Consider the following 56,350-nt stretch of genomic DNA (forward strand, 5'->3'; position numbering starts at 1 on the left):
GCCACCACGTTGGTGACGACGGTCATCAGTACGGCCAGCAGCACCGGCAGCGCCACCGAGCCGAATTCCCCGACGTCGATGCTCAGCCCGAACACCAGGAAGAAGACGGCCGCGAAGACGTCGCGTAGCGGCAGTACCAGGCGCTCGACCCGTTCGCGGATGGGGGTGCGGGCCACCACCAGACCGATCATCAGCGCGCCGATCGCGTCGGATACGCCGATGTCGGCCGACACGCCGGCGACGAGCACGACCAACCCGACCATCAGGATGGCCAGCAACTCGTCCTCGTTGCTGTCGATCACCTTGCCGACCAGGCGGGCACCGAAGCGGGCGACGGCGAAGAGCACCACCAGGTAGGCGAAGCTCAGTCCGATCCGCAGCACCAGTTCCCCGGCGGACCCGGCACCGGACAGCAGCGGCGACAGCAGCGCCAGATACAGGGCGAGGAACAGGTCCTCGATCACGATGATGCCGAGGATGACCGGCGTTTCCGCGTTAGCCAACCGGCGGAACTCGATGAGCAGTTTCGTCACGATCGCCGAGGAGGAGATGCCGAGCGCACCGGCGATCACGAACGCCTCGTAGCCGCCCCAACCGAGGGCGAAGCCGAAGAGCAGGCCGGCGCCGACGTTGAGTCCGATGTACGAGCCGGCGGCGACGAACAGCCGCTTGCCGCTGCCGAGCACCTGGTCGACCGGGAACTCGACGCCCAGATGGAACAGCAGCAGGACCAGGCCGAGGGAGGCGAGCAGGCTCAGGTCCTCGGGATGAGCGATGAGCACCGGACCGGGGGTACCAGGCCCGAGCAGGATGCCCGCGAGCATGAAGAACGGCACGGTGGGCAGGTTGATCCGGCGACCCGCCCGGGCTAGCAGGCCCGCGATCAGTATGAGGGCCCCGAAGCCCACGAGGTCAGCATGCACGGTGAGGACTCCTGGAGCGGACTGAACGAGGGCGCACGGCTCGGGACGACTACTCGGAGAAGTACGTGCCGGCCAACAGGGCGCCCACCTTACGCGCCTGCTCCTCCGACATCTCGATAACGGCTACCGGATCGTCCTTGCCGGCGGCGAAGACGTACAGGTCACGGTTGCCGTCCCGGCGTACCACCACCGAGATCCGTTGGGTGTTGCTGCCCAGGTCGACGTCGTACCGCTTGCCGATACCCGGTAGTTCCTGCACGTATATCCCTTTACCCATGGCCCCTCCCCGCTGCGCGCTGTGGAATCTCTGCGCAATGGTACGAGGCGTCCGGCACCTGACGGCCGTACCACCACCTGCCTGGTCTGCGGCAGCGCGTCGAGGGCGGTCCGGCTATGAGGTGAGGCGGAACGTGGCGTCGGCGCGGGCCTGGGCATCGTTGATCGGGTCGAGTCGGAGCTGGTAGTTGTAGTGCCGGACGTAGCGGTCGGGATAGTTGTACGAGCGGAACGACGACCAGGACGAGTTGGCCAGGCCGGCGACCTGCCGGAAGGTCGCGTCCGCGGCGAAGACCGAGCTACCGTCGTTGGCCGCTAGCACGAAGTCGAAGCCGTAGTGCCGCAGGTAGTGACCGGGGTAGTTGACCGACTCGAACGACACCGCGCTGGTGTCGGCCAGCCCCGGCACCACCCGGAACTGGGCGTCCTGCGCCGGGCTGACGTTCGCGTCGATCCGTACGTCGTAGTTGGCGTGCCGCACGTACCGGTCCTGGTGGGTGTACGCCTGGATCCGGTTGGCCGGCGTGCTGGCGCCCCAGCGCCCCAGCACGGCGCTCTCCTCGGCGGCGGTCAGATTGAGGATCGAGCCGTGCCGCTTGCGGCTGGCACCCAGTTGGTAGTCGGTGCGGGTCCGGAAGTTGGTGACACTACCCAGGTTGGTGGAGGTGACCGGCAGATAGCCACGCCCGGTGGCGTACTGGTCGAGCCAGAGCGCCCACTCGTTCCGACCGTTGAACTGCATCCACATCGGCCCTTCGACCACGTTGCCGCCGCCGGTGCCGTTGGAGATGCCGAGGTGGGAGAGGTTGCCCAACGTCGTCCACGAGCCGAGGATCGAGTTGCTGCCCTCGATGGTGATGTGCCCGTCGGCCGACGCCCGGTAGTAGCGGTAACCGCCGACGGACCCGGGTACCTCGACGATCTGGGTGTCGATGATGCCCTGGCCGCCGCCGGGTCGCTCGATGTAGAGCTGGGGCGCGGTGAAGCTACGGAAGTCACTGGTCCGGACGTACCAGATGCGGTGCTTGGTCACGCCGTCGCGCAGCGAGTTCGTCGCCCAGTAGACGACGTAGTCACCGGTCGCGGCGTTGTAGATGGCTTCCGGTGCCCAGGCGTTGCCGGCCCCGGGGATGGCGCCCGCGACGTTGATCAGCCAGGGAGCGGACCAGTTCACCAGGTCGCGGGACTCCCACACCACGAGCGACCTGCTACCCCGGTTCGCCGCGTCGTTCCACGAGGTGCCGCTGGCGATCCGCAGGTCGGTGGCGACGATCCAGTACCGGTCGCCGGAGGGTGATCGGACGATGGAGGGGTCACGCACCCCCCGGGTGCCGATCGTGGACAGCAGCACGGGTGCGCCGTTGTTCAGATCGCGCCAGGTCAACCCGTCCCGGCTGTGCGCGAGGTAGACCTGCTCGCCGGTGGCCGACTCGCCGGTGAAGTGCGCCATCAGGTAGCCGGTGAACGGATCGAGCGCGGCGGCCTCGGCACGCGGCGCCTGCACCGCCGGCAGCAACAGCAGGCACAGTGTGGCGAGCAGGGCGCTGACCCTGGTCAGGACTCTGGACATGTACGGCTCCGTCCGTGCAGCCCGCCAACGTTAGCGCTAACATCACCGCGCCCGAGCGGCCCTGGTCACTGTTTCGGGGGTGTTACGCAGTCTCCACTTCAAATAGACGCCCGTCAAGACGATGGCCGTCCCCACGGCGACGGGCCGACGCCGACCGCCGGTCTCCACAGCCGCCGTGGCACGGAAATCCGGGTGCCGCTGGACAGCGGCACCGACAGAATGTTCCGGTGCGGATCCGAGCGGTACGTCAGGACGAGCTACCCCTCCTGCAAGGCATCGAGCGCGCGGCCGGACGATGCTTCCGCGACGTCGGTATGCCACAGATCGCCGACGACGAGCCGCTGCCGCTGGACGTACTCGGCCGCTACCAGGAGGCAGGCCGTGCCTGGGTGGCCACCGACGCCACCGACGGGCCGGTCGGCTACCTCATCGCCGACCTCGTCGACGGCAACTTCCACATCGAACAGGTCTCCGTACATCCCGCCGTCGCCCGTCGCGGGATCGGACGTCAGCTGATCACCCACCTTGCCGATCGGGCGGTGGCCAGCGGCATCCCCGCCCTGACCCTCACGACCTTCGCTCACGTGCCCTGGAACGCCCCGTACTACACCCGCTGCGGCTTCCAGACCCTCGACCAGCGCGACCTCACCCCGGGTCTTCGGGCCATCCGCCAGCGCGAGGCGGCACACGGGCTCGACCGCTGGCCCCGCGTCTGCATGCGCCGGACGCTGTGCCCGCTCGCGGACCAGACGCCACCCTGAGGGGCGGTCCTGAGCTGCGTGGACCTGCCAGCTCCACGAACGTTCGCCGTCACGGAAACTCGCCACCCAATCGGGCGGACACTGCCGCACCGCCTCGTCACACTGGCTGCCGTGTTCGCCCTTGTCGCCGATACTCCCGTCGCAGCCGGTGAACTGGTCCGCCGAGGGCCAACGCAGTTCGGCCAGGTTGTTCCAGGCTGGTCGGTTGCGCCGTACTGCCTGCATGTGCCGGTCGAGCACCTCGTCGCGGTATTCGAACCGGTCTTCGACGCGCGTTCCTCAACGACGGGCTGGCGGATGTCCGAAACGGTAGCGACGACTGGCCCGAGATCGAGACACTCGTCGCTGCCGGCTGCCCACCGCTGCCCGAGCTACCCATGAGACTGCCAGGATTGCTGGCCGAGATCCTGCTGGAGTCGCTGTACATGGACGTCCTTGACGCACTGTTGCCGCTGAGGCCCGACGCCGCCATCAGGTACCTGGCCAACACCGTCGACCATGTCACCGTCGACCCCGACTGGGTGGCGGTGTGCGGACGAGCCCTTCAAGTACCCGAAGCGACCCCGTCCGGCTCAACCCGGTAGACACCGAGGACTCATCTGCGCGCCCAGCCAGGGCATCGCGCGGCCGGCAGGACGGCAGCTTGTGGGCGATGCTCAACCACCTCGTCCGGGCGGTCAGTCGGGCGGCTGGTCGTCCGACTCCGCGCAGATCGCGGCCATCTCGTCCAGGTAGGCGGCCAGTGGCTGGAGACCCGCCGTGGCCCGCCGCTTGTCGACACCGGCCTCGTCCCGGATCGGGGTGGCGGGCGCCGGCCCGTCCGCACCGCACCGCATCTGCGTCCCGTACGTCTGGGGCTCTCCCTTCGCCACCGCGACCCGATCCTCGAGGTAGGCCAGATTGCCGGGAGACGCCTGACCGTCCGCGACGGCTGCCCGAAGCAGCTCGAGCGCCTGCTGCTGGAAGGCGAGATCGAGGTCGGCGTGTTGGGCGATCAACCAGGCCGCGTTCTCGCCGTCCTTGCCGACGAGGTCGAAGGTCGGCCAGCCGTACTCCTGGACTATCTCCTTCAACCGGGCGGTGCGCTGCTCCGGGGTGTCGGTCTGCGGGATTCCTCTCAGCGCCGCCTGGTCACGCTCGAACATCCCGATCAGCTCGTCGTGCAGCACCTCGTTGAAGCTCACGGCCGCAGGCGACGTCGCCGGCGACACCGATGACTGGGACGGCTCGGCCGAGCGAGGCGAGGACGAGCAGCCGACAAGCGCCGTCAGGACGATCAGCGGAAACGACGCTCGCCGTAGGTCTCTGATGATGCCTCCCTTCCTCGAACCACAGCGATGGTTACTGCGCAGCGGCGAGACGGTAGGCGGTGATGACGACGGAGACGAGGGTGACAGACCAGCCTCGGATGGTGAACGAGTTCTGCGCGAGGCGGGAGACCGTGGCTTGGATGTCGGCCAGGTGCTTGACCCGCAGTTCCTCGTCGTTGGTGGTCACCGTGCACCTCCGCTTCGCTGTCGGGCGTCACGATACCGACGACCAACAAGTGACCTTGCAGTGTCGTCAACAGGACACTGGGTGGTGGGCCGGATTGTCCTGCATGGTAGGTCTGTTTCGTGACGACGGATGCCGGGGCGCTGACCGCTAAAAAGCTGTTCATTTCCTATGCCGGCCCGGATCGGGCGTGGGCGGAGTGGGTGGCCTGGCAGCTGGAACAGGCCGGGTACACGGTGGAACTGGACCTGTGGGACTGGGCCGCCGGCGACAACGCGGTAGTGCGGATGAGTCAGGCGTTGCAGCAGGCAGACCGGGTGGTGGCGCTGTTCTCCGCGGCGTACTTCGAACACCAACGGTTCACCACCGACGAGTGGACCGGCGTCATGTCCGGACGTGATCGGCACGGACGTCTGATCCCGCTGCGCCTGGACGATGCCGCACCCCCGCCGCTGCTCCGTCCGCTGATCGCCCCGAGCCTGGCCGGACTGTCGGCCGAGGACGCGCACCGAGTCCTGATCAATGCGGTGCGTACGACGCAACGGCCCGCAACGGAGCCCGCCTTCCCGGGCCCGCAGGTTCCTCGGCAGCGCTCGACGAACGAGGCCCCTCGGCTTCCAGGGGCACACCAGCCGACGCTGTGGCAGGTGCCCCACCGCAACGCGGACTTCATCGGCCGCGATCGCGACATCGACGACGTGCGTCGGCGGCTCCGTCCTGGACAGCCCGTCGTGATCCAGTCATCAGTTCCGCTCGGCGGGGTCGGCAAGACCCAGGTGGCGATGCAGTACGTCCACCGGTTCGCCGCCCAGTACGACCTCGTGGCGTGGATCAACGCTGAGGACCCGCAGTTGGTGCCGGCCCGGCTCACCGCCCTCGCCACCGATCTGGGACTGGTAGCCGAGCACGGCGAGGCCGGGGCGCTGCCCGCGTTGCGCAGGTACCTGCAGCAGCCGAAACGGTGGTTGCTGGTCTTCGACAACGCGGAAACCGCCGAGGCGGTCCAACCGTGGGTGCCGGTCGGGATCGGCCACGTCCTCATCACATCAAGGAGGGGAAACTGGCCCGAGTTCACCAGGGTGACCCTCGAGCTGCTGACCCGGCGGGAGTCGGTCACACTCCTGCGGCATCGGGTGCCGGAGCTCTCAGTTGACAACGCCGATGTGGTGGCGGACAAGCTCGGTGACCTCCCGTTGGCGTTGGTCCAAGCGGCGACGGTGTTGTCGACGATGCCGGTTGAGCTGTATGTCCAGATGCTGGACACCGACGCCGATGAGGTGCTCAACGCGGGCCTACCACCGTCATACCCGCGGTCGCTCGCCGCTGCCTTGCGTGTCTCCATCACCGAGCTTGCCGATGACGACGAAGCACTTCATCTGCTGCGCCTGTGCTGCGTCATGGCACCCGAACCCATCCCGATCGCGATGCTCACCGCCGCGCCCAGCCCCGTGCCGGAGCCACTGGGGCCGATCCTGGCCAGTCCCATTCGGCTCTATCGGACCGCATCTCGTCTCGGTGATCTGATCGGCATGTCACAACGTGGCATCCAGGTTCACCGTCTGGTGCAGACCCTCGTTCTCAGCCAACTCGATGCCCATAAGCAGGACGACCTGCGCCGGCAGGCGGGCAGCCTCGTGGCGGCCTGCAATCCCGGCGAGCCGGCATCGGCGGTCACCTGGCCAGCCTGGTCCCAGCTCATGCCGCATCTGCTGGCCCTGGACCCGGGCAACACGGATGACCGTGGCCTGCGCGACGTGGCCTCCGACGCCATGCTCTACCTGCTCTACAGCGGCAACACCGGTGCCGGATTCCGCTTCGCCGAACGTCTCTACGACCAGTGGCGACAGAATCTGGGCCCCGATGACCCGCACACTCTCACCGCAGCCGCCGAACTCGCGCACGCCCACCACAAGCAGGGTCGCGACCGGGAAGCGCTGAACCTGGTCGAGGACACACTGGCCCGCCGCCAGAGGACCCTCGGGCCCAACGACCCTGCCACACTGCGCTCAGCCAACGATCACGCAATCCTCCTCGCTGCTTTCGGGGACTTGAGCCGAAGCATCAACAGGGTCAACGATGTTTTGCTCCGTCGTGTCGCCGTCATTGGTCCCGACCACCGCGACACGCTGTCCACTCGAGGCAACCTCGCCGCATGGCGAGGCGAGGCCGGCGACCTCCACGCCGCCATCACCGGCTACGAGCAACTGCTCACCGACCAACTCCGCGTCCTCGGCCCCGACCACCCCGACACCCTCACCACCCGCGGCAACCTCGCCCGTTGGCGAGGTGAGACCGGCGACCACCACGCCGCCATCACCGGCTACGAGCAACTCCTCACCGACCAACTCCGCGTCCTCGGCCCCGACCACCCCGACACCCTCACCACCCGCGGCAACCTCGCCCGTTGGCGAGGTGAGACCGGCGACCACCACGCCGCCATCACCAGCTACGAGCAACTCCTCACCGACCAACTCCGCATCCTCGACCCCGACCACCCCAGTACCCTCACCACCCGCAACAACCTCGCCCATTGGCGAGGTGAGGCCGGCGACCACCACGCCGCCATCACCAGCTACGAAGAACTCCTCACCGACCGACTCCGCATCCTCGACCCCGACCACCCCGACACCCTCACCACCCGCAACAACCTCGCCGCTTGGCGAGGTGAGGCCGGCGACCACCACGCCGCCATCACCGGCTACGAGCAACTCCTCACCGACCAACTCCGCGTCCTCGGCCCCGACCACCCCGACACCCTCACCACCCGCGGCAACCTGGCGCGGCTGCTCCTAGTTCGAGGCGCGGTAGGGGCAGCACGAGCACAGGCAACGGCGAAACTCGAAGCAGAACGACGACTGTTCGGATCAGGCGACAAGCGGACCCGGCGGACCCAAGAGTTGGTCAACGGGATCAGGGCGCAGATGGGTGGACGACCGGGCGCCAGACGTAACACCAGGAAGAAGCGCTGACCCACCCCGAGCGAACCCGGCGCGATCCGGACCCGGGGGCCGGCTCCGGGCGCTGCCCCTGAGCGCCGCGAGCGAAAACAGGTAACCCAAGCCGTCGCCGATCCGACGAGCTCGAACCCTGTTCCCCGGCACCTTCTGAGAGTCCCCGGATGCCGCCGGCCGAACATCAACCCAAACAACTCATGTACTTGGTCTGATACAGTACCTGTTGTGGTTGATAAGTCTTCGACCGTGGAGCCCTCCGCCGACGACGTGCTCGCCGCCGACCTGCTGCGCGGTCACACCGACACGATCGTGCTGGGGCTGCTGCGCCGCACCGACAGCTACGGCTTCGAGATCTTCAAGCGGATCCGGGACCGCACCGGCGGCCGCCACGAGATCAAGGAAGCCACCCTGTACGCCAGCTACCGCCGGCTCGCCCGGGACGGGCTGATCGAGTCGTACTGGGGCGACGAAACCCAGGGTGGCCGCCGCAAGTACTACCGGATCACCGACGCCGGACGTGCGGTCTACCGCCGCAACGTGGCGGCCTGGTCGGTGACCCGCGACCTCATCGACACCCTGCTCGACCTGGCCGACCGTGCCGGCCACCCCGACGAAACGACCGGAGGGCAGTCCGCATGACCACCGCACACTCCACTTACGACACCGCGCTGGACGTCCACCGGCTGCTCGACGAGGCGTTCGCCGGTGCCGAGATGAGCCCCGAACGGCAGGATCTCAAGGAGGAGATCCGGGCCAACCTGGTCGCCCGCGTCGGCGAGCTGGTCGACGCGGGCCGTTCCCCCGCCGTCGCCGCCCGCGCGGCCATGGCCGAGCTGGGCGACCTCGGCCCGCTGTTGGACGCGGTGCCGGCGGCCGGGCCGACCTCCAGCCACACCGAATGGGAGCGCCAGCGAATCCGTCCGGCGGCCGGATTCCTGATTCGCACGGCGCTGCTCGCCGCACTCGGCGTCACCGGAGTCGTACTCTTGGTGCTCACCGTGGCCGGCACCGCCGTACCGTCGGGTTGGTTGCTGGTGGCGGTGGCCGCCGTCGCGGTCGCGGCCGGGGCCGGCACCGCCGACGCGCTGTGCCAGGAGACCTCGACCAGCTACCCGATGCCGGCGGGGCGCGCCGGGGGGTACGGCGCCGCCGTCACCCTGGTGCTCGCCGGGCTCGGCGCCGGCTGGCAGTTCCTGACCGACGGCAGTCTTCCGTGGCTGGTCGGCGGGGCGCTCGCGGTGGTCGTGGCGGTGGTGCTCTTCGCCTACCTCGGTGGCACCCAGACCAACCGGCACAAGCCGTGGGTGCTGAGCATGGAGGCGACCCACCGGGAAACGGTCGACGTGTTCACCCGGGACCCGGCCGCCGCCGCCCGGTTCGGGCTCTACGTGGCCACGCTCTGGTTGGTCGCGACCGCCACCTTCGGGGTGCTCAGCTTCACCGTCGGCTGGGCCTGGTCCTGGCTCGCGCCGCTCGGCGGTGTCGTGGTCATGCTGCTGATGCTGGCCCGCATGCAGTTCGGCCACCCTCGGTGCTGAACTCCCGCTCCGTTGATCAAGAAAATGAGATCGCCGACCGTCGAACCACGACGCGAACCTCTTGATCAACGGGGCGGGCGCCACGGCGGTCACAGGTGGTCGGGGGTGGGGATGCCGAGCAGGTGCAGGCCGGTGCGCAGGGTGTCGCCGGTGAGGTGGCACAGGGCCAGGCGGTTGGCGCGCTGTGGTCCGGTGGCGCGCAGCACCGGGCTGTGCTCGTAGAACGTGGTGAAGGTCTGCGCCAGGCGGTACAGGTAGCCGCAGAGGCGGTGCGGCTCGTGCCCGGCGACCACCTCGGCGAGGGTGTCGGCGAACGCGTCGAGGTCGAGGATCAGCGCGCGTTCCGCGGGTTCCAGCGTCGCCGTCACGTCCACTGTGGTGTGGCCGCCGTCGGCGCGGGCCAGGATGGACCGGACGCGGGCGTGCGCGTACTGAAGGTAGACGCCGGTGTTGCCGGCCAGCGCTAGCATCCGCTGCGGATCGTAGAGGTAGTCGCGGGTCCGGTTGGTGGCCAGGTCGGCGTACTTGACCGCGCCGATGCCGACCTGCCACGCCCGCTCGTCCAGGGCGGCTCCGGTCAGCCCGGGATTCTTGGCCGCGACCACCTCCCGGGCCCGGTCGACCGCCTCGGTGAGCAGATCGACCAGGCGGACGGTGTCACCGGCCCGGGTCTTGAACGGCCGCCCGTCCGGGCCGAGGACGGTACCGAACGCGACGTGCACGGCGGGTACGGTCGCCGGCAGCCACCCGGCCCGCCGCGCGGTGTCGAAGACCATCCGGAAGTGCCGGGCCTGCCGGGCGTCGACCACGTACAGCAGCCGGTCGGCGTGCAGCTCCGCCACGCGCTGCCGCAGCGCGGCCAGGTCGGTCGCGGCGTAGCCGAAACCGCCGTCCCGCTTGCGTACGATCAGTGGGCTGGGCTCGCCGTCCGGGCCGCGCAGGTCGTCGAAGAATACGCAGAGCGCGCCGTCGCTGGTCACCGCGACTCCCCGGCGTTCGAGTTCGTCGGCGATCGCGGGCAGCGCGGCGTTGTAGGCGCTCTCCCCCACCGTGTCGGCGTCGGTCAGCCGCACACCCAGCCGGTCGTAGACGTCGGTGAAGTAGCGGGTCGACTCGGCGACGATGTTCCGCCAGGCGGCCACGGTGCCGGCGTCGCCGGCCTGCAACGCCACCACCCGTCGCCGGGCCCGGTCGGCGAACGCGGAGTCGGTGTCGAACTCCGCCCGAGCCAGCCGGTAGAGGGTGGCCAGCCGACCCATGGTGCCGGTGTCGTCCGGTGCCGGCTCGGGGTGCTCGACCTGGTACTGGATGAGCATGCCGAACTGGGTTCCCCAGTCGCCGATGTGGTTGCGCCGCACCACGGTGCCGCCGAGGTGTTCCAGGATCCGCACCAGCGCGTCACCGATGATCGTCGAGCGCAGGTGCCCGACGTGCATCTCCTTGGCGATGTTCGGCTGGGAGTAGTCGATCACGGTGGTGACGCCCGTCTCGGGGGTACCGACGCCCAGCCGGTCATCGCCCAACCGGCGGATGAGCTGCGCCAGCAACGCCCGGTCGGTCAGGTCGAGGTTGACGAAGCCCGGCCCGGCCACGACCGCGCTGGCCACCAGACCATCGTCGGGCAGGCCCGCGACCACCTCAGCCGCGACCTGCCGGGGGTTGCGACGCAGCGTCCGCGCCGCCGCCAGCACACCGTCGGCCTGGAAGTCGGCGTGCGCGGAGCGGCGGAGTTGCGGCGCGAGGTCCGCCATCCCCAGGCGGGCCGCGCTTGCGGTGACGGAGTCGGACAACGACGAGGCCAGCGAGGGCACGGTCACGGGTACTCCCTGGGATGGGATGAGCGATCGTCACGAGGCGGGCCGGCCGCACGGTGGGTGCGGGCACGGCGGAAGGTACGCGCGGGTGAGCGGGACGACTATCGTCGTCGCAGGCGCGAGCGGCGGACGGTGCCGAGCACCCGATCCATCTCCACCGCCTCGACCGCCGGGGCCGCGAACCGAGCGCGGCCAGATGCCGGAAGTGTACGCGCCGTGCGGTGCCGACGGGGACCGGGTTTCCGCGCCCGGCCCGTCGAGGCGTGGGGAAAACCCTGATTCCCTCGCCGCGGGCGCTGGCTAGGGTCGGTGCCATGGCCCGCCCCTGGTCCGCGTCGGCGTGACCGGGCCTGACGCCGCAGCTCCGGTGCCGGAGGGTGGCAACGTCCCGATCCATTGAGGAGTCCCGGTGCGCAAGCTTGTCTCGGCCGTCCTCACCGTGGTTCTCGTACTGGCCGCGACGGGATGCGGCGGCCGGTTCCCGGGCGACCCGGCCGCCGACGAGGACCCGTACAGCGAGTCCGCGTTGCGCTACGGCATGGCACCGGTGCCCCACCCCGACCTGACGTACCAACCCGACGTGGTCCTCGTCGGTGGCGGCGGCCGCTCGGTCCGGTCGGTCACCGCCGACGGGTTGACCTGGCGGCTCGACGGCGACGCCCCCCGGGCCGACGACCTGGCGCCCGGAAAGGTCATGTTCGTCACCGGTCGTGGCGTCGGCCGGGTGCTCGACGTGCAGCGCGACGGGGGCGACCTGCTCGTCACGATCGGCCCGGTCACCGTGACCGACGTGATCCGCGACGGCACCCTCGAACAGCGCGGCATCGCCATCGAGAACCCGGTCGTCTACCAGGCCGGCGAACCGATCTGGGCGATGTCCGAGGAGGAGGCCGACGCCCTGGGCGCCACGCCGACCGGCCGCGCCGGCCGGGCCGGGCCGCTGCTGCTCGCCCCGCCGCCGCCGCGACCGAACCAGCCGCCGCCGAGCCGTGGCGGTGGCGAGGTCAGGACGGTCGTCGCCAACTTCTCCACCGGCGTCAGCCTCACCGACGGTGCGGAGGTCAGCTTCCACTACGACCGCGACGGTACGATCCTGTCCGGACGGGCCGCGCTGACCTTCGCCACGCCGGAGGCGGATTTCCACCTGAAGATCAGCGGCGGTTCGGTGACCCGGGCCGAGCTGTCGATCAGCGGCGGCTTCGGCATCCGTTACTCGTTCGAGGCCGGGCTCCGGGACGGGCAGAACATCCGGGCGGTGCTTCCCATCCCGGTGGACTTCAGCATCCCGATGGGCACGGTGCTCGGCGTGCCGCTGGCGCTGACCATCAGCCAGACGGTGAAGGTCACCACCGCGTTCGGCGCGAAAGCGGGGACGATCAAGGGCAAGGGTGAGTTCTCCCTCGCCGGCTCGCTCGGGTACGGCTACGCCAACGGCACGTTCGGCCCGCAGGTCAGCAAGAACTTCAAGCGCAAGGAGAGCTTGATCAACTCCCTGCGCGGCGTACCGGTCGGGGTGATGGGCCTGCTCATCGAGCATCAGGTCAAGTTCGACGTCGGGTTCAGCGCGTTCGTGCTCAAGGCCGGCCTGTTCTTCGAGGTGTCCACCGCCTACGGGACGACGATCGGATCGGCACTCGGCGCGCCGCTGGCGGTCTGCCGGGGCGTGGGCATCGGCGTCCGAGCCTCGTACGGCGTGGGATACACCATCCTGGCCCCGGTGGTGAACGTGATCAACAAGTTCCTCAGCCTGATCAATGTCAAGCCGATCGACCCGTCCGGCAAACTGGGGCCACCGCCGTACGTCATCCACAGCGACGAGGAGGTCATCCCGCCCGGCACCAAGCTCTGCGGCACCCCGAAGCCGGCCGCCGGCTGACCGGGGTGCCGGCGATCCGGACGTCTGGTCACCGGCCCGCGTCGGTGCCGAAACCGTCGAGGTCGACCCGCTCGTCGAGCGTACGCAGTTCCTGGAACACGGTGATGTGCAGACCGGCCGGGGCGTCGAGACGGGCGTTGACCGAGTGCCACGGCGTGGTGGTGGGTGGTGCCACCTGCTCGGCACCGGCGGCGACCAGCCGATCGGTGGTCGCGGCGGTGTCGTCCACCTCGAACGCGACCCGGATACTCGGCGCCACCTGGCGTCCCACCTCGACGTCGTCGATCATGCGCTTCTGCGCCGGGTTGGCGATCTCCAGTGTCGCCCGCCCGGCGTCCAGGATCACCACCCGGGCGTCGTCCGCACCGGAGTACGCCGCCTGCTCGGGCAGGCCGAGCACGTCGCGATAGAACCGCACCGCCGCCTCGTAGTCGTCGGCCTGCACCACCAGCCGCAGCTGGCGAACCGTCGACGTGGACTTCTCGGATGAACTCGTCACTGCCACTCCCCTGTGTCGTCCGGCGGCGCCGACGCCGGCACCACCGGCAATGCTGCGTCACGCTCAGTCGGGCAGGTCGGCGATCCGGGTCGAGAGCGCGCGCAGCATGGCAAGTTCGTCGGCACTCACATGTGCCAGAAAGCGAGATCGCACCGACACGACGTGGTGCGGCGCTGCCCGTTCGAGGACGGCGAAGCCGTCATCGGTCAGGTGCAGCAGACAACCACGGGCGTCCTGCGGATCCGGTTCCTTGTCGATGAGTCCCCGTGCCTGCATCCGCGCGGCGTGGTGGGACAGGCGGCTGCGCGACCACTCCATCTTGGCAGCCAGCTCCCGGAGTTCCCAGCGGCGGTCGGGTTTCTCCGACAGCGTGCTCAGCACCTCGTAGTCCGCGGCGGACAGTCCCGAGTCGCGGGCCAGGTCGCGGCCGATCCGGGCGGGCAATGCGATGAGCAGCCGCCGGAAGGCTCGCCACGCCTGCTCCTCGTCCGCGCTCAGCCAGGCGGTGTCCATGTGGTCACCCTACCCGTCGTTGACGTGTCACTGAAATCGACCTAAGGTCGTTGACATGTCATCGAATGACTCCAGCCCGCTCCGGGTCCTCGTCATCACCGCCAGCACCCGCCCCGGCCGGCTCGGGCCCGCGATCACCGACTGGTTCGTGCGGACCGTCCGGTCGGACGTCGCGTCCTACCCGGTCACGGTGGACGTCGCCGACCTGGCCGACATCGCGCTGCCGTTGCTCGACGAACCGGAGCATCCCGCCAGCGGCAGCTACCGGCACGAGCACACCCGCCGGTGGAGCCGCACCGTCGCCGCGGCCGACGCCTTCGTGGTGGTGACGCCCGAATACAACTTCGGCATGCCGGCGGTGCTGAAGAACGCCTTCGACTTCCTCTATCACGAGTGGGCGTGGAAGCCGGTGGCCTTCGTCAGCTACGGCAACACCTCCGCCGGCACCCGGTCGGTGCAGATGGCGAAGCAGGTCGTCACGACGCTGCGGATGATGCCCATCGGCGCGACCGTCGCCCTGCGCCTCGCGGACAGCGTCCACGCCGGTCAGGTGGCCGGATCCGCAGCGCTCGACGGCGCCGCCCGCGCACTGCTGATCGAGCTGAGCCGGGTGGCCCGCGCGCTGCGTCCCCTGCGCGGTGGAAACGACCCGACGGACGTCGACGGGCCGGTCGCCGGTCTCACGCTTCGCGAGGCCCGCCCCGGCGACCTGGCGGAACTGCTCGTCCTGCAACGGTGCTGCTGGGTCCAGGAAGCCATCGCCAACGACACCCTCGACCTGGCACCGCTCCGGGAAGACCTCGCCGACCTACGGGCGTCGATGGCGACGTGGCGGTGGTGGTGCGTGCGCCACGACGGTCGCCTCGTCGCGGCGGTGCGCGCCCGGGCGCACCAGGGCGCCTGGCTGATCGGTCGCCTGATGGTGGCACCCGACCAGGCGGGCAACGGCATCGGCTCCTGGCTGCTGTCGTACGCCGAAGGACAGGCTCCCGGGGAGACCACCCATTGCACCCTCTTCACCGGCCACCGCAGCACCCGCAACATCGGCCTGTACGAGCGCGCCGGCTACACCCGCACCGCGACCGAGGACACCCCACCGGACAGTGTGCGCCTGTCCAAGCCACGCCCCGGTCAGCCGACCGGCACTGTCCACCACGACGCAGGTGTGGTGTGATCCCCAGGCATGAGGGTTCGGGTGGTCGGTGCCGGCGTCGTAGGTCTGACCAGCGCACTGCGCCTGGCCCGCGACGGCCATCACGTCGACCTCGTCGCCGCCCGGATGGGCGAGGAGACGACATCGGCGATCGCGGCTGCGCTCTGGTATCCCTACCGCGCGTACCCGGCGGCGGACGTGACCCGCTGGTCGGCGTCCAGCTACACGACCCTGCGCGGCCTGGCCGCCGATCCGCGCACCGGGGTGCGGATGCGGCTGGGGCGGGAGCTGTTCCGCCGGCCCGCACCCGAGCCGTGGTGGCGGGACGCGGTGCCGGAGCTGACCCGGGTCACCGCGGAGAGACTACCGACGGGCTACGCCGACGGTTTCCAGCTGACCGTCCCGGTGGCGGACATGGCGGTGCACCTGCCCTGGCTGCTCGGCGAGGTGACCGCCGCCGGGGTCGCGGTCCGCTCCGGGCGGTTCGAGAAGCTGGCCGACGCCCTCGTCGGCGTGGACGTCGTGGTCAACTGCACCGGCCTCGGCTCCCGGGAGCTCGTCGGCGACGCCCACCTCACCCCGGTGCGGGGACAGGTGGTCGTCGTCGCCCAGTTCGGCCTGCGCGAGTGGGTGATCGACCAGTCCGATCCCGAACAGCTGCGATACGTCGTACCCCGCGATGACACCGTGCTGCTCGGTGGCACCGCCGACGACGGCGACGAGGACCTGACCGTTCGGGCGGACACGGCCGGCGGCATCCTCGATCGCTGCGCCGACCTCGTGCCCGCGCTGCGCGACGCGCGGGTCCTCGGTCACCGGGTCGGGCTACGGCCCGGTCGGCCGAGTGTGCGGCTGGAGGCCGAGGTCACCGACCGCGGTCCGGTGGTGCACTGCTACGGCCACGGCGGGGCCGGCGTGACGCTCGCCTACGGCTGCGCCGAGGACGTGGCCCACCTGGTGTCCGGGCTGCGCTGACCCGCCGCCCCCCGGTCGTCAGCGAGATCATCGGGTCGGTGTCGCCGGTGGCAGCGTCACCGTGACGGTGAGGCCGCCGTCGGGACGTGGCGCTGCCTCGGCTGCGCCACCGTGCGCCCGGGCCACCGCCCGCACGATCGACAACCCGAGCCCGAAGCCCCTCGTGCCCGCCACCCGCTCCCGGCTGAGACGCCGAAACGGCTGGAACATCGTCTCCACGTCGTAGCTCGGGATCACCGGACCGGTGTTGACCACGACCAGGGTGGGACGGCCGGCCACCTGTCCGGTACGTAGCCGCACCCACCCGTCCGTCGGCACGTTGTGCCGCAGGGCGTTCTCCACCAGGTTGAACACCAGCCGCTCCAGCAGCACCGGATCGCCGACCGTGCGGGCCGGCTCCAGCGAGCGGTGTACCGGAACCTCCGGGTACACCGGGGCCACCTGCTCGACCACGTGGGCGGCGATCTCGGCGAGGTCGACCGTCGCACGCTCGGTCACTTCGCTCTCCGAGTCGGCGAGGGTGAGCAGCCCGTCGATCAGCCGCTCGTGTCGTTCGTTCACCGACAGCAACGCCTCGCCGAGCCGACGAACCTCGGCCGGGGCGTCCGGCCGGCTGACCGCCAGTTCCACGAGCGCCCGGTTCAGCGCGAGCGGTGTCCGCAGCTCGTGGGAGGCGTTCGCCACGAACCGTCGTTGACCGTCGAAGGAACGGTCGAGCCGCTCCAGCATCTGGTCGAACGTGTCGGCCAGCTCCCGCACCTCGTCGCGAGGGCCGGTCAACGCGATCCGTTCGTGCAGACCACGTCCGGCGGAGTCGGCCCCGGCGATCCGGCGGGCCGTCCCGGTGATCTGGTGCAGCGGTTGCAGCGCCCGGCCGGCGACCAACCAACCGATCACCACGGCTGCCGCGGAGACCACCGCCAGCGCGATGCCGCCCTGGGTGAGCAGCGACTCCAGGGCGTTGCGCTTGGCCTCGCTCTGCACGTCCTGGATCAACATGCGGATCTTGTCGAGATCCTCCGCCGACGTGGGCAGCCGGGTCACCACGGCGGTGCGGTCCGGCAGTTCGGCGCGCATCGGCTGCGGCATCCGCTGGTCCACCAGCACGTACGTGACGCCGAGCAGGACGATGCCGGCGAGCAGGAGGAGGCCGCCGTAGACCAGGGTGAGGCGGGCCCGCAGAGTCAGCCGCTTCACCGGACCGTGTACCCCGTGCCGGGTACCGTCTCGATCACCGGCGGATCGCCGAGCTTGCGCCGCAGCTTCATCACGGTGACCCGGACCACGTTTGTGAACGGGTCGATGTGCTCGTCCCACGCCCGCTCCAGCAGCTCCTCGGCGGAGACCACCGCACCGTCGGCGCGCAGCAACTCGGCCAGCACCGCGAACTCCTTGCGCGACAGCGACACGTACCGACCGTCGCGGTACACCTCGCGGCGGCCCGGGTCCACCACGATGCCCGCCCGACGCAGCGTCGGCGGCGCGGCGGGCCGGGTCCGCCGGGTCAGCGCGTGCACCCGGGCAGCCAGTTCCACGAGCGCGAACGGTTTCACCAGGTAGTCGTCGGCGCCGAGGGCGAGACCGGCCACCCGGTCACGCACCGCTGCGGCCGCGGTGAGCATCAGCACCCGGGTGTCACCCCCGGAGTCGACGATCGCCCGACACACGTCGTCGCCGTGCACTACCGGCAGGTCCCGGTCGAGCACCACGACTGAGTACTCGTTGACCCCGAGCCGTTCCAACGCGGCGTCGCCGTCGTACGCGACGTCGACCGCGAAGGCTTCCCGGCGCAGCCACTCCGCGACGGCGTCGGCCAACACGTCCTCATCCTCGACCACCAGCACTCGCACCGGTCCATGGTGCCGCGAGCGTGGATAACGCCGACGTAAACGTGATCGGTTATGCCCGCGATACGCCACGCCGGATGCACTTGTCCGGTGTCCGGCGACCGTCGTCGGACGCGGGAGAGGACACCGACGATGCTACGGAGCACACTCACGCTTCCCGTACTGCTGATCCTGGCGCTCGCCGGGTGTGCGGGCCAGGACGGCGACCGGACCGGGGTGGCCACCGCCGGTGGCGCCGCCGCGCCCACCGCCTCCGCCACCGGTGACGGTGCGGGTGGCAGCGACGCCGAACGCCGACTGGACTTCGCCCGCTGCATGCGGGAGAACGGAGTGGAGATGCCCGACCCGGAGGCCGGCAACGGACCGATGTTCCGGTTCGACGGCAGTGTCGACCCGGAACAGGTCGAGGCCGGCATGGAGAAGTGCCGCCAGCTGTTGCCCAACGGCGGGCAGGCGGCGCGGCTCGACCCCGAGCAGCTCGACCAGATGCGGGTCATGGCCCGGTGCATGCGGCAGAACGGGGTGCCGGAGTTCCCCGACCCGGCGGCGGACGGCCGGATCCAGATCCAGCGGGACGCCCTGCGCATCGACCCGGACGACCCGGCGTTCCGCGCCGCTCTGGAGGCGTGCCGTCAGCACGCCCCGCAGTTCGGGGGCGCCCGGTGACCCGTCGAACCCGCCTGCCCGCCGCCGGTGGCGCGGCGCTGATCCTCGTCGCCGGAGCCGGCGTGGCCGCTGCGGTCGGCTTCGGTGGTGGCTCCGGCGACGGGGCCGCCGAGGCGGGCACCGCCGCGCCCGGCAGCGCCGCCGTCACCCGACAGACCCTCGCCGACGCAAAGACCGTCGACGGGGAGCTGGGACACGGGCCCGGTCGGACCGCGACCAGCCGACTGCCCGGCACCCTCACCGCGCTGCCCGACGCCGGCGCCACCGTCGCGCGCGGCAAGGCCCTCTACGCCGTCGACAACGAGCCGGTGATCCTGTTCTACGGGCGGCTGCCCGCCTACCGGACCCTGCAACCCGGCGCCGAGGGCTCCGACGTCAGACAGGTGGAACGGAATCTGGAAGCCCTCGGCTACTCCGGCTTCACCGTCGACGACGAGTACACCTGGGCCACCGCCGAGGCGGTCCGTGCCTGGCAGGACGACCTCGGTGTGCCAGAGACCGGCCGCGTCGAGCTGGGTCGCGTCGCGTTCGCCGACGGTGCCGTCCGGGTGGAGGGTCACCAGCTGGACGTGGGCGCGGCCGTCCAGCCAGGGCAGGCGGTGCTCACCTACACCGGCACCAGCCGGCTGGTCACCACCGAACTCGACGTCGACGACCAGCGCCTCGCCGAACGTGGCACCACGGTGCAGGTCACCCTGCCCGACGGCCGGCGGGTGACGGGAAAGGTCGACACGGTCGAGACGGTGATCCACAACGGATCGGCGGACGCCGGTGGCGACGCCAGCGCCGAGACGAGGATCGAGGTGACAATCGCCGTCGACGACCAGAAGGCGCTCGCCGAGTTCGACCGGGCGTCCGCCGAGATCACCTTCACCGTCAGCGAGCGCGCGGACGTACTGACCGTGCCGGTGGCCGCGCTGTTGGCGCTCGCCGAGGGCGGCTACGGCGTGGAGGTCCTCGACGAGGGCTCCAGCCGGATCGTCGCGGTGACCACCGGACTGTTCGCCGACGGGCGGGTCGAGGTCGCCGGCGACGGGATCGTCGAAGGCACCACCGTCGGGATGCCCCGGTGAGCGGCGACGTGGTCGCGCTCGACCAGGTCGCCAAGCGGTACGCCGGCGACGTTATCGCGCTCGACCAGGTGTCGCTGCGGATCGGGTACGGCGAGTTGGTGGCCATCGTCGGGCCGTCCGGCTCCGGCAAGTCGACGATGCTGAACGTGATCGGCACGCTGGACGAGCCGACCTCGGGCACGGTGGTGATCGACGGTCACGACGTGGCGCGACTGTCCGACCGGCAACTCTCCGCGTTGCGCGCCACCCGGATCGGTTTCGTGTTCCAGCAGTTCCACCTGGCCCCGGGCGTACCGGTGGTGGACAACGTGGCGGACGGACTGCTCTACGCCGGCGTACCCCGGCGGGAGCGGCGGCGGCGTGCGGAGGCCGCGCTGGATCGGGTCGGCCTCGGGCACCGCCTCGGGCACCGGCCGCACGAACTATCCGGCGGCGAACGGCAACGGGTCGCGGTGGCCCGTGCGGTCGTCGGCGAGCCCGCCGTGCTGCTCGCCGACGAGCCCACCGGCAACCTCGACACCGGCTCCGGGACGGCCGTGCTCGACCTGCTGCACGAGTTGCACCGGGCCGGCACCACGGTTGTCGTCATCACCCACGACCGGGAGATCGCCGCCGCGCTGCCCCGGCAGGTGCGGATGCGCGACGGGCGGATCCGGGCGGACTCCCGCCTCGCGCCGAGCGGGGTGAGCTGACATGGTGACGTCGCAGAACCGGCCGGGCGAACAGCTGACTCCGGCCCGGATGCCGGCCGCCGACGTGGTGCGGGTCGGTGGCGTCGGGCTCCGGACCCGTCCGCTGCGGGCATTTCTCTCCGCGTTGGGCATCGCCATCGGCATCGCCGCGATGATCGCCGTCGTCGGTATCTCCTCGTCGTCGCGGGCCGAGCTGGATCGGACCCTGGCCACGCTCGGCACCAACCTGCTCACCGTCTCACCGGGCCGAACCCTCTTCGGTACCGACGCCCAACTGCCCGACGACTCGGTGGCGATGATCGGCCGGATCGGTCCGGTGACCCAGGTGGCGGCCACCGGGCAGGTCGTCGACGCGAAGGTCTACCGCACCGACCACATCCCGCCGGCGGAGACCGGCGGAGTGGCCGTGCGGGCGACGCAGCTCGGGCTCCTGGACACCGTCGGCGGCGAGGTGGCCAGCGGTACCTGGCTGAACGAGGCCACTGCCCGGTATCCCGCGGTGGTGCTCGGCGCGACCACCGCCGAGCGGCTCGGGCTGGGTGCCGCCGGTGCGGACGTGCAGGTCTGGCTCGGTGGTCGTTGGTTCACCGTGGTGGGCATCCTCGCTCCGGCGCCGCTGGCACCGGAGCTCGACAGTTCGGCTCTGGTGGGCTGGCCGGTCGCCGCGAGCCACCTGGGCTTCGACGGTCACCCGACCACCGTCTACACCAGGACCGACGCCGACCAGGTCGAGGCGGTCCGCGCGGTGCTCGGGGCGACCGCCAACCCGGAGGCGCCGAACGAGGTCGACGTCTCCCGTCCTTCGGACGCGTTGGCCGCCGCCCAGGCCACCGACGAGACGTTCACCGCGCTGCTGCTGGGGCTGGGCGCGGTGGCCCTGCTCGTCGGTGGCGTCGGGGTGGCCAACACGATGGTCATTTCGGTGCTGGAGCGGCGGGCGGAGATCGGACTGCGTCGGTCACTCGGTGCCACCCGGGGACAGGTCCGCAGCCAGTTCCTCGCCGAGTCACTGCTGTTGTCGGCCCTGGGCGGAGCTGGCGGCGTGCTGCTGGGCATCCTGGTGACCTCCGGGTACGCGCTGTCGCAGGGTTGGCCGACCGTGGTCCCCGCCTGGGCGACGACCGGGGGTGTGCTGGCGACGCTGCTGATCGGTGGCCTGGCCGGCCTGTACCCGGCGATCCGCGCCTCCCGCCTCTCCCCCACCGAGGCTTTGGCGACGACGTGAGGCGCCGGCCCGCCCGCGGTGCCGCCGGCAGCGGCACCGCGGCGGGCCGACGGACCGTCACAGGCTGATGCCCGGCACCTGGCGCAACCGGACGTCGTCGGTGCCGGGCGGACACGCCGGTTCACTCGATGTCGACCTCGATCTGGGGCGCGTTCAGCAGCGTGTTGTGCACCGTGCAGTGGCTCGCCACGGCACGCAACGCGGGCCACTTCTCCGGTGGCAGGTCGGTCGGCGGTCGTACCGTGATCTGGATGGTGGCGACCCGGGCCGGGCGGTCGGTGGCCATCTCGAACGACGCCGTCACCGCCAGACCGGCCCGATCGTGCCCGTGCCGCCTCAGGTAGCGCCCGGCGTAGAACGCGACGCAGGCGGCGAGCGAGGCGGCGAAGAGCTCCGTGGGGCTCGGCGCGGTGTCGGCACCACCCGCGTCGACCGGTTGGTCGGCGAGCAGCCGATGTTCGCGTACCCGGATCTCGTACGCTTCTCCGGCTCGAAACCGCACGTCGATCGGGTCCAGGCCGACTCTGGTGTTCGTGGGTGTCACGGTCCCTCCTCGGGTACGTCCTCCCTCTCATCCCATCCCGGAGGAGGCTTGCGCGGCAGGGCCGTTGGGCCTGCCGCACCCGGGTGGTCGCCACCGATCCGGCCGGACCGACGGTGCAGCCGGGTCAGGCGTTGCCCCACTGGCCCCGGTGGATGACCGTACTGGCGGCACGGCGACGCGCGGCGACGGCGGGATTCTGCGGTGGCAGGTCGTCGGCGCGGTATCCGATGCAGATGCCGCCGATCGGTGCGTACTCGTCGGGGATGCCGAACTCGGCCTTGAAGGCGGCCGTGTGCGCGGGAACGTCGACCTCGGGCGTGAAGTACTCACCGGTGACCGGCATGATGCCGAAGAAGCAGGCGTCCAGTCCCTCGTCGACGGCCGTGAGCAGCATCATCAGCGCCGCCATGCCGGTGTCGATGTACCAGTACGGTGCCGGCCAGCGGGCTTCCGACCGGTCGGCCCAGCCCTTGTCGGTCTCGGCGTACCGGGCTAGGTAGGCCGCCTTGTGCGCGAGTGGTACGACCACCAGGGGCGCGTTCTGCATCGTGGGGGTCTGCGCGACGCGGGTCGGCACGAAGGGCCAGAATCTGGCCCGGTCGGCCGGGTCGGTGAGGGCGAGGAAGGCCCAGCCCTGCGAGAAGCCGGCTGACGGCGCCCGCAACGCGCTGGCCAGGATCGTCTCGATGACCTCGGGGCTGAGCGGCCGATCGGCGTAGTGCCGCACCATCCGACGGCGGCGGATAACCTCTGCGAACTGCATGCGGGCGATCCTGCCACCCGGTCCGGGGCACCGTCGCCACTGGTGGTCGAGGTTCGGCCGCCCGTACGATCGGATGGTGCGGGAGCTGCTGCGATCGTGGTGGCACGAGCCGCGGCCGACGGGTCCGGCGCGCGGTTGGCGGGACTGGTCACTGGTCGCCGTGTTCGTGGCGACGGCCCTGCTGGAGGGGCTCGTACGCGCGGACCTGCCGGCACCGACGGTCGTGCCGGTCCTGATCGGCGTCGGTCTCGCCCCGGTGCTGCTCTGGCGACGGACCAGGCCGTTGCTCATGGCGGCGGTCGCCTTCCCGGTCTGCGCCGCCGGCGAGGCCGTGGTGGGCGGCGACCTCGGTCTGCACACGCTGGCCTTCCTGCTGATCCTGGTGTTCTCGTTGTCGCGGTGGGGCTCGGGACGCGAGGCGGTACTCGGAGCGGCCGTCGTCGCCGCGAAGATCACGACATCCGTGGCCGCCGGTCACCTCGGTCCGGGCGACGCGCTGGCCGGTGCCGGGGTGGTCTCGGCCGCGCTCGCGCTCGGGGCCGCGCTGCGTTACCGCGCCCGCGCCCGGCAACGCGAGTTCGAGCAGGTGCAGCTGCTGGAACGGGAGCGGCTGGCCCGCGACCTGCACGACACCGTCGCCCATCACGTGTCCGCGATGGCCATCCGGGCCCAGGCCGGGCTGGCGGTGCTCGACACGCAACCGGCCGCTGCCGCCGACGCGCTACGGATCATCGAGGCGGAGGCGACCCGGGCGCTCGTCGAGATGCGCGCGATGGTGCGGGTGTTGCGCCGCGACGAGCCGGCCGACCGCGCACCGGCCCCCCGCATCACCGATCTGGAACGGCTGGCCAGCCGCTCCGCGCCAGGCCCGGCGGTCGAGGTGGAGTTCTCCGGCGACCTCGACGGGTTGCCGACGCCGGTGGCCACCGCGATCTACCGACTGGCCCAGGAATCGGTCACCAACGCCCGCCGACATGCCCGGCACGCGACGCGCATCGTCGTCCGGGTCGCCCGCGACGCCGAGGTGGTTCGGCTGCGGGTGAGCGACGACGGAGAGGTGCCGAGTCCGCGCCGGTTCGGATCCACCGGATTCGGGCTGATCGGCATGCGCGAGCGGGCCCATCTGCTCGGCGGCTCGGTCGACGCCGGACCGAACATCGACCGAGGCTGGACGGTCACCGCGACGCTGCCGTGCACGGTGACGGCATGAGGCACCGCGTGCCGCGGCGCTCGGGCTGACCGTCGGGGTCCCGGTATCCGGCTGGTCAGGCCAGCTCGGCCGGGGCCCGGTCCGTCACCTCGTCGCAGTGGACGGTCGGGTCCGGAATCTCCCACTCGACGGATGGTGCCTCCGGGCTGGCGCCGACGGCACCGCGCACTCCGGCGATCAGGTCGGCGGTGGTGTGCGCCCGGATGCCGAGCGACGCGCTGTCGGTGAACCGCCCGACGACCGCTCGGACGTGCTGCTCGGCGGGGTGCGCGAGACCGTCGTACACGGCCGCGAACAGATCCCGGGCCGGCTGCCTGAGCCAGCCCGCCGGCAGCAGTTCCACCGGTAGCTGTGGGTCGAGGGTGGGAAAGCGGCGAAAGGTGTCCATCACCTCGGTGCGTGCTCGCACCGCCGCGGCGCCGTCCACCTGCCCGAAGCTGACCAGCGGCAACAACGATGTCCAGCGGTCCAGAAACGCCGCGTAGTGCCGGTTGATGGCGTCGATGTCCCAGGCCGCGATGGGGGCCCGGTCACTTACCGAATCCAGGGCGTCCTGGCGGCCGCGGAAGACCGTGACGGTGCCGAGGGTCAACTGTTCGAGCTGCGTCCGCGCCCGTGGCGTCAGCTCGTACGGCGAGATCCACAGGCCGTCGTACAGCGGCGCGTATCCGAGCCAGCGGAGCTGGCTGCGCAGCGCCCGGCGTTGGGCGCTGCGATCCTGTGGCAGCGAGAAGGCGACGATCGTCCAGCACCCGTCCCACTGTGCGGCGGCGGTGGTGGAGGTGAGGATCCAGTTGCCGCCGCTGGAGAGGTTGGCGGCGGCGGCGCGGCTGAGTCGGTACGAGCTACGCCGTCCGTGCCGGCTGCCTTCGAGCACACCACGGCGGGCCAGCCGGCTGATCGCGGTACGGGCGCCGGCGGTGGTCACCCCGGACTCGGTGAGCAACGCGACGATGGCGGCGGAGGGCAGCGCGGCGCGGGTCCGCAGGGTGTAGTCCGCCAGCAGCGTCATGGCGAAACCCTGGGGTGAGTTGCCCACCTGTCGCCGGGGCATCCGCAGCGCGTTGCTCCCGTCGTCGGAATAGATTTCCTCGATGTGGAACGGGCTGTTCACGGGCGCTCCGGCGTCGACTCGGGGACGGGGTATCGACTGTAGATGGACGCCGATGCGCCGGACCGTCGGCCGGGCCGGAAACCAGGGCACAGATGATCGAGGCGCGTCGATTGACACTTCCTGGGCCCAGGAGAACAATATCTGCTACACGACGCCACTCGGAGCCGGGCAGAGCAAGCCAGACGTGGTGGAAAAGCCGTGATCACCGCGGGGACTTGGGCGCACCCGCGAACACTCGCGGCGGGCATACGTCACCGCCGCCGTCGCACCGACCGATCCCAGCCTGCACTCAGGTGTTCGAAGGAGTCGTCCGTGAAAATCAGAAGGAAACTACTGCTCGGCGTGGCCATGTCCCTGGTCGCGACCGGCCTGGTGGTGCCCACGTTCAGCCCCGCGTACGCGGCCTCGCTGACCGAGGTGACCAGCTTCGGAGACAACCCCGGCCGGATGCGCATGCACATCTACGTGCCGGACAACCGCCCGGCGCGGCCGGCGACGGTGGTGGCCATGCACGGCTGCGGCGGGTCCGGCCCCGGCTTCTACTCCGGAAGTGAGTTCGCCAGCCAGGCCGACCGGTACGGCTTCATCGTGATCTACCCGTCCGCGACCCAGCAGGCCGGCTTCGGCAACTGCTTCGACGTCTGGTCGGACGCCGCCAAGCGCCGCGGCGGCGGCAGCGACCCGGTCTCCATCATGTCGATGGTCCGGTACGCGCAACAGCAGCACAACGCCGACCCCGACCGGGTCTACGCGACGGGCAGTTCCTCCGGCGGCATGATGACCAACCACATGCTGGCCCTCTATCCCGACGTGTTCAAGGCCGGCGCCGCGTTCATGGGGGTGCCGTTCAACTGCTTCGCCAACGCGGCGGACTACCCGCCCGGCAGCAGCCAGTGCACCGGCGGCAACATGAACCGGACCCCGCAGCAGTGGGGTGACGCGGTGCGCCAGGCGTACCCCGGCTACTCCGGTCCGCGTCCGAGGGTGCAGCTGTGGCACGGCACCAACGACACGCTGGTGCCGTTCTCACTGCTGCAGGAGGCCGTCGAGCAGTGGACGAACGTGTTCGGCCTGAGCCAGACACCCACCTCCACCGACACGCCGCAGGCCAACTGGAACCGCCGCAGGTTCGCCGACAGCGGCGGCACCGTCCAGGTCGAGGCGTACAGCATCCAGGGCGCGGGGCACAGCCTGCCCTCCGGCGGCATGGCCGCATCCGCCGTCCAGTTCTTCGGCCTGACCAACCCGAACCCGACCACCCCGCCGCCCAACCCGACGACGCCGCCGCCGAACCCGACCACTCCGCCGCCGAGCCCGACCACCCCGCCGCCGGGTTCCGGCGCCTGCCGGGTGGCCGTCGCCGTCAACGCGTGGAACAACGGGCTCACCGAGAACATCACCATCACCAACACCGGCACCAGCGCGATCAACGGCTGGTCACTGGAGTTCACCCTGCCCGGTGGGCAGAACATCACCAACGGCTGGAACGCCACCTACTCCCCCAGCTCGGGGCAGGTGACCGCGAGGAACGTCTCGTACAACGCCAGCATCACGCCAAACGGATCGCTGACGATCGGCTTCCAGGCCACCCACACCGGTAACGCCGCCAGGCCCAGCTCGTTCACCCTCAACGGGGCGTCCTGCACGGTCGCCTGACATCGTCGGTGACTCCGGGGACGGTACGTTCGCGTACCGTCCCCGGAGCACCCACGGCGGCCCGGCGCGCCTACGGCTGCGTCGGGGCCCCCTGGGCGAGCAGCCCGTCGACGAGGGCACGGAGGCCGTCGACATAGGTGTCGCGGGGGGCCAGCACCGCCCAGCGGTCACCCAGCGCGGCGAGGTGCGGCAGCTTCTCGGCGTCGATGTTGCCGAAGAACGCGCCTCGGTGGGTGACGGCCTCGCTCTGACCCCGGCGCGCGGTGTGTGACCGGACGAGAATCTCCCCGACGGTGTAGTACCAGATGCTGCGGAAGACGTAGACGGCGTGCTCGGGAGCGCAGCCGTGGTCGACGGCGCCGGCCACGACCGCCTCGACCAGCCCCAGCGGCGAGTCGCCGAGCCGGGCGATGAATCCGTCGGTGGTGAGGACCTCGGCGGCCCACGGCCACGCCGCCAGCGCATCGTGGATCGTGGCCGCCGCGACGACGATGCGCTGGCGGGGCTCGTCGGGCAGCCGAGGGCGGGCGACCTGTTCCCCGTACTCGTTGATCAGGAGAAGTAACAGGTCCTCTTTGTCCTGGACATGGTGATAAAGGGTGGTCGCTCCGACGCCGATCTCGGCGGCCAGTTTGCGGATGGTGAGTCGCTCCCACCCGTTGCGGTCGATGAGGCCACGCGCGGCGGCCAGGATCTGGGCACGAGAGGTCGTCGGCGGTCTGCCAGCTCTGGGGCGCGGCGCATCGAGGTGTGGCACCGTCCCATCATGCCCCTCCGTCGTCCGGGTTCCTCGGCGGTGACGGCACCGCGTCACGCACGCCCGACGCGGTGGACAGGCTCCAGAAGTCGGCGTAGCGGCCGGCGCGACGCAGCAGCTCGTCGTGGCTGCCCTCCTCGACGACCCGGCCGTCGTCGAGGAAGACGACGCGGTCCGCGCGTCGGACCGTCCGCATCCGGTGCGCGACCATGATCACCGTCCGTCCCGGCAGCAGCCGCTCGATGCCGTCGTGGACGGCCGCCTCGTTGACCGGATCGAGCGCCGAGGTCACCTCGTCGAGCAGCACGATCGGTGCGTCCCTCAGCAGTGCCCGCGCGATCGAGACCCGCTGGCGCTCACCGCCGGACAGCGACGCACCACCTTCGCCGACGTTCGCCCCCCATCCACCGGGCAACCGCTCGACGACCTCGTCCAGCCGCGCGGCGGTCGCCGCCGCCCGCACCTCGTCGTCGCTGGCGTCGGGGCGACCGAGGCGTACGTTCTCCTCGATCGTGCCGTCGAAGAGATAGACGTCCTGGAACACGATGGCGATCTGTGCCATCAGCACGCCCGGGTCGATCTGCCGCACGTCGACACCGCCCACCCGCACCGCTCCCGACTCCACGTCGTAGAACCGGGCGATCAGCTGGAGCAGGGTGCTCTTGCCCGCGCCGGACGGACCGACGACGGCCAACCGCTGCCCCTGCGGCACCGACAGCGACAATCCGTCGAACACCGTGCGATCACCGTGGCGGAAGGTGACCGAGTCGAACTCCAGGTCGAACCGCTGCGGCCGGACCGGCCGGTCCGACTCGGGCAGCGGCTCGGTGCGCAGCACCGTGTCGAGTCGCTCCAGCTCGGCGCGGGCGGTGCGTAGCTTGCCGCCGATGTCCGACAGGGACAGCAGCGGATCCGCGGCTCGGGCCGCGAGCACCAGAACGGCCAGGATCTCCGCGCCCCCGATGTCGCCACCGAGCGCGAAATAGCTCCCCAGGATCAGCACGGCGGTGAAGACGGCCTGCACGGTCAGGGTCAGACCCACCACGCCGGGCAGCACCGAGGTCGTCCGCCGGCGGGAGGCCCGCTCCACGCTGCGCAGCGCGTCGTCGAGCAGAGCGAACCGCTCGCCACCACGGCCACCGGCCCGCAGCACCGGCTGGGCCTGAAGGTACTCGATGACCCGGGCGCTGGCCTCATTGTCGCGCGCGGCGTGGTCGGCGTCGTTGGCCGCCATCAACCGCGCGGTCCACCGCTGGGTGAGCACCACGAGCGGTGTCGCCAGCAGCGCGGCCAGCCCGAGTTGCCAGTTGAACGCGGTGATCACGGCCACGATCGTTAGTGGTGTCACGCAGGCGGAGATGAACGGCCCGAGCAGGTGCGCCGACACGCCCATCGCCGCCAGCAGGCCACGGCTGGCCAGCATGGACACCTCGCCCACCCGGGCGGCGTCGTACCAGCCGATGGGCAGCCGGGCCAGGTGTTCACCGAGGCCGTGGTACATGCCCCGCAGCATCGTCGTCCCGACGCGCATGCCGGACAGGTCGCTGCGGTAGCGCAGCACCGCATATGCCGCGACGGAGACCGCGAACGCGATCAGCCACGGCCAGGCCCCCGACGGGGTGTCCCCGAACAGCGCCCGCAGCACGGGCACCAGCAACGCGTAGAGCAGACCTTCCAGCACTGCGGTCACCGTCATCAGGGCGACGGTCCGGCGCATCGGCGTGGCGTACTCGTCGCCGAGCACCTGCAACAGCAGACTGATCATCGGGAAAGGTCCTCCTGCCGGGTCCGCCAGAACGCGGCGAACTTTCCATCCCGGGCGAGCAGGTCGGTCGGTCTGCCCCGCGCCGCCACCGCCCCGTTCTCCAGCAGCACGACCTGGTCGGCGTCGGCGATGGTCTCCAGACGGTGGGCGATGACCAGGACCGTGCGGCCGCGCAGCGTCGACAGGGTCTGCCGAACCGCCTGATCGGTACGCGGGTCGGCGAAGGCGGTCGCCTCGTCCATCACCAGCACGGGCGTATCGGCGGCCAGGGCACGCGCGATGGCTATGCGTTGCGCCTCACCGCCGGAGAGCTTGACACCCTCACCGAGCACGGTGTCGTAGCCGTCCGGCAACGCGAGGATGCGGTCGTGGATGTGCGCCAGTCGGGCGGCGCGGGTGACCTGCTCGATGGTCGCGTGCGGGACCGCCAGCGCGATGTTGTCCGCGACCGACGCGCGCAGCAGCCGGACGTCCTGGAGGACGAAGGAAACCCGGCGGTAGAGCTCCCTGGCGTCGATGTCGCGCAGGTCGACGCCGCCGAGGCGCACCGAACCGCCCGTCGGGTCGAAGAACCGGGGCAGCAGTTGCCCGAGCGTGGACTTTCCGCTGCCGGACGGCCCGACCACCGCGGTGAGCGTGCCCGGCTCCAGCGTCAGGTCGACTCCGCGCAGCACCTCGGGGCCGCCGTCGTAGCTGAACCGGACGCCGCGTAGCTCCACCCGGTTGTCCTGCGGGCAGGCCGGACGCGCGGGCTGTGGCAGTGCCCCCACTGCGAGGACCTCGCGGATGCGGCTCACCGCCCGGCCGGCGGCCTGCATGTCGTCGAAACCGTGGCCGAGGGCCGCGACCGGCGCGGTGAGCCCCAGCCCCAGCAGCAGGAAGGGCAGCAGGTCCACCGGCGCCAGGTCGCCGGAGGTGATCCGCATCGTGCCGCCGATCAACACCACCAGCAGCACGAAGGGCGGCGACAGCACCAGTTGCATGCCGGCGGCGACGGCGGAGACGCCGCGTACCCAGCGGGTGAAGATGTCGACGAACTCGTCGGCGGCGGTGCGGAACCTAAGGTGCGCACGTTCGGCGCCGCCGAACGCCTTGACCACGGCGATGCCCTGGACGAACTCGACGACGGAGGTGGCGATCCGGCCCATCGCCGCGTCGAAGTCCCGCTGCTCCCGGGTACGGGCCGCAGTCATCAGCAGCGGCACGTGTGCGATGGCCAGCACCACGGGGATCAGCGTGATCAGAGTGAGTCGCCAGTCGACGGTCAGCAGGTAGACCAGCGACACCAACGGCACGACGAAGGCGGCGACCAACTCGCCGGGAGCATGGGCGATGAACGGATGCACGGCGGCGACGTCGTCACCGACCACCCTCGCCAGTTCGCCGCTGCGGCGGCGGGAGAGCCAGCCGATGGGCGCCTGGCCGAGGCTACGGGCCAGTGCCCGGCGCAGCGAGAGCTGCACCTTGCCGTCGAGGACGTGACCGAGCCCTGACGAGGCACCGGTGAACACCAGCCGGACGAACAGACCGATCGCACCCAGCGTCACGGCGGTCCACACGCGGCCGGTGTCGACCGGGCCGGGTGACAACAGGGCACGCCCCAGCTCGACCACCGCCAACAGCGGCGCCAGCCCGGCGACGGCGCCGATGACCTGCAGGACCACGACGACCGCGAAACTCGGGGCGTGCGGGCCCAGCAGCGCCGCCGTGCTCACCGGCTGCTGCGCGGTCGGGGTTCCGCCCGATGATGGCGTTGGCCGCTCTGCGTACGCAATGGAGTGAGTTCCGCTCATCGCTCCCCGTCCACATTTTCAAACGTGTTCGGGAATTACTGTAGCCGGAGCCCGCCCGTCGCGTGGTCCGGCTGTTGTGGACTCGGCCCCGCAGCACGGGCTCTGGCGCGAGGGAACTGCCGCCGTCAGTAACGGGCAGCCCGGTCGGCCGAGCCCTCCTCGCAGCCGGCGAGCATTCGGTCGGGCACCCGCATCCGCCACGCGTCGGTGATCAGCTCGTCGAGCCGCTCGACGGTGACCGCCGCCAGGCGCACCATCACCAGGGGCAGCCCGTCGTAGGCGGGGGTGGTGAAGAACAGCGACGGTTCGCCGAGGAGCAGTGCCTGCTTCTCGGCCTCGTCGCCGACATACAACACGGCGATGTCGGTGCGGATGACGCGGGGCTCACCCGGCCGACGCTCGGGATACGACCAGACGAAGCCCTTGTCCGCGACCCGGAAGTCGAACCCATCGCTGTCGATCTCCACGGCGTGCGGCAGCGCCAGGGCCAGCCGGCGGACGTCGGCGGCGTCAGCCATCGCCCACCCCTGAGATCACCGATCGCGGCATGCCGAGAGATTAGCCGCCGGCTCCGACAGCGACGCCGCGTCGGGCCGACGACCCACCGGGTCCGCATACTCGGTGGGCCGCCGGCTCAGCGGACGTCGTGTCGCCGGACCGTGGGGTCAGCGGGACAGGGCATGCTCCAGTTCCGCCTTCGACATCGACGAGCGGCCCTTGACGCCACGCTTCTTCGCCTCGTTGTACAGCTGTTCCTTGGTGCGCCCGCCGGCGCCACGGTGCGAGCGCTTGCCGCCCCGGTGGCCCGACGAGACGTCGTCGATCGAGGATCGGCTCGCGGTACGCGCCTCACCGGAGCGGGCCCGCTCCTTGTTGACCGTACGCGCCGCGATCTCCTCGGCTCGACTGGTGGACACGCCGCGCTTCTTGGCGCTCGCCTTGATGTGCTCGTACTGTCGTTCTCTCTTCGGGCTGGATCCCGCAGGCATGCAGTGCCTCCCTCCACCGACAGTGTTCACCGCTCAGGTGCCCCACCGTCGGCGACCGAAACACCCGGCGCGCGGACCCGCCGCAGCAGCAGGGCGGCGGGACGCACGATGCCCGCCCCGCCGCCCGGGATGCCGATGACTCAGGAGGTGAACTTGTCCAGCGCCAACTCGATGGCGCCGCTGTCCGGCTGGGCGTACGCCCGCATGGTCTCCTTGTTGTAGGAGATGAAGCTCGGGCAGCGCACCGCCGGGGCGTTGACCCGCCCACCCTCACCGATCTTCTCGCCGGTCCTGGCGGCGTAGAAGGTCAGCGTGTAGCGCGAGGAGACGTAGTCGACCGTGACCTGCTTGTCGTCGCGGTCCTTGTACTGGCACTTGCGGGGCGTGCCTTCGCTGCCCTGCTCGAAGGTGAGGCAGCCGACGACGGAGACCGACGCCCACTCGGCGGTCTTGGCGTAGTACGGCTTGTCGAAGCCGACCGACTTGCTCAGCCAGGACTCCGGCCGCTCCGGGGAGTTGGCGAAGGTGTAGACCTTGGTGCCCTTCGCCCCGGTGTAGGGCGCGGCGTTGAGAATCGGGCTGCCTTCGCACACCGCGGACATGTCGCTGGAGTTGCGGGCGGTGACCGCGTTGTTGTTGTCGGGCTGCTCCTCCGCCGGCGGAGCGACCGACGGCGCGCCGGTCGGGGCACCGGGCGCGTCGCTCCGCTGCCCCGCGACCGGCTCTCCCTCGTCGTCGCCGGCCAGCACGAAGAAGCCGATGACCCCACCGCAGGCGACGAGCACCGCCATCACGGCGGCACCGATGCCCAGACCGAGCCAGAGGCCCTTGTTCGAGGATTTCGTCGGCTGCGGGCCGTAGGGCGGGGGCGGCACCGGCGCACCGTACGGCGACGGGTAACCGGCCGGGGTGACCGGAGAGCCGGGTGGCGTGCCCCAGGAGGCGGCGTTCGGATCCGGCTGTTGTCCACCGTACGGAGGGTGGCTGTCACTCATCTGATGCCCTTGTCGAAGTCGAGAGGTTACCTGGCCGATGATCAGAGTCAGGGTAGTGAGCAGCGCAAGTCCGGCCGCATCGACTCCCCGACCGTCCCGGGCGGCTCGACCACGGACGCCAGCGGCGGTCGCGGTGTGCCGGCGACACCCGGCGGGTACCTACCGGACACCGAGAGGAGGACGAGATGACGACCGACCCGAGGTACCTGCCGATCGCGCTCACCGACAGCGACGAACTGGTCGACGACGACCGCGATACCGGCACCGAGTTGGTCGGCGCGGACGACGCGGCACGTGCCGGCGCCGACATCGATCTGACCACAGCAGACCGAGACACCGATCCGACCCCCGTCGGGGCCGCCGACGCCGAGGCGGACCGGCGACGCGCCGCCGGCGACGACTGAGTCGGACCCGCTCCGACTGTGGCCCCGGGACGTGCGTCCCGGGGCCACAGTTCATTTATTGATTCGATGTATCGAAATATTGCGTTCTGGTTTCGACGCCCCGTAGGCTGCCGTGGGAGCGCTCCCGGTCTCCTCGTCCACTGTCGCCGGAGTGCCGTACCCCCACCACCAACGACCAGATTGCGACGGTCCACCAATGAAGCAACCTCCGCGCCGCCTGCGGCGCCTGCTGGTCGCTGCCGGTGCCGTCGGCGCGTTGACCCTCGGCGCGTTGACGGCCCTGCCCACCGCCAACGCGATGGCCGCGACCGGCTGCTCCGTGACCTACACGACGAACAGCTGGTCCGGCGGGTTCACCGCGAGCGTCACGGTCACCAACCTCGGCGACCCGGTGAACGGCTGGACGCTGGGCTTCAGCTTTCCCGACAGCGGCCAGCGACTGACCCAGGGCTGGTCGGCCACCTGGAGTCAGAGCGGCAGCTCCGTCACCGCACAGAGCGCGAGTTGGAACGGTTCGCTCGGCACCGGAGCCAGCACCAGCATCGGCTTCAACGGCAGTTTCACCGGCGCCAACCCGTCACCGAGTTCGTTCACACTCAACGGCACCGTGTGCACGGGCTCGACCACGCCGACCACTCCCCCGCCGCCCACCACCGCCCCGCCGACGACTCCCCCACCCACCACGCCCCCGCCCAGCGGTCAGACTCCGGTGGCCGTCAACGGGCAGCTGCGGGTGTGCGGCGTCAACCTCTGCAACCAGTACGGTCGACCGATCCAGCTGCGCGGCATGAGCAGCCACGGCATCCAGTGGTTCGGCAACTGCTACAACAACGCCTCCCTCGACGCGCTCGCCACCGACTGGCGCGCCGACCTGTTCCGCATCGCCATGTACGTGCAGGAGCAGGGCTACGAGACCGACCCCGCGGGCTTCACCAACCGGGTCAACAACCTGGTCGAGGAGGCCACCCGGCGCGGCATGTACGCGATGATCGACTTCCACCTGCTCACCCCGGGTGACCCGATGTTCAATCTGGAGCGGGCCAAGACCTTCTTCGCCGCCGTCTCCGCCCGGCACGCCGCGAAGAACAACGTGATCTACGAGATCGCCAACGAGCCCAACGGGGTGAGCTGGTCGACCATCAAGAACTACGCCGAGCAGGTCATCCCGGTGATCCGGGCCAACGACCCGGACGCGGTGATCATCGTCGGCACCCGGGCCTGGTCCTCGCTGGGCGTCTCCGAGGGCGCCAGCCACACCGAGATCGTCAACAACCCGGTGAACGCCAGCAACATCATGTACGCGTTCCACTTCTACGCCGCGTCGCACAAGGACAACTACCGCGCCGAGGTGGAGCGGGCCGCCGCCAGGCTGCCGCTGTTCGTCACGGAGTTCGGCACTGTCGACTACACCGGTGACGGCGCCGCCGACCTGACCAGCAGCGCCCAGTGGCTCGACCTGCTCGACCGGCTGAAGATCGGCTACGCCAACTGGACCTTCTCCGACAAGGCCGAGGGCAGCGCCGCGTTGCGGCCGGGCACCTGCAACGGCAGCGCCTACACCGGCACCTCGGTGCTCACCCCCTCCGGGGCCTTCATGCGCGAGCGCATCCGCACCCCGGACAACTTCCCCACCAGCTGATCCGAGCGCACCACCACCACGCGGCCCCGGCGGTTCACCGCCGGGGCCGCACTGGTGCGGAGGCCCGGCTCAGGTCGCGTCGGGCAGCGGGCCGATAAGCGAGTCGGCCGGCCCGGCAGAGCCCGCCCGGTACTCCTGCAGCGGCACCGTACCGGCCTTCCAGGCGGCCAGCACCGGCTCCACGATGCGCCAGCACTCCTCGGCGACATCGGCGCGCACCGACAGGGTCGGATCGCCCTCGAGGGCGCCCCGCAGCACCTCGCCGTACGCGGGCAGGTCGCCGGGGCCGAAGTTCGCCGTCAGGTTCACCTGTTCCAGCTCGAAGGGGTTCCCGGGACCGTTGACGTTGAGATCCAGGCAGAGCCGGTCCGGGCCGAAGCCGATCCGGAGCCGGTCGGGTCGCTCGTAGCCGGTCAGCCCGTCGGGCACCCGGGTCGGCTGCTTGAAGGTGATGATCGCCTCCTTGCGTACCGTGTCCATCGCCTTCCCGGAGCGCAGCCGGAACGGCACTCCCGCCCAGCGCCAGGTGTCCACCGTGACCGCCAGTTCCGCGAGCGTCTCCGTGCCCCGTACGGGGTCGACGCCGGGCTCGTCGGCGTAGTTCGGCAGCCGCCGACCGTCGATCTCCCCTGCGGTGTACCGGCCCCGCCGACTGGCGGCCAGCGGATCGTCACGCCACAGCCGGGTGGCCCGCAGCACCTGTGCCTTGCGTCCCCGTACCTCCTCGGCCCGCAGGGTCGGCGGCGGGTCCATGGCCAGCAGGGCCAGCACCTGGAGCAGATGGGACTGCACCATGTCCACCAGCGCGCCGGCACCGTCGTAGTAGCCCGCCCGTCCCTCCAGGCCGAGGGTCTCGTCGAAGACGATGTCCACGCAGGCCACGTGTGCGGAGTTGAGCACCGGCTCGAAAATCCGGTTGGCGAAGCGCAGGCCGAGCAGGTTGAGCACCGTCGACTTGCCGAGGAAGTGGTCGATCCGGTGGACCTGGTTCTCCGGGACCAGGGTGGCCAGCAGCTCGTTGAGCGAACGGGCCGAGATCCGATCGACGCCGAAGGGCTTCTCCAGCATCAGCCGGGTGCCGGGTGGCACCCCGATCCGGGCCAGCGCGGCGGCCGACCGGGCGGTCACCAGCGGCGGCAGCGCGAAGAAGATCACCAACGGCCCGGTGCAGCAGCTCAGCAGCGACCGCAGGTCCTCCTCGCGCGTCACGTCGGCGGGCACGTAGCGCGACTCGCGGATCACCTCCGACTCCAGCGGCCCCACCGCGCCGACGGCGCCGAAGGAGTCGGTCACCCGACGCCGCCAGCGCTCGTCGTCCCAGCCGTCCATGCCGCTGCCGATCAGCCGCAACCCGGGCACGGACCCGGTGGCCAGCAACTTGCCCAGACCGGGCAGCAACAGCCGCCCGGTCAGGTCACCGCTGGCACCGAGCACCAGCAGTGTCTGCCGTACGCCGGAGGCGGCGGGCGCGGCGGGGACAGCAGCTGCGGGGGCGCTCGATGCCGGTGTCGTCATGCCACCACCATGCCCTGTCCCGGCGACCGGCACGCACCGGACCCCGGGGACTCGCCGGCCGTTCGCGCACCGCACCCGGGTCCGTGCGGATCGTCACCCCCGTGGCGCCGGAGATCCCACCTGTGGTGGTGTCGGGCCGGCGAGCCGATCTTCGTGTGGCAGTCTGGTCTCACCGTCGGCCGCGACGAGGCCGGCGGCGTGCCCGAACCTGCGAGGAGACGATCGATCCGATGGCTGCGGACGTCACCAGCACCGACGAGTGGCAGGCCCTGCGCAAGCACGCCGACGAGATCCGCGGGACACACCTGCGGGACCTGTTCGCCACCGATCACGACCGGGGTCGACGGTTGACCGTCGAGGTGGCCGACCTCTACGTCGACTACAGCAAGAACCTGGTCACCGACGAGACCTTGCGCCTGCTGACCGCCCTGGCCGAGCGGGCCGGGCTGGCCGACCGGATCGCCGCGATGTTCGCCGGTGCCCACATCAACGGCACCGAGGATCGCGCGGTGCTGCACACTGCGCTGCGTCTGCCGTCGGACGCCGCCCTCAACGTCGACGGGCAGGACGTGGCGGCGGACGTGCACGCGGTGCGGCGCCGGATGGCCGAGTTCGCCGAGAAGGTGCGCTCCGGCCAGTGGCGCGGGCACACCGGGGAACGCATCCGCACCGTGGTCAACATCGGCATCGGCGGCTCCGACCTGGGGCCGGTGATGGCGTACGAGGCGCTGAAGGCGTACCGCGACGGTGGTCTGACCTGCCGTTTCGTGTCGAACATCGACCCCACCGACATCCACGACACGATCGCCGACCTGGACCCGGCCAGCACGTTGTTCGTGGTGGTGTCGAAGACCTTCTCCACCCAGGAGACCCTGGCCAACGCCGAGCAGGCCCGGCACTGGCTGCTGGCCGGCCTCGACGCCGACACCGACGCGGTGGCCCGTCACTTCGTCGCGGTCAGCACCAACGCCCAGCGGGTGGCGGGCTTCGGCATCGACCCGGCCAACATGTTCGGCTTCTGGGACTGGGTGGGTGGCCGGTACTCGCTGCCCTCGGCGGTGGGCCTGGCGGTGATGCTGTCCATCGGGCCGGCCCGCTTCGACGAGATGCTGGCCGGCTACCACGCCGTGGACGAGCATTTCCGCACCGCACCGCCGGCGGCCAACGCGCCGGTGCTGCTCGGCCTGCTCAACGTCTGGTACACCAACTTCCTGGGCGCGCAGACCCACGCGGTGCTGCCCTACTCGCAGTACCTGCACCGGTTCCCCGCCTACCTGCAACAGCTGACCATGGAGAGCAACGGCAAGTCGGTACGCACCGACGGTCGCCCGGTGTCGTACGACACCGGGGAGATCTTCTGGGGCGAGCCCGGCACCAACGGCCAGCACGCCTTCTACCAGCTGCTGCACCAGGGCACCCGGCTGGTGCCGGCGGACTTCATCGGGTTCAGCGAACCCAACCACGACATCGGCGACATGCACGACCTGTTCATGTCGAACTTCTTCGCCCAGACCGCGGCGTTGGCCTTCGGCCGGACCGCCGAGCAGGTGGCGGCGGAGGGTACCGCCGCCGACCTCGTGCCGCACCGGGTGATGGCCGGCAACCACCCGACCACGTCGATCGTGGCCGACCGCCTCACTCCGGCGACGCTCGGCCAGTTGGTCGCCCTCTACGAGCACATCGTGTTCACCGAGGGTGCGATCTGGGACGTCAACCCGTTCGACCAGTGGGGTGTCGAGCTGGGCAAGGTGATGGCCAACCAGCTCGCGCCGCTGCTCACCGGCGAGGCACCCGATCTGACCGAGCTGGATTCCTCCACCGCCGCCCTGATCTCCCGCTACCGCGCCCAACGCAACCGCCCCTGACCGGCGGCAGACGCCCGCTCGCGGCGGCCACTGCCGCAAGATCGGTGCAACTGCAGCGATGGTGCTGCCTCGGAGGCACCTGAAGGCAGCACCATCAGCGAAGTTGCACGGATCTTGACGGGCTCGCGTAGGCGTGGTCCGGCCGAGGGAACGGTTCCTCGTCCCGGTCTCGTGCTTCGAGAACTGTTTGGACGACGCGGACGAGGACGGACCAGAGTCGAGCCATGGAGAAAGCCATCACCGTACGTCACCGCTCGATGGACGAGATCATGGAAGGGCTGCACCTCGTGCGGCGCTCCCCCCGAGGCGTCGGCACCCTGGCACTGGCCGTCCGCCGGCCGGCCGTCGACGTCCGGGAGGTGCTGTCCCCGGCCGAGCTGGACAGCACCGTCGGGCTGGTCGGCGACAGCTGGAGTCAACGGCCCAGCTCACGGACGACCGACCGATCACCGCACCCCGACATGCAGCTGAACGTCATCAACTCCCGATTCGTCGAGCTGATCGCCGGTCCCGACCGGGACGCCTGGGCACTCGCCGGTGATCAGCTCTACGTCGATCTCGACCTGAGCTTCGACGCCCTGCCAGCCGGTACCCGCCTGGCGATCGGTGACCAGGCCGTCATCGAGGTGACCGACCAGCCGCACAACGGTTGTGCCAAGTTCGCCGCCCGGTTCGGGCGCGACGCTCACAAGATCGTCTGGAGCGAGGAGGGTCAGCAACTGCGCCTTCGCGGTCTCAACGCCCGAGTGGTCGTCGGTGCGACGATCAAGGAGGGCGACACCGTACGACAACTGCCCGCCGACCCCGGCCCGCCGGCCACCCGGCTGCCGTGACGAGATCCTGCGGGACGGTGTCGAACGGCGTAGCCGTTCGTGGAGTCGCGCCCGAGCGCTGGGTGAGCCGTGCCCGGTCTGCCCGTTGAGCAGGCGATCACCCGCGCCCACCGGGAGGAGTGGGCGCGGGTGGTCGCCGGCCTCGCCCGCCGCTTCGGTGACCTCGATGTCGCCGAGGAAGCGACTGCCGAGGCGTTCGTGGCGGCCGTGGAGCGGTGGCCGCGCGACGGCGTACCACCCAATCCCGGCGGTTGGCTCGTCACCACCGCGACCCGCAAGGCGATCGACCGACTCCGGCGGGACTCGCAGCGCGACGCCAGGCACCGGGCGGCCCGGATCGCGTACGACGACACCCCGACCGAGCCGACCGGCCCGGTCGAGGACGACCGGCTCAGGCTGGTCTTCACCTGCTGCCACCCGGCGCTGGCGATGGAGGCCCGGGTGGCGCTCACCCTGCGCCTGCTCGGCGGCCTCACCGTCGGCGAGATCGCCCGTGCCTTCCTGGTGCAGGAGCCCGCGATGGCCCGACGGATCACCCGCGCCAAGGCGAAGATCAAGGCGGCGGGCATTCCCTACCGGGTGCCCTCGGCCGACGACATCCACGAGCGGCTCGCCGGTGTGCTCGCCGTCGTCTATCTCGTCTTCAACGAGGGCTACCTGCCCGGGCAGGGAACCGAGCCGCTGCGCGTCGACCTCACCGACGAGGCGATCCGCCTGGGCCGTCTGCTGCGGACCCTCCTGCCGGACGACGGCGAGGTGGCCGGCCTGCTCGCGCTGATGCTGCTCACCGATGCCCGGCGACCGGCGCGTGTGTCCGCCACCGGGGAACTGGTGACCCTCGACGAGCAGGACCGCAGCGTCTGGGACCGCATCCGGATCGCCGAGGGCAACGCGCTGCTCGGCGAACGGATCAAGGTGATGACGGCCGGCGGTGCCGCACCCGGGCGCTATCAGGTGCAGGCGGCGATCAACGCGGTCCACACGAACGCGTCCACCAGCCGCGACACCGACTGGTCCACCCTGGTGGCGCTCTACGGCAGCCTGGCGCAGCTCGATCCCTCGCCGGTCGTGTGGCTCAACCGGGCCGTCGCGGTCGCCGAGGTCGACGGCCCCGAGGTCGGGCTCGCCGAGATCGATGCGCTCGGCGAGGCCCTCGACGGCTACCACGCCTTCCACGCCGTCCGCGCCGACCTGCTGCGACGGCTCGGACGTGACGGCGACTCACGGGCGGCGTACGACCGGGCCATCGGTCTCGCCGGCAACCCCGCCGAGCAGGCCTATCTCACCCGCCGCCGCGACCAGCTCGCCGGCTGACCGGTGGGAAAATCGTCCGGCACCTTGTCCGATGGGCGGCGGGTCGCTCGTGGATCAGGTGAGAGGCGGCCGGAGGGGCCGCCGGGACAAGGGAGTTCTGCGATGGCCCGGTACTTGATCTCGTTCAACGACGGCGAGATGGACCACATCCCCGACGAGGACTGGCCCGACGTGGGCAGGGCGGCGCACGCGGTGACCCAGGAGGCCGTGAACGCCGGGGTGTTCGTGTTCGGCGCCGGACTACAGCGGCAGCGGGCCAGCGTCGTGGGCACGGACGGGCTGGTGACCGACGGCCCGTACCCGGAGACCAAGGAGGTCATCGGCGGATTCGTGGTCGTCGACGTGGCAGAACGCGAGGAGGCGCTGGCCTGGGCCGCCAAGATCGCCGTCGCTTGCCGGTGCGCGCAGGAGGTTCGGCAGCTCATGCCGGACCCCGAAACCGACGAGATGCTCCGCCAGGCTGGCCGACCAGGCTGACCTTCCGCCGTTCGGTTGTCTTTCGGTCCGTTCTGGCCCAATGGGTCTGCGGGTGCCCGGGCTCCCCCGTTGTCCGGGCACCCGCGTCGAGACGACGCGACCGAGGAGCACAGCGCATGCGGAGCACCATAAACAGCGCCGCCGTGAGCGAGTTGGACACCGTAGGCGGGCACACCGACCACACCCGATTGCTGGAACGGACCCTGTTCGAGGTGAAGCGGGTGATCGTCGGCCAGGATCGGCTGGTGGAGCGGCTGCTGACCGCGTTGCTCGCCCGGGGCCACTGCCTGCTGGAAGGGGTGCCCGGCGTGGCCAAGACCCTCGCGGCGGAGACCCTGGCCACGGCGGTGGGCGGCAGCTTCGCCCGAATCCAGTTCACCCCGGACCTGGTGCCGTCGGACCTGCTCGGCACCCGGATCTACCGCGCCTCGACCGAGACGTTCGACGTCGAGCTGGGGCCGGTCATGGCCAACCTGGTCCTCGCCGACGAGATCAACCGGGCACCGGCCAAGGTGCAGTCGGCACTGTTGGAGGTGATGGCCGAGGGGCATGTCTCGATCGGTGGGCGGACGTACCCGGTTCCGACCCCGTTTCTGGTGCTGGCCACCCAGAACCCGATCGAGTCCGAGGGCGTCTACCAACTGCCCGAGGCCCAACGGGACCGCTTCCTGATGAAGGTCGTGGTCGACTATCCGACCGACGACGAGGAACTCGGCATCCTGTACCGGATGGGCACCGGCACCCCGGCCGCCCGGCCGGTGCTGGACCCGACCCGGCTGGTGGCGTTGCAGGCCCGGGCCCGGGAGGTCTTCGTCCACCACGCCCTGGCCGAGTACGTCGTACGGCTGGTACTGGCCACCCGTGACCCACGCCGGTTCGGCCTACCGGACGTGGCCGCGCAGTTGGCGTACGGTGCCAGCCCTCGCGCCACCCTCGGCCTGGTCGCCGCGGCCCGGGCGCTGGCCCTGCTGCGCGGCCGGGACTACGTGCTGCCGGCCGACGTGCGGGAGATCGCCGTCGAGGTGCTCGCCCACCGGCTGGTCCTCTCCTTCGACGCGGTCGCCGACGACGTCGACCCCGGCGAACTGGTGCGGCAGGTCGTCGAGGCGGTGCCACTCCCACAGATCGCTCCGGCGCAGGAAGCCCAGGGGCCGGGTCTGGGAGCGGCGGCGTGAACGAGAACGCGACGAGTCTCGGGCACCTGGCACCGCAGCGTCGGCTGCGCCGGCTGGAACTGACCATCACCCGCCGCCTCGACGGGCTGCTGCACGGGCAGCACCTGGGCCTGTTGCCGGGACCGGGCAGCGAACCGGCCGGCAGCCGGGAGTACCACCCGGGCGAGGACGAGGTCCGGCGGATGGACTGGTCGGTGACCGCCCGTACGACCGTTCCCCACGTGCGGACCGTCGACGCCGACCGGGAGCTGACCACCTGGGCGCTTGTCGACGCGACGCCCAGCATGGACTTCGGGACCGCCGAGTTGGAGAAGCGGGAGCTGGCGGTGGCGGCCGTCGCCGCCGTCGGCTTCCTGACCGCCGGCTCCGGCAACCGGCTCGGCGCGCATGTCCTCGGCGACGCCGGGGTGCGCCGCTTCCCCGCCCGTACCGGCCGGTACCACCTGCTCAGCCTGCTGCGCACCCTGCTGGAGGTGCCCCGCGGCCGACCGGCCAGCGACCCCGTGCCACTGGCCGAGGCGATCGACGGGCTGCGCCGGTCGGCCGGCCGTCGCGGGCTGGCCGTGGTCGTCTCCGACTTCCTGGACGGCCTGCCCGACGAGGGGGCGGCCGGCGCCGGTAGCGGCCCCCCGGACTGGGAACGGCCGCTGCGGCGGCTGGCCGCGCGGCACCAGGTGCTCGCGGTCGAGGTCCGTGATCCGCGCGAGCTGGAGCTCCCCGACGTCGGCCTGATCACACTTGTCGACCCGGAGAGCGGGCGGCGGCGCGAGGTCGCCACCGGCAGTCGGCGGCTTCGCGACCGCTACGCGGCAGCGGCCGCCGCCCAGCGGCTGGCCGTGGCGCGGGCGCTGCGCCGGGCCGGTGCGGCGCACCTGCCACTGAGCACCGACCGCGACTGGATCGCCGACATCGTCCGGCACGTCCACGGCCAGCGTCGACTGGCCCGGGCGGCCCGACCCAACCCGGGAGGAGCGGCGTGAGCTGGGAGTCTCCGGAACGGCTGTGGCTGTTGGTCGGGGTGGTCGCCCTGGTGGTCGGGTATCTGCTGCGGCAACGCCGACACAGCCGGTACGCGGTGCGGTTCACCAATCTGCGCCTGCTGGACAAGGTGGCGCCGGCCCGGCCGGCGTGGCGGCGGCACGTTCCGGCCGGGCTGTTCATCGCGATGCTGGCACTGCTGGTGGTCGGCTTCGCCCGACCGACCGACGAGGTACGGGTACCCCGGGAGCGGGCCACCGTCATCGTGGCCGTCGACGTGTCCCGTTCCATGCTCGCCGACGACGTGCCGCCGGACCGGCTGATCGCGGCCCGGGAGGCGGCCCGCGAGTTCGTGGCCGACCTGCCGGCGGAGTTCAACGTCGGGCTGGTCGCCTTCGCCGGCAGCGCGTCGGTGCTGGTCCCCCCGGGCGGCGACCGGGAGACGATCACCGCCGGCATCGACCGGCTCGACGAGGATGCCACCGCACTCCAGGGCACGGCGATCGGCGAGGCCATCCACGCCTCGCTGGAGTCGATCCGCACCCTGGATGCGCGGGCCGCCGAGGATCCGCCGCCGGCACGGGTGGTGCTGCTCTCCGACGGGGCGAACACCTCGGGACGGGACCCGGCACTCGCCGCCGCCGACGCGGTGCAGGCCGGCGTACCGGTCGACACCATCTCCTTCGGCACCCCCGACGGGCGTATCGGTGGTGGCCAGTCGGTCCCGGTCGACGGGGAAACCCTCCGTGCCGTGGCCGAGCAGGCCGGCGGCGGCTACTACGAGGCGGGCAGCGGCGACGAGTTGCGCGCGGCCTACTCCGACATCGGTTCGTCGGTCGGCCACCGGCTGGAACGCCAGGACGTGTCGGCGCGGTTCATCGGCGCCGGCCTGGTGCTCGCCCTGCTGGCTGCCGCCGGTTCGCTCTTCTGGTTCTCCCGACTGCCCTGACGGCCTCCCCGAGGAGGGACATCGCATGCACGACACGATCACGGGGCTGGGTGAGCCGCGCGGACCACGCTTCGTCTCACCTGCCCTGCCGACGGACGAACAGCCGCCCGGGTCCGCTTCGGTCGCGGCACCTCCGGTCACGCCGACGGGGCCTGACAACCTGGCGGACCGGAGCGCGGCACCGACCGACGGGGCGTCGCGCTGGCCCCGGCTGTTGCTGGCCGGGTTCACCGTGGTGGCGGTGTCCGCCGGTGCCGGCGGCGTCGCCGGGCACCTCACCGCCGGCGACGCGCCGGCCGCCACCCCGCAAGCCCCGCCGGCCGGCCCGGCCGGGAGCACGGCGGCCGACCTGGTCACCGCCGCCGACCAGGTGCTGGCCGGGGTGGTCTCGGTGCGGGTGGCCGGCGGAGGTCGGGGCGCCTCCGGATCGGGGTTCCTGATCGACGACCGGGGGCACGTGGTCACCAACAACCACGTGGTCGCCGGCGGCGGCACCATCCAGGTGATCGGCCGGGACGGCCGGCGGCTCTCCGCGCGGTTGGTCGGCCGGGACCCGGGTACCGACATAGCCGTGCTGCGCGTCGATCCGGGTAACGGTCTGCGCCCGCTGCCGCTGGCGTCGGCCGGGCAGACCCGGGTCGGTGAGCCGGTGCTCGCCGTCGGTTCGCCGCTCGGGCTCTCCGGCACGGTGACCGCCGGGATCGTCAGCGCGCTGGACCGTCCGGTCCGTCTCGGCGGTGGGGCCCGGCAGCCGGCGGTGCAGACCGACGCGTCCATCAACCCGGGAAACTCCGGTGGCCCACTCGTCAACGGCCGGGGCGAGGTGGTGGGCGTGAACACCGCCATCGCCACGCTGGAGGGCAGCGGCAACATCGGGATCGGCTTCGCCATCCCGGTCGACCGGGCGGCCCAGGTGGCACAGGGGCTGATCGCGAGGGGATAACTGACAGATGCGGCTGCTCGTGGTGGAGGACGAAGAGGACCTGGCCGGCGCGTTGCGGGTCGGGCTGGCCCGCGCCGGCTACGCCGTCGACCTCGCCGCCGACGCGGCGCAGGCGTACGACCTGCTGCTGGTCAACGGGTACGACCTGCTGCTGCTCGACGTCAACCTGCCCGACGGCGACGGGTTCGCGGTGTGTCGGGCGATCCGTTCCGGGGCGGTAGAGGTGGCCGGCGGGCGGGACCTTCGCGTGCTGATGCTCACCGCGCGCGGCGGGTTGGGCGACCGGGTCCGTGGCCTGGACGAGGGCGCCGACGACTATCTGGTGAAGCCGTTCGCGCTTGCCGAGTTGCTGGCCCGGGTGCGGGCGCTGCTGCGTCGGGACACCGGCGGCACCGGGGTGGTACTGACCGTGGGCGCGTTGACCCTGGACGTGGCACGGCAGGAGGCCCGGCGGGGCGCTCGGCAGCTGCACCTGACCCGCAAGGAGTTCGGCGTCCTGGAGTACCTGATGACCCGCCCGGGGCGGGTGGTGCCGGCCGAGGAACTGCTGGAGCACGTCTGGGACGCCAACGCCGACCCGTTCACCGAGACCGTTCGGGTCACCGTGGGTACGCTGCGGCGCAAACTCACCGGCGGCGGCGACGAGCCGGCGATCGAGACGGTCGTCGGGCGCGGCTACCGGCTGCGGGAGGTGCTGGCATGACTGTCTTCCGGTCGATCCGGTTCCGGCTGACGGTGCTCTACTCGACGCTACTGTTCGCGCTGGCCGGTGCCGGTCTGGCGGTGGCGTACGTGGCGGTGGACCGGGCGGTCGACCCGAAGCCGATCACCAAGCGGTACGAGGCGCAGTTGGTCAAGCTCAAGAGCGACGGGCGTACGGTGCCGACCGGCACCACGCTCGAGGTGGCCGAGGTGCAGCAGATCGAGGACGAGGTGAACCTGCGGCTGTTGCAGACGGTCCGGGACTATTCGTTGATCGCGCTCGGCGGGCTCTTCGTGGCCAGCCTCGGCATCGGGTGGGTGCTCTCCGGCCGGGCGTTGCGTCCGGTGGGCGCGATCGCGCGCACCGCGCGGGAGATCCAGGCCACCGACCTGTCCCGCCGGATCCGCCTGACCGGTCCGCGCGACGAACTGCGCGACCTCGGTGACACCATCGACTCGATGCTCGACCGGCTGGAACACGCCTTCCAGGCCCAGCGGCAGCTCATCGACGACGCCTCGCACGAACTGCGCAGCCCGTTGGCGATCATCCGAGCCAACCTCGACGCCTCGCTGACCACACCGGAGGCCGGTGAGCAGGAGCAGGCCGCCGCCGTGGCGACGATCGACCGGGCGACCACCCGGATGTCCCGGCTGGTCGAGGATCTGCTGGCCACGGCCCGTCGGGACGCCGACTCGATGTCCGACACGGACGTGGATCTCAGCGTCGTGGCCCGCGAGGCGGGCGAGGACTTCGCCGCCCTGGCCACCGGCCGTGGCCTGCGGCTGCGCTACGCGCTCGAGGTGGGTCTCACCCTCATCGGTGACCCGGACACGCTGCGTCGGGCCGCCGGCAACCTGCTGTCCAACGCGGTGCGCCTCTCCCCGCTCGGCGGGGCGGTCACGGTGGCCACCGGCCGGGTGGGCGACTGGTTGTGGTTGGCCGTCGCGGACGAGGGGCCGGGCATCGCCGAGGCCGACCAGGCGCGGGTGTTCGACCGGTTCTGGCGGGGCGAGGCCGGGCGAGGTGGCTCCGGTGACCGGCGGACCGGCCTGGGGCTGGCCATCGTCCGGCAGATCGTCGAGTCGCACGGGGGCCAGGTGGCGGTCTTCTCCCGGCCGGGTGCGGGCAGCACCTTCGTGCTGTGGCTGCCGGCCGCCGACCGGACCGGAGACAGTCGACCGCCGGCCAGCACGCCACTGTGACTGTCATCCAACTGTCATCCAACCGTGCGGTCGACTCCAAGGTCGTTGCGCAAGGTGGTGGTCGATCGGGACGGCGCGTCGGGTCGCCGGCGTCAACGACGAAGGAGACCGCTGTGGTGATGCCGTGGCCCTGGCCGATGCCCGACGATCACTCCTTCCGCGCGCTGTGGGACGAGCCGCAGCACCACGACGAGGATGTGCGTCTCGCCGCCCTGGTCGCGCAGCGGCTGAGCGCTGACTGGTCGACCCGCAGGCAGCAGATCACGGTGATGGTGCAGAACCGGGTGGTGATCCTCACCGGCCTGGTCGCCAGCGCCGAGACCCGCCGCGCGGCAAGCGAGTTGGCGTGGGATGTCGAGGGCGTGACGGACGTCTGCAACGCGCTACGACTGGCCGGTCACCGCCGGGGACGCCGCTGAACTTCGGCTCGTCCACGGCGCCCGGCACCGGCACCGTGGACGAGCCGAACCCGAAAGGCAACCTGCGGTGGGTGACGCACGGGGCAGGCCGGATGACTGTGGCGACCCCGGGACCGTCGCCTACTCGTCGGCCGCCGGTCCGCCCTGGAGTCGGGCGAGCGCGTCGGCGCGGGTGTCCGCGACCGGGAACACCTCGTCCAGCCGGGTGACCCGGAGCACCTGACGGATCAGCGGTGAGTTCGACGCCACGCAGAGCGTCGCGCCGCGTTCGGCCGCGCCACGGTGCGCGCGGACGAGCAGCCCGAGGGCGGTGGAGTCGAGCAGATCCGTCCGGCCGAGATCCACCAGGACATGCCCGCCCATGTCGGCGGCGTGCCGCAACGCCATGCCCAGCGTGTCACCGGTGTCGAGGTCGACGTCGCCGGCGACGGTCACCACGGTCACGGCACCGAGGTGCTCGATGCCGAGGATGCCACCGGGCACGCCGGCAGCGGCGGGGCCGAGCTGGGTGCAGTGCACGCAGCGGTGCGGTCCGTCGGCCAGCGGGGAACCACTCCAGCCGTGCTCGGACACCAGCGGCCACACCACCTCCGCGTCGGAGGGCATCCGCGGCCCGGCGACCGTGTCACCGCAGTTGTCACAGGTCAGGGTGACCAGGTGGTCATCCAGGACGACGGCCATGGCGTGCTCCTTCCCAGGTCGGAGGGGTCGGGATCCCACCCTGCCGGGGTCAGGTGGCGGGCACCGCGCGGACACATGACGGTTGGATGACGAATGGGCTTCCCGCTGCTTGCGGGTCGGATGGGCGACGACGCTGTCGCATTCACCGTCCGCTTTGCGACGATAGACGTAGAGAGATCGGTTGATCCCTGTGTGCGACGGGAGGTCGAAGGATGCGACAAGGACTACCCACCGACGAGCCGGTCGGCACGCTGGAAGTGGTACACCGCTTCCGGGGCCCGATGCCGACCGGGGTGACCGTCTCGCACCGTGGCCGGATCTTCGTCAACTTTCCCCGCTGGGGTGACGAGGTCCCGGCGACGGTGGTGGAGCTGCGACGCGGGCGCGAGTTCGCCTTCCCCGACCTGCGGTGGAACACTCCGTCCGGCGACGACGACCCGTCGGCGTTCGTGTCGGTGCAGAGTGTGGTGGTCGACCCGGCCGACCGGCTCTGGGTGCTCGACACGGGCAGCCCGATGTTCCAGCCGACCTCTCCCGGCGGGCCGAAACTGGTCCGGGTGGACCTGAAAACCGACACCGTCGCCCAGGTGATCACCTTCCCGCCTGACGTGGTGCTGCCCACGTCGTACCTCAACGACGTGCGGTTCGACCTGCGTCGCGGGGCGGCCGGCATCGCGTACCTCACCGACTCCGCCGATGGTGCCCCCAACGCCATCATCGTGGTCGACCTGGCCAGCGGCTCCTCGTGGCGGCGCCTCAACGACCACCCGTCCACCAAGGCCGCACCACTGGCGGACTTCCGGCCGGTGGTCGAGGGACGCCCGTTCCTGGTCCGCCCCCCGGACGCTGCGCCGCAGCCGGTGGGCGTCGGTGCCGACGGCATCGCCATCTCCGCCGACGGCGCGCGGCTGTACTACTGCGCCCTCGCCACCCGCCGCTGGTACAGCGTGGCCACGGACGCGCTGGCCGACCGTGGGCTGGGCGACGCGGAGGTTGCCGCGACGGTGATCGACGAGGGCGACAAGGGCGGCGGCGCCGACGGCTTGGAGTCCGACGACGCCGGCCGGATCTACCTGACCAACTACGAACACAACGCGGTGCTGCGGCGCCGCCCCGACGGCGAGTACGAGACCGTGGTGCACGACGCCCGCCTGCTCTGGCCCGACACGCTCAGCGTGGCCACCAATCGGCACCTCTACGTCATCGCCAACCAGGTACACCGGCAGCCGCCGTTCAACCGCGGCCGGGACCTGCGACGCAAGCCGTACGCCCTGTTCCGGACCCGGATCGACGCGGGCCCCGTGTTGCTGCGACCGTGACGCCGACGAGCCCCGATCGGGTGGAAGTGCTGCCCGACCGGGGCGGGTGCCGCCCACCGCACGTAGCGTCGGAGGGCAGTGACCACGAGGTGAGGAGCGGTCGTGACCGAGCCGGAGGAAGAGCGCGAGAAGAGCGCGAAGACCGACCCGGTGCTGTTCTCCCCGGACGGCGACCCGCATCACAATCCGGCGCAGACCCCGCTACCGGACGAGCACCCGCCGGTGACGTACTCCCACGACGGCGAGACCGACGTGATCGACGGCGAGCAGTAGTACGCCGCAGCCGCGATCACCGACCTGCTCACGTGTCGGCCCCGGCCGTCGGCTTCGCCGTCTCACCCCTTCCGCCGGGGCGCCGCCACGCCACACCGTGGTCGATGTCGAGCGGTTCCCCGCAGCGCTCACACACCTCCACACCAGCCGAGGGGTGCTCGCACCGACCGCAGCGCACCTCGAACGGCGGCTGCTCGGCATCGCTCGGGCGGTGCCGGTGCGCCCAGTTCGCGTAGGCGTGCAGCACGGGAATCGCGTCGGCAGCCGCCTGCGTCGGCACGTACTCCCGCCGCGGTCGCTGGCCGGAGGAATACGGGCGCGGCTCCAGCAGTCCCTGGTCGACCATCGAGGCCAGACGGGCGGCGAGCACGTTGTCGGAGGCGTCCAGTCGCCTCTTGAAGTCGTCGAACCGGCGCGCGCCGGTAAGCGCTTCGCGGAGGATCAGCAGCGTCCACGGATCGCCGATCACATCGATCGCCCGCGCTATCGGGCAAACCTCCCCGCTCCAGTCCGAACGCAGCGCCACAACACTCCTCCTTAACTTGCTCGAAGCAAGCTTAGCGGATACAGTCCGTCGCGGATTACTTTTTTGAAGAAAGTATCCGGGCCGGGGTCGGCGCGTGCCGGACCGCAGCGTGTGGCCCGGCATCAGGCCGAAGGAGATCGACATGACTGACATCGCGGGCAGCACGGTGCTCGTCACCGGCGCCAACGGCGGACTCGGCACCGAGTTCGTCCACCAGGCACTCACGCTCGGCGCCGACCGGGTCTACGCCGCGGCGCGTACGCCGAAGGACTGGCCCGACGAGAGGGTCACTCCGCTGCGCCTGGACGTGAACGACGCCGATTCCATCGCCGCCGCCGCCGACACCGCCTCGGACACCACGATCCTGGTGAACAACGCCGGCATCCTGCGGCACGGTGAGCTGCTCACCGGGGCAATCGAGGACATCGCGGCACAGTTGACGACAAACCTCTTCGGGCCACTGCTGATGACCCGGGCCTTCGCCCGGCACCTTGTCCCCGCCAAGGGCGCTGTGGTGAACGTCGCCTCCGTGCTCAGCTGGCTGCCACTGGGCAAGGGTTACAGCGTCTCGAAGGCCGCGCTCTGGTCGGCGACGAACGGACTACGTCTCGAACTCGCCCCGCATGGCGTACAGGTTGTCGGCGCCTACCTCGCGTACACCGACACTCCGATGACCGCCGGCCGGGAGAGCGCCGGGATGAACGCACCCGCCGACGTCGTTGACGCGATCTACCAGGGCCTGCGGGACGGTGCCAGCGAGGTCCTCGCCGACGAGATCACCCGATCCGTGCGCGCCGGCCTGTCCCAGCCCATCGCCTAGCTGGTCAGGCGGCGACGAGGGCCGGGGTGGGGTGGTCGGCGGAGTCGTCGAGCGGGGTGACCGGCGGCGCCGGCTGGCGGCGGTTCGGCAGGGCGAGCCGGAAGACCTTCCGCCACGCGGAGAAGACCTGCCGGGGCAGCGAGCCGGTGGTGTACTTCAGGCCGTACCTGTCGAACAGCGCCCGGATCTCCGGGGCGATCTCCTGGTAGCGGTTGCTCGGCAGGTCGGGGAAGAGGTGGTGCTCGATCTGGAAGGACAGGTTGCCGGTCATGATGTGCATCAGCCGGCTGCCGCTGATGTTCGCCGAGCCGAGCATCTGCCGCACGTACCACTCCCCCCGGGTCTCCCCCTCGATCGAGGTCTTCTCGAAGGTCTCCACGCCGTCCGGGAAGTGCCCGCACATGATCACCGAGTGGCTCCACAGGTTGCGGACCAGGTTCGCGGTGAAGTTGGCGGCCAGGGTGTGCAGGAACGACGGACCGGACAGCACCGGGAACAGCAGGTAGTCCTTGAGGAACTGGCGGCGGATCTTCCGGCCGACCGCGCGGACCCGGCGCCGGAACTCGGGGTCCTTGTGTCCCCCGTCCTTCAGCTTGTTGCCCAGGTCGAGGTCGTACGCGGCGATGCCGTACTCGAAGAAGCAGGCGTTGAGGAAGTTGTACAACGGCTGGCCCAGGTGAGCCGGGTGCCAGGGCTGGTCCTCGTCCACCCGCATGATGCCGTAGCCGAGGTCGTTGTCCTTGCCGACCACGTTCGTGTACCGGTGGTGCAGCTCGTTGTGCGACTGCTTCCACTGGTCGGCCGGGGCGACGTGGTCCCACTCCCAGCTGGTCGAGTGGATCTTCGGATCGCGCATCCAGTCCCACTGGCCGTGCAGGACGTTGTGCCCGATCTCCATGTTCTCCAGGATCTTCGCCACCGACAGCCCGGCGGTGCCCACGATCCAGGCCGGTGGGAACAGCGAGAACAGCAGCACCACCCGGCTGCCGATCTCCAGCTTCCGCTGGGTCGAGATGACCTTGCGGATGTACGCGGCGTCCCGCTCGCCCCGGGAGGCGATGATCCGCTCCCGGATGGCGTCGAGTTCCTTGCCGAGGGTCTCGATGTCCTCGGCGGTGAGGTGGGCGATCGGGTTGTCGGCCTTCTTCTGCATCACGGTCACGTCGGTCGGTCTCCGATCAGATCTCGAGTTCACACGGGCCGGCGGCAGCAGACACGCAGGTCTGCACGCGTACGCCGTCGCCCGGCAGGGCGGTGGTGAGCTGGCCGTTACGCAGGTCGCGGACCGCGCCCTGGCGCAGCGGGAGCACGCAGCCGAAGCAGATGCCCATCCGGCAGCCCGACGGCATCAGCACCCCGGCGTTCTCGCCGGCATCCAGCAGCGGAGTGGCGCCGGCGGCCGCCACGGTCACCGACGAACGGGTGAAGGTGACCGTGCCACCGTCACCCGCGGTGATCACCGTGGGACGGAACCGCTCGGTGTGCAACCGCGCGGCGTGGCCGCGGACCTCCCAGTGCGCCTCGGCCGCGTCGAGCAGCCCGAGCGGGCCACACGCCCAGGTCTGACGCTCCAGGTGATCGGGGACGAGCGTGTCCAACTCGGCCACGTCCAACAGGCCCTCGACCTCGGTGTGCCGCTCGATCAGCCGGATGGCACCGCGCTCGGCGAGGCCGCGCAGCTCCGCGCCGAAGACCACGTCCGCAGCGGTGGGCGCCGAGTGCACCAGCACCACGTCGCTGCCGGCCAGGGCCCCGGAGCGCAGCATCCCGGCCACCGGCGTGATGCCGCTGCCCGCGGTCAGGAACAGCACCCGCGACGGTGCCCGCTGCGGCAGCACGAAGTCGCCGCGCGCCTGGTCGAGCTGCACGATCGTGCCCGGCCGCAGCCGACGGACCAGATGGTTGCTGACCACACCGTCGGGGATCGCCTTCACCGTCACCGAGATCGGGTGGGCGCGCCGGCCGGGGGCCGAGGTGACCGAGTAGGCCCGCCACTGGCGGACCCCGTCGACGTCGACACCGAGCCGGACATACTGGCCGGGGACGTGCCCGCGCCAGCTACGGCCGGGCTGGATCACCAGGGTCGCCGCGTCCGGGGTCTCCGGGTGCACGGCGACGATCCGGCCGCGCAGCTCGGCACCGGCGCGGAGCGGAGCGATCAGGTCGAGGTAGTCACTTGGCAGCACCGGCGTGGTCACCGTCTCGGCGAGCCGCCACAGGCGGCGCCGAAAAGATCTCGTGTCCGGTGGCGGGACGGTGGCGGTCATACGACGATGGTCGCGGCCCGCTGGCATAAACTCTTGGTCTGCGAAGGTAAAGCGATCCACCCCTTTTGTGCGGAGAGAACAACCGTGGCGGAACCATCCGGAACGACAAATCGGGCGGCCCGCATCGAGCTGGACCAGCGGGTAGCCCGCGAACTGCGCGACCGGCTGCCGTTGGTGGCCGGGCAGACCGTCACCGCGATCACCGGCGAGGTGCCCAGCTACTCCGGCACGCTGACCGGACAGATGCGGGACAAGATAGAGAACGCGGTGCAGATCGCGTTGGGCACCTTCCTGCAACTGCTCGAACAGTCCCAGATCGCCGACCGTACCCAGGCCAGCGACCCGAGCACGCCACTGGTCCCGGCACTGGAGGCCGCGTACGCCCTGGGCAGCGGCGAGGCCCGGTCGGGACGCAGCGTGGACGCGCTGCTGGCCGCGTACCGGGTGGGCGCCCGGGTCTCCTGGCGGGAGCTGGCCGCCGCCACCGTGGCGACCGGCCTGCCCGCCGCCACGGTCGCCGAGTTCGCCGAGTTGATGTTCGCCTACATCGACGAACTCTCTGCGGCCAGCGTCGCCGGGCACGCCGACGAGTTGGCGAGTGTGGGCCGGGCCCGGCGGCGGAACCTGGAACGGCTCACCCAGCAGTTGCTCGCCGGTGAGGCGGAGGACGTGCTGCTGCGCAGCGCCGAGCGGGCCGACTGGCCGGTGCCGCAGACCCTCACCGTGGCGCTGCTGCCGCAGGCGAAGCTGCGCGGGGCGCTCGCCCTGCTGGCCGAACACACCCTAGAGAGCAGCGAGGAACTGCCGGCCGGCGAACCCGGCGAGGAGACCGCCGTACTGCTCGTACCGGACATGCACGGCGACCGGCGGCGGCAGCTCGCCCGGGTGCTGCAGGGCCGCCGCGCGGTGCTCGGGCCCTGCCGTCCCTGGGCCCGGGTCAGTTCCTCGTACCGGCGGGTGGTCCGGGTGGTCGCGCTCGGCATCGCCCAGCCCACCGACGGCGAGCCCCTGGACACCGAAGCGCACCTGGCCGAGCTGCTGCTCAGCGCCGACGTCGAGGCGCTCGCCGATCTGCGTACCCGGGTGCTGCAACCCCTCGCCGCGCTGCCCGCCGCCACCGCCGAACGGCTCACCGAGACGCTGCGCTCCTGGCTGCTGCACCAGGGGCGGCGCGACGACGTCGCCGCCGACCTCTTCGTCCACCCGCAGACCGTGCGCTACCGGATGGGTCAGCTGCGCCAGCTCTACGGTGACCGACTCACCGATCCGCGCAGCCTGCTCGACCTCACGGTCGCGCTCGCGCTGCCCGGCGGCGGCGCGGCCACGGCCACCGGATGAGCGGGACCAGCGACTCAGAGCAACCGGCAATGGGACTGGCGGGGCTTCGGCACGCCCTGGCACTTCGGCCGGCGGCGTCGGCGTCGGGCGGCCGTCACTCGAATGGCGTCGGGCCCAACAGCCGGATCTCCTCGACGTCGAGGCGGGCCTGCAACTCCTGCAACACGGTGTCGTCGATCTCCCGCCGGTCGCGCATCCCGATGATCTCGCGTCGCTTGTGTTCGAGGGCGGCCAGCCGCAGTTGGCGCTCGACCTGCCGGGCCGTCGCCGGCTCGTCCCCCGGCTCGGATCGCACCGCGTTCAGATGGGCCGCGTACTCGGCCCGAAGCCGGTGCAGGATCTCGGCCTCGGCGCCCACCCGGTCGGCGAGGTCGGGCAGCGCGTCGAAGGTGGACTGGGTGGCACCCGCCTGCGCCTGCCGTGACTCCGCGACCCGTTCCGGATCGCCGCGCAACCCGGCCCAGTTCAGCAGGAACGGCAGGGTGGTGCCCTGCACGAGCATGGTCACCAGGATCACCGTGGCGACGGCGAAGATGATCAGATCCCGTTCCGGCACCGGGCTGCCGTCCTGCGTGGTCAACGGCACGGCGAGCGCTGCCGCCAGGGAGACCGCACCCCGGAAACCGGCCCAGCCGGCGACCGTACGCACCCGCCAGTCGACCTGGCGGGCGAGCTGCGCCTCGCGCCGATCCAGCCGGGCCACGGCGGCCATCAGGTGCAGCCAGAGCATCCGCACCAGCACCAGCACCCCCGCCACCACGAGCGCGATCACCACTGCCCGGGCCAGTGAGACGCTCGTGACGCTCCGCACCGCCCGGGGGATCTGCATGCCGACCAGCACGAAGAGTCCCCCGTTGATGAGGAAGGTGGTCAGGTCCCAGAACGACACCGCGAGGATCCGGGACCGGGCCCGGATCACCCGGGGATTGGCGTAGGACACCATCAGGCCGGCGACCACCACCGCGAGCACTCCGCTCTCGTGGATGCTGTCGGCGAGCAGGAAGGCGGTGAACGGGGTGAGCACACCCAGCGCGCCCTCCCGCAGCGGGTCGTCGATGTGCTTACGGATCAGGATCACCACCGTGCCGACCACCACGCCGGCGGCGATGCCACCGAGGAAGGACAGGCCGATCCGTTCGACGAGTTCGAAGGCGTTCGGTGCGGCACCTCCGCCCAGCAGACCGAGCGCGATGGCGAACAGCACCAGGGCGGTGCCGTCGTTGACCAGGCTCTCCGTGCGCAGGGTGGTCAGCAGGCGGCGGGGCATCCGCTTGG

At 71.1% G+C, this 56,350-nt stretch carries 56 protein-coding genes (2 of these 56 only partly in view); 31 read left to right on the plus strand and 25 right to left on the minus strand.

The annotated features are described in order from the left end of the window. The 3 genes from KBX00_RS03385 to KBX00_RS03395 all read right to left on the minus strand — a co-directional run. On the minus strand, positions 1-923 hold the 5' portion of the coding sequence (locus KBX00_RS03385) for a cation:proton antiporter (protein ID WP_210823142.1). The gene continues 556 nt to the left of window position 1, outside the view; the window shows 923 of its 1,479 coding nt (coding positions 1-923); the start codon lies at positions 921-923; its stop codon lies beyond the left edge, outside the window. Positions 924-972: 49 nt separating this feature from the next. Next, entirely contained in the window at positions 973-1,200 is a 228-nt protein-coding gene (locus tag KBX00_RS03390; protein WP_210823144.1) for a potassium transporter TrkA, read from the minus strand. 114 nt (positions 1,201-1,314) lie between these two features. Next, positions 1,315-2,769 (minus strand): glycoside hydrolase family 43 protein, encoded by a 1,455-nt coding sequence (locus KBX00_RS03395; RefSeq protein ID WP_210823146.1) that lies wholly within the window; start codon positions 2,767-2,769, stop codon positions 1,315-1,317. A 227-nt stretch (positions 2,770-2,996) separates the two neighbouring features. On the opposite strand from KBX00_RS03395, the gene KBX00_RS03400 reads away from it, so the two are divergent. Both KBX00_RS03400 and KBX00_RS03405 read left to right on the plus strand, forming a co-directional pair. Continuing rightward, positions 2,997-3,530, plus strand: coding sequence for a GNAT family N-acetyltransferase (locus tag KBX00_RS03400; protein WP_210823147.1), 534 nt, complete (start codon positions 2,997-2,999; stop codon positions 3,528-3,530). A 377-nt stretch (positions 3,531-3,907) separates the two neighbouring features. Next, positions 3,908-4,114 (plus strand): hypothetical protein, encoded by a 207-nt coding sequence (locus KBX00_RS03405; RefSeq protein ID WP_210823148.1) that lies wholly within the window; start codon positions 3,908-3,910, stop codon positions 4,112-4,114. Positions 4,115-4,207: 93 nt separating this feature from the next. On the opposite strand, the gene KBX00_RS03410 is transcribed toward KBX00_RS03405, so the two are convergent. After that, positions 4,208-4,714 carry a DUF6624 domain-containing protein gene (locus tag KBX00_RS03410; RefSeq protein ID WP_210823149.1) on the minus strand — a complete coding sequence of 169 codons (507 nt, stop codon included), beginning with the start codon at positions 4,712-4,714 and terminating at the stop codon, positions 4,208-4,210. A gap of 157 nt (positions 4,715-4,871) precedes the next feature. Next, complete coding sequence (locus KBX00_RS03415; RefSeq protein WP_210823150.1) at positions 4,872-5,027, minus strand: hypothetical protein; 156 nt, start codon at positions 5,025-5,027, stop codon at positions 4,872-4,874. Positions 5,028-5,146: 119 nt separating this feature from the next. On the opposite strand from KBX00_RS03415, the gene fxsT reads away from it, so the two are divergent. The 3 genes from fxsT to KBX00_RS03430 all read left to right on the plus strand — a co-directional run bounded on the left by fxsT (position 5,147) and on the right by KBX00_RS03430 (position 9,516). Then, complete coding sequence (gene fxsT / locus KBX00_RS03420; protein WP_210823151.1) at positions 5,147-7,993, plus strand: FxSxx-COOH system tetratricopeptide repeat protein; 2,847 nt, start codon at positions 5,147-5,149, stop codon at positions 7,991-7,993. A gap of 210 nt (positions 7,994-8,203) precedes the next feature. Next, a complete protein-coding gene (locus tag KBX00_RS03425; RefSeq protein WP_307868002.1) occupies positions 8,204-8,617 on the plus strand; it encodes a PadR family transcriptional regulator in 414 nt (137 codons plus the stop codon). Continuing rightward, the gene (locus KBX00_RS03430) at positions 8,614-9,516 is read left to right on the plus strand and encodes a permease prefix domain 1-containing protein (protein ID WP_210823152.1); all 903 of its coding nucleotides are present in this window, start codon (positions 8,614-8,616) and stop codon (positions 9,514-9,516) included. The genes KBX00_RS03425 and KBX00_RS03430 overlap by 4 nt, the downstream gene beginning before the upstream one ends. An 89-nt stretch (positions 9,517-9,605) precedes the next feature. Here KBX00_RS03430 and argS read toward each other — a convergent pair whose 3' ends face one another. After that, entirely contained in the window at positions 9,606-11,267 is a 1,662-nt protein-coding gene (argS, locus tag KBX00_RS03435) for an arginine--tRNA ligase (protein WP_301547319.1), read from the minus strand. Between the two features lie 472 nt (positions 11,268-11,739). Between argS and KBX00_RS03440 the strand changes: the two genes are divergently transcribed. Further along, on the plus strand, positions 11,740-13,206 hold the full coding sequence (locus tag KBX00_RS03440) for a hypothetical protein (protein WP_210823155.1): 1,467 nt from the start codon (positions 11,740-11,742) through the stop codon (positions 13,204-13,206). A 28-nt stretch (positions 13,207-13,234) separates the two neighbouring features. Here KBX00_RS03440 and KBX00_RS03445 read toward each other — a convergent pair whose 3' ends face one another. Further along, on the minus strand, positions 13,235-13,705 hold the full coding sequence (locus KBX00_RS03445) for a VOC family protein (protein WP_307868005.1): 471 nt from the start codon (positions 13,703-13,705) through the stop codon (positions 13,235-13,237). Between the two features lie 63 nt (positions 13,706-13,768). Further along, the gene (locus tag KBX00_RS03450; protein ID WP_210823157.1) at positions 13,769-14,218 is read right to left on the minus strand and encodes a MarR family winged helix-turn-helix transcriptional regulator; all 450 of its coding nucleotides are present in this window, start codon (positions 14,216-14,218) and stop codon (positions 13,769-13,771) included. A 55-nt stretch (positions 14,219-14,273) separates the two neighbouring features. On the opposite strand from KBX00_RS03450, the gene KBX00_RS03455 reads away from it, so the two are divergent. Next, positions 14,274-15,392 (plus strand): GNAT family N-acetyltransferase, encoded by a 1,119-nt coding sequence (locus KBX00_RS03455; protein ID WP_210823159.1) that lies wholly within the window; start codon positions 14,274-14,276, stop codon positions 15,390-15,392. Between the two features lie 9 nt (positions 15,393-15,401). Beyond that, complete coding sequence (locus tag KBX00_RS03460) at positions 15,402-16,346, plus strand: FAD-dependent oxidoreductase (RefSeq protein ID WP_210823160.1); 945 nt, start codon at positions 15,402-15,404, stop codon at positions 16,344-16,346. Positions 16,347-16,373: 27 nt separating this feature from the next. Here the strand turns inward: KBX00_RS03460 and KBX00_RS03465 are convergent, their stop codons facing one another. Both KBX00_RS03465 and KBX00_RS03470 read right to left on the minus strand, forming a co-directional pair. Further along, on the minus strand, positions 16,374-17,543 hold the full coding sequence (locus KBX00_RS03465; protein WP_210823161.1) for a HAMP domain-containing sensor histidine kinase: 1,170 nt from the start codon (positions 17,541-17,543) through the stop codon (positions 16,374-16,376). Beyond that, complete coding sequence (locus KBX00_RS03470; RefSeq protein ID WP_210823162.1) at positions 17,540-18,196, minus strand: response regulator transcription factor; 657 nt, start codon at positions 18,194-18,196, stop codon at positions 17,540-17,542. Before KBX00_RS03470 ends, KBX00_RS03465 begins: the two co-directional genes overlap by 4 nt. A 129-nt stretch (positions 18,197-18,325) precedes the next feature. Here KBX00_RS03470 and KBX00_RS03475 point away from each other — a divergent pair, with 129 nt between their 5' ends. Genes KBX00_RS03475 through KBX00_RS03490 form a run of 4 tightly spaced genes read left to right on the plus strand, consistent with a single transcriptional unit; the run spans position 18,326 to position 21,849 of the window. After that, on the plus strand, positions 18,326-18,859 hold the full coding sequence (locus tag KBX00_RS03475) for a hypothetical protein (RefSeq protein WP_210823163.1): 534 nt from the start codon (positions 18,326-18,328) through the stop codon (positions 18,857-18,859). Then, positions 18,856-19,932, plus strand: coding sequence for a peptidoglycan-binding protein (locus KBX00_RS03480; protein WP_307868008.1), 1,077 nt, complete (start codon positions 18,856-18,858; stop codon positions 19,930-19,932). Before KBX00_RS03475 ends, KBX00_RS03480 begins: the two co-directional genes overlap by 4 nt. Next, positions 19,929-20,624 (plus strand): ABC transporter ATP-binding protein, encoded by a 696-nt coding sequence (locus tag KBX00_RS03485; RefSeq protein WP_374225243.1) that lies wholly within the window; start codon positions 19,929-19,931, stop codon positions 20,622-20,624. Before KBX00_RS03480 ends, KBX00_RS03485 begins: the two co-directional genes overlap by 4 nt. A 1-nt stretch (position 20,625) precedes the next feature. Further along, complete coding sequence (locus KBX00_RS03490) at positions 20,626-21,849, plus strand: ABC transporter permease (protein ID WP_210823164.1); 1,224 nt, start codon at positions 20,626-20,628, stop codon at positions 21,847-21,849. 121 nt (positions 21,850-21,970) lie between these two features. On the opposite strand, the gene KBX00_RS03495 is transcribed toward KBX00_RS03490, so the two are convergent. Then, complete coding sequence (locus tag KBX00_RS03495; protein ID WP_307868009.1) at positions 21,971-22,393, minus strand: OsmC family protein; 423 nt, start codon at positions 22,391-22,393, stop codon at positions 21,971-21,973. Between the two features lie 124 nt (positions 22,394-22,517). Continuing rightward, entirely contained in the window at positions 22,518-23,156 is a 639-nt protein-coding gene (locus tag KBX00_RS03500) for a nitroreductase family protein (protein ID WP_210823165.1), read from the minus strand. A 76-nt stretch (positions 23,157-23,232) separates the two neighbouring features. Here KBX00_RS03500 and KBX00_RS03505 point away from each other — a divergent pair, with 76 nt between their 5' ends. Continuing rightward, the gene (locus KBX00_RS03505) at positions 23,233-24,366 is read left to right on the plus strand and encodes a histidine kinase (protein ID WP_307868010.1); all 1,134 of its coding nucleotides are present in this window, start codon (positions 23,233-23,235) and stop codon (positions 24,364-24,366) included. Positions 24,367-24,421: 55 nt separating this feature from the next. On the opposite strand, the gene KBX00_RS03510 is transcribed toward KBX00_RS03505, so the two are convergent. After that, positions 24,422-25,480, minus strand: a complete 1,059-nt coding sequence (locus KBX00_RS03510) for a PaaX family transcriptional regulator C-terminal domain-containing protein (protein WP_210823169.1) — start codon at positions 25,478-25,480, stop codon at positions 24,422-24,424. A 312-nt stretch (positions 25,481-25,792) separates the two neighbouring features. Between KBX00_RS03510 and KBX00_RS03515 the strand changes: the two genes are divergently transcribed. After that, positions 25,793-27,136: a PHB depolymerase family esterase gene (locus KBX00_RS03515; RefSeq protein ID WP_210823171.1), complete on the plus strand. Its 1,344-nt coding sequence runs from the start codon at positions 25,793-25,795 to the stop codon at positions 27,134-27,136. 70 nt (positions 27,137-27,206) lie between these two features. On the opposite strand, the gene KBX00_RS03520 is transcribed toward KBX00_RS03515, so the two are convergent. From KBX00_RS03520 to KBX00_RS03545, 6 genes are all read right to left on the minus strand, one after another. After that, the gene (locus KBX00_RS03520) at positions 27,207-27,893 is read right to left on the minus strand and encodes a TetR/AcrR family transcriptional regulator (protein ID WP_210823173.1); all 687 of its coding nucleotides are present in this window, start codon (positions 27,891-27,893) and stop codon (positions 27,207-27,209) included. A 7-nt stretch (positions 27,894-27,900) separates the two neighbouring features. Next, on the minus strand, positions 27,901-29,658 hold the full coding sequence (locus KBX00_RS03525) for an ABC transporter ATP-binding protein (RefSeq protein WP_210823175.1): 1,758 nt from the start codon (positions 29,656-29,658) through the stop codon (positions 27,901-27,903). Continuing rightward, on the minus strand, positions 29,655-31,373 hold the full coding sequence (locus tag KBX00_RS03530; RefSeq protein ID WP_210823177.1) for an ABC transporter ATP-binding protein: 1,719 nt from the start codon (positions 31,371-31,373) through the stop codon (positions 29,655-29,657). Before KBX00_RS03530 ends, KBX00_RS03525 begins: the two co-directional genes overlap by 4 nt. A gap of 203 nt (positions 31,374-31,576) precedes the next feature. Continuing rightward, positions 31,577-31,969 carry an MmcQ/YjbR family DNA-binding protein gene (locus KBX00_RS03535; protein WP_210823179.1) on the minus strand — a complete coding sequence of 131 codons (393 nt, stop codon included), beginning with the start codon at positions 31,967-31,969 and terminating at the stop codon, positions 31,577-31,579. 147 nt (positions 31,970-32,116) lie between these two features. Further along, a complete protein-coding gene (locus tag KBX00_RS03540) occupies positions 32,117-32,440 on the minus strand; it encodes a plasmid stabilization protein (RefSeq protein ID WP_210823181.1) in 324 nt (107 codons plus the stop codon). Positions 32,441-32,580: 140 nt separating this feature from the next. Continuing rightward, entirely contained in the window at positions 32,581-33,435 is an 855-nt protein-coding gene (locus KBX00_RS03545; protein ID WP_210823182.1) for a hypothetical protein, read from the minus strand. A gap of 185 nt (positions 33,436-33,620) precedes the next feature. Between KBX00_RS03545 and KBX00_RS03550 the strand changes: the two genes are divergently transcribed. Together KBX00_RS03550 and KBX00_RS03555 are read left to right on the plus strand one after the other, a co-directional pair. After that, positions 33,621-33,839, plus strand: a complete 219-nt coding sequence (locus tag KBX00_RS03550; RefSeq protein ID WP_210823184.1) for a hypothetical protein — start codon at positions 33,621-33,623, stop codon at positions 33,837-33,839. A gap of 196 nt (positions 33,840-34,035) precedes the next feature. Next, entirely contained in the window at positions 34,036-35,478 is a 1,443-nt protein-coding gene (locus tag KBX00_RS03555; RefSeq protein WP_210823186.1) for a cellulase family glycosylhydrolase, read from the plus strand. 69 nt (positions 35,479-35,547) lie between these two features. Here KBX00_RS03555 and KBX00_RS03560 read toward each other — a convergent pair whose 3' ends face one another. Further along, positions 35,548-36,993: a glucose-6-phosphate dehydrogenase gene (locus KBX00_RS03560; protein WP_210823188.1), complete on the minus strand. Its 1,446-nt coding sequence runs from the start codon at positions 36,991-36,993 to the stop codon at positions 35,548-35,550. A gap of 230 nt (positions 36,994-37,223) precedes the next feature. Here KBX00_RS03560 and pgi point away from each other — a divergent pair, with 230 nt between their 5' ends. The 11 genes from pgi (at position 37,224) to KBX00_RS03615 (ending at position 47,851) form a co-directional block, all read left to right on the plus strand. Then, positions 37,224-38,858, plus strand: a complete 1,635-nt coding sequence (gene pgi / locus KBX00_RS03565) for a glucose-6-phosphate isomerase (protein ID WP_210823190.1) — start codon at positions 37,224-37,226, stop codon at positions 38,856-38,858. A gap of 224 nt (positions 38,859-39,082) precedes the next feature. Continuing rightward, the gene (locus KBX00_RS03570) at positions 39,083-39,691 is read left to right on the plus strand and encodes an MOSC domain-containing protein (protein ID WP_210823192.1); all 609 of its coding nucleotides are present in this window, start codon (positions 39,083-39,085) and stop codon (positions 39,689-39,691) included. 69 nt (positions 39,692-39,760) lie between these two features. Continuing rightward, positions 39,761-41,005, plus strand: coding sequence for an RNA polymerase sigma factor (locus tag KBX00_RS03575; RefSeq protein ID WP_307868014.1), 1,245 nt, complete (start codon positions 39,761-39,763; stop codon positions 41,003-41,005). A gap of 102 nt (positions 41,006-41,107) precedes the next feature. Further along, complete coding sequence (locus tag KBX00_RS03580; protein ID WP_210823194.1) at positions 41,108-41,482, plus strand: YciI family protein; 375 nt, start codon at positions 41,108-41,110, stop codon at positions 41,480-41,482. A 116-nt stretch (positions 41,483-41,598) separates the two neighbouring features. Next, a complete protein-coding gene (locus KBX00_RS03585; RefSeq protein ID WP_210823196.1) occupies positions 41,599-42,657 on the plus strand; it encodes an AAA family ATPase in 1,059 nt (352 codons plus the stop codon). Further along, entirely contained in the window at positions 42,654-43,637 is a 984-nt protein-coding gene (locus KBX00_RS03590) for a DUF58 domain-containing protein (protein ID WP_307868015.1), read from the plus strand. Before KBX00_RS03585 ends, KBX00_RS03590 begins: the two co-directional genes overlap by 4 nt. Next, complete coding sequence (locus tag KBX00_RS03595) at positions 43,634-44,584, plus strand: VWA domain-containing protein (RefSeq protein ID WP_210823198.1); 951 nt, start codon at positions 43,634-43,636, stop codon at positions 44,582-44,584. Before KBX00_RS03590 ends, KBX00_RS03595 begins: the two co-directional genes overlap by 4 nt. 25 nt (positions 44,585-44,609) lie before the next feature. Then, positions 44,610-45,527, plus strand: coding sequence for a S1C family serine protease (locus tag KBX00_RS03600; protein WP_210823200.1), 918 nt, complete (start codon positions 44,610-44,612; stop codon positions 45,525-45,527). Positions 45,528-45,534: 7 nt separating this feature from the next. Further along, entirely contained in the window at positions 45,535-46,230 is a 696-nt protein-coding gene (locus tag KBX00_RS03605) for a response regulator transcription factor (RefSeq protein ID WP_210823201.1), read from the plus strand. Further along, positions 46,227-47,432, plus strand: coding sequence for a cell wall metabolism sensor histidine kinase WalK (locus KBX00_RS03610; RefSeq protein WP_210823202.1), 1,206 nt, complete (start codon positions 46,227-46,229; stop codon positions 47,430-47,432). Before KBX00_RS03605 ends, KBX00_RS03610 begins: the two co-directional genes overlap by 4 nt. 119 nt (positions 47,433-47,551) lie before the next feature. After that, entirely contained in the window at positions 47,552-47,851 is a 300-nt protein-coding gene (locus KBX00_RS03615; protein ID WP_210823611.1) for a BON domain-containing protein, read from the plus strand. Positions 47,852-47,971: 120 nt separating this feature from the next. On the opposite strand, the gene KBX00_RS03620 is transcribed toward KBX00_RS03615, so the two are convergent. Next, positions 47,972-48,532: an STAS domain-containing protein gene (locus KBX00_RS03620; protein WP_210823203.1), complete on the minus strand. Its 561-nt coding sequence runs from the start codon at positions 48,530-48,532 to the stop codon at positions 47,972-47,974. Between the two features lie 212 nt (positions 48,533-48,744). Between KBX00_RS03620 and KBX00_RS03625 the strand changes: the two genes are divergently transcribed. After that, positions 48,745-49,851, plus strand: a complete 1,107-nt coding sequence (locus KBX00_RS03625; RefSeq protein WP_210823204.1) for an L-dopachrome tautomerase-related protein — start codon at positions 48,745-48,747, stop codon at positions 49,849-49,851. A gap of 102 nt (positions 49,852-49,953) precedes the next feature. Next, the gene (locus KBX00_RS03630) at positions 49,954-50,124 is read left to right on the plus strand and encodes a hypothetical protein (protein ID WP_199172109.1); all 171 of its coding nucleotides are present in this window, start codon (positions 49,954-49,956) and stop codon (positions 50,122-50,124) included. 28 nt (positions 50,125-50,152) lie between these two features. Here the strand turns inward: KBX00_RS03630 and KBX00_RS03635 are convergent, their stop codons facing one another. After that, positions 50,153-50,650, minus strand: coding sequence for a helix-turn-helix domain-containing protein (locus KBX00_RS03635; protein ID WP_210823205.1), 498 nt, complete (start codon positions 50,648-50,650; stop codon positions 50,153-50,155). A 142-nt stretch (positions 50,651-50,792) separates the two neighbouring features. Between KBX00_RS03635 and KBX00_RS03640 the strand changes: the two genes are divergently transcribed. Then, positions 50,793-51,470 carry an SDR family oxidoreductase gene (locus tag KBX00_RS03640; protein ID WP_210823206.1) on the plus strand — a complete coding sequence of 226 codons (678 nt, stop codon included), beginning with the start codon at positions 50,793-50,795 and terminating at the stop codon, positions 51,468-51,470. 4 nt (positions 51,471-51,474) lie between these two features. On the opposite strand, the gene KBX00_RS03645 is transcribed toward KBX00_RS03640, so the two are convergent. Both KBX00_RS03645 and KBX00_RS03650 read right to left on the minus strand, forming a co-directional pair. Further along, a complete protein-coding gene (locus KBX00_RS03645) occupies positions 51,475-52,632 on the minus strand; it encodes an acyl-CoA desaturase (RefSeq protein WP_210823209.1) in 1,158 nt (385 codons plus the stop codon). A gap of 16 nt (positions 52,633-52,648) precedes the next feature. After that, positions 52,649-53,737 (minus strand): ferredoxin reductase, encoded by a 1,089-nt coding sequence (locus tag KBX00_RS03650; RefSeq protein ID WP_210823211.1) that lies wholly within the window; start codon positions 53,735-53,737, stop codon positions 52,649-52,651. A gap of 84 nt (positions 53,738-53,821) precedes the next feature. Between KBX00_RS03650 and KBX00_RS03655 the strand changes: the two genes are divergently transcribed. Further along, positions 53,822-55,075 carry a CdaR family transcriptional regulator gene (locus KBX00_RS03655; RefSeq protein ID WP_210823213.1) on the plus strand — a complete coding sequence of 418 codons (1,254 nt, stop codon included), beginning with the start codon at positions 53,822-53,824 and terminating at the stop codon, positions 55,073-55,075. A gap of 94 nt (positions 55,076-55,169) precedes the next feature. Here KBX00_RS03655 and KBX00_RS03660 read toward each other — a convergent pair whose 3' ends face one another. Beyond that, on the minus strand, positions 55,170-56,350 hold the 3' portion of the coding sequence (locus tag KBX00_RS03660) for a Na+/H+ antiporter (RefSeq protein ID WP_210823215.1). 391 nt of this gene lie beyond the right edge of the window; the window shows 1,181 of its 1,572 coding nt (coding positions 392-1,572); the start codon falls outside the window, past its right edge; the stop codon is at positions 55,170-55,172.

It is taken from the genome of Micromonospora sp. C95 (assembly GCF_018070465.1).
In the GTDB taxonomy this organism is placed as follows: domain Bacteria; phylum Actinomycetota; class Actinomycetes; order Mycobacteriales; family Micromonosporaceae; genus Micromonospora.

What these genes read in the sequence shown, in the direction of transcription:
- KBX00_RS03390 (WP_210823144.1), bottom strand. Translation starts at nt 1,200, where the DNA reads ATGGGTAAAGGGATATACGTGCAGGAACTACCGGGTATCGGCAAGCGG.
- KBX00_RS03395 (WP_210823146.1), bottom strand. Translation starts at nt 2,769, where the DNA reads ATGTCCAGAGTCCTGACCAGGGTCAGCGCCCTGCTCGCCACACTGTGC.
- KBX00_RS03405 (WP_210823148.1), top strand. Translation starts at nt 3,908, where the DNA reads ATGAGACTGCCAGGATTGCTGGCCGAGATCCTGCTGGAGTCGCTGTAC.
- KBX00_RS03430 (WP_210823152.1), top strand. Translation starts at nt 8,614, where the DNA reads ATGACCACCGCACACTCCACTTACGACACCGCGCTGGACGTCCACCGG.
- argS (WP_301547319.1), bottom strand. Translation starts at nt 11,267, where the DNA reads ATGGCGGACCTCGCGCCGCAACTCCGCCGCTCCGCGCACGCCGACTTC.
- KBX00_RS03450 (WP_210823157.1), bottom strand. Translation starts at nt 14,218, where the DNA reads ATGGACACCGCCTGGCTGAGCGCGGACGAGGAGCAGGCGTGGCGAGCC.
- KBX00_RS03455 (WP_210823159.1), top strand. Translation starts at nt 14,274, where the DNA reads ATGTCATCGAATGACTCCAGCCCGCTCCGGGTCCTCGTCATCACCGCC.
- KBX00_RS03460 (WP_210823160.1), top strand. Translation starts at nt 15,402, where the DNA reads ATGAGGGTTCGGGTGGTCGGTGCCGGCGTCGTAGGTCTGACCAGCGCA.
- KBX00_RS03475 (WP_210823163.1), top strand. Translation starts at nt 18,326, where the DNA reads ATGCTACGGAGCACACTCACGCTTCCCGTACTGCTGATCCTGGCGCTC.
- KBX00_RS03490 (WP_210823164.1), top strand. Translation starts at nt 20,626, where the DNA reads ATGGTGACGTCGCAGAACCGGCCGGGCGAACAGCTGACTCCGGCCCGG.
- KBX00_RS03500 (WP_210823165.1), bottom strand. Translation starts at nt 23,156, where the DNA reads ATGCAGTTCGCAGAGGTTATCCGCCGCCGTCGGATGGTGCGGCACTAC.
- KBX00_RS03525 (WP_210823175.1), bottom strand. Translation starts at nt 29,658, where the DNA reads ATGATCAGTCTGCTGTTGCAGGTGCTCGGCGACGAGTACGCCACGCCG.
- KBX00_RS03535 (WP_210823179.1), bottom strand. Translation starts at nt 31,969, where the DNA reads ATGGCTGACGCCGCCGACGTCCGCCGGCTGGCCCTGGCGCTGCCGCAC.
- KBX00_RS03540 (WP_210823181.1), bottom strand. Translation starts at nt 32,440, where the DNA reads ATGCCTGCGGGATCCAGCCCGAAGAGAGAACGACAGTACGAGCACATC.
- KBX00_RS03545 (WP_210823182.1), bottom strand. Translation starts at nt 33,435, where the DNA reads ATGAGTGACAGCCACCCTCCGTACGGTGGACAACAGCCGGATCCGAAC.
- KBX00_RS03550 (WP_210823184.1), top strand. Translation starts at nt 33,621, where the DNA reads ATGACGACCGACCCGAGGTACCTGCCGATCGCGCTCACCGACAGCGAC.
- KBX00_RS03555 (WP_210823186.1), top strand. Translation starts at nt 34,036, where the DNA reads ATGAAGCAACCTCCGCGCCGCCTGCGGCGCCTGCTGGTCGCTGCCGGT.
- KBX00_RS03560 (WP_210823188.1), bottom strand. Translation starts at nt 36,993, where the DNA reads ATGACGACACCGGCATCGAGCGCCCCCGCAGCTGCTGTCCCCGCCGCG.
- pgi (WP_210823190.1), top strand. Translation starts at nt 37,224, where the DNA reads ATGGCTGCGGACGTCACCAGCACCGACGAGTGGCAGGCCCTGCGCAAG.
- KBX00_RS03570 (WP_210823192.1), top strand. Translation starts at nt 39,083, where the DNA reads ATGGAGAAAGCCATCACCGTACGTCACCGCTCGATGGACGAGATCATG.
- KBX00_RS03580 (WP_210823194.1), top strand. Translation starts at nt 41,108, where the DNA reads ATGGCCCGGTACTTGATCTCGTTCAACGACGGCGAGATGGACCACATC.
- KBX00_RS03585 (WP_210823196.1), top strand. Translation starts at nt 41,599, where the DNA reads ATGCGGAGCACCATAAACAGCGCCGCCGTGAGCGAGTTGGACACCGTA.
- KBX00_RS03600 (WP_210823200.1), top strand. Translation starts at nt 44,610, where the DNA reads ATGCACGACACGATCACGGGGCTGGGTGAGCCGCGCGGACCACGCTTC.
- KBX00_RS03605 (WP_210823201.1), top strand. Translation starts at nt 45,535, where the DNA reads ATGCGGCTGCTCGTGGTGGAGGACGAAGAGGACCTGGCCGGCGCGTTG.
- KBX00_RS03610 (WP_210823202.1), top strand. Translation starts at nt 46,227, where the DNA reads ATGACTGTCTTCCGGTCGATCCGGTTCCGGCTGACGGTGCTCTACTCG.
- KBX00_RS03615 (WP_210823611.1), top strand. Translation starts at nt 47,552, where the DNA reads ATGCCGTGGCCCTGGCCGATGCCCGACGATCACTCCTTCCGCGCGCTG.
- KBX00_RS03620 (WP_210823203.1), bottom strand. Translation starts at nt 48,532, where the DNA reads ATGGCCGTCGTCCTGGATGACCACCTGGTCACCCTGACCTGTGACAAC.
- KBX00_RS03625 (WP_210823204.1), top strand. Translation starts at nt 48,745, where the DNA reads ATGCGACAAGGACTACCCACCGACGAGCCGGTCGGCACGCTGGAAGTG.
- KBX00_RS03640 (WP_210823206.1), top strand. Translation starts at nt 50,793, where the DNA reads ATGACTGACATCGCGGGCAGCACGGTGCTCGTCACCGGCGCCAACGGC.
- KBX00_RS03650 (WP_210823211.1), bottom strand. Translation starts at nt 53,737, where the DNA reads ATGACCGCCACCGTCCCGCCACCGGACACGAGATCTTTTCGGCGCCGC.